Annotated in this window: 52 protein-coding genes and 1 tRNA gene (1 of these 53 cut by a window edge); 27 read left to right on the forward strand and 26 right to left on the reverse strand. The window is 63.7% G+C overall.

The window, feature by feature from the left end; translation table 11 throughout:
• Positions 1-89: 89 nt before the first annotated feature.
• From Mgrana_RS09000 to Mgrana_RS09040, 7 genes are all read right to left on the reverse strand, one after another.
• On the reverse strand, positions 90-1,208 hold the full coding sequence (locus tag Mgrana_RS09000) for a YncE family protein (protein WP_119357280.1): 1,119 nt from the start codon (positions 1,206-1,208) through the stop codon (positions 90-92).
• Between the two features lie 162 nt (positions 1,209-1,370).
• Positions 1,371-1,526 carry a hypothetical protein gene (locus Mgrana_RS09005; RefSeq protein WP_170146436.1) on the reverse strand — a complete coding sequence of 52 codons (156 nt, stop codon included), beginning with the start codon at positions 1,524-1,526 and terminating at the stop codon, positions 1,371-1,373.
• A gap of 38 nt (positions 1,527-1,564) precedes the next feature.
• The gene (locus Mgrana_RS09010) at positions 1,565-2,332 is read right to left on the reverse strand and encodes a DUF6683 family protein (protein ID WP_186813144.1); all 768 of its coding nucleotides are present in this window, start codon (positions 2,330-2,332) and stop codon (positions 1,565-1,567) included.
• A 67-nt stretch (positions 2,333-2,399) separates the two neighbouring features.
• On the reverse strand, positions 2,400-4,229 hold the full coding sequence (locus tag Mgrana_RS16825) for an InlB B-repeat-containing protein (RefSeq protein ID WP_170146437.1): 1,830 nt from the start codon (positions 4,227-4,229) through the stop codon (positions 2,400-2,402).
• A 664-nt stretch (positions 4,230-4,893) separates the two neighbouring features.
• The gene (locus Mgrana_RS09030) at positions 4,894-5,310 is read right to left on the reverse strand and encodes a hypothetical protein (protein ID WP_119357284.1); all 417 of its coding nucleotides are present in this window, start codon (positions 5,308-5,310) and stop codon (positions 4,894-4,896) included.
• 106 nt (positions 5,311-5,416) lie between these two features.
• Positions 5,417-7,549: a S8 family peptidase gene (locus Mgrana_RS09035; protein WP_119357285.1), complete on the reverse strand. Its 2,133-nt coding sequence runs from the start codon at positions 7,547-7,549 to the stop codon at positions 5,417-5,419.
• Between the two features lie 81 nt (positions 7,550-7,630).
• Entirely contained in the window at positions 7,631-11,044 is a 3,414-nt protein-coding gene (locus Mgrana_RS09040; protein WP_119357286.1) for an ATP-binding protein, read from the reverse strand.
• 140 nt (positions 11,045-11,184) lie between these two features.
• On the opposite strand from Mgrana_RS09040, the gene rimP reads away from it, so the two are divergent.
• The 6 genes from rimP to secD all read left to right on the forward strand — a co-directional run bounded on the left by rimP (position 11,185) and on the right by secD (position 17,663).
• Positions 11,185-11,676, forward strand: coding sequence for a ribosome maturation factor RimP (gene rimP, locus Mgrana_RS09045; RefSeq protein WP_170146438.1), 492 nt, complete (start codon positions 11,185-11,187; stop codon positions 11,674-11,676).
• Between the two features lie 60 nt (positions 11,677-11,736).
• Positions 11,737-12,915 (forward strand): transcription termination factor NusA, encoded by a 1,179-nt coding sequence (gene nusA, locus Mgrana_RS09050; protein WP_119357330.1) that lies wholly within the window; start codon positions 11,737-11,739, stop codon positions 12,913-12,915.
• Between the two features lie 59 nt (positions 12,916-12,974).
• The gene (locus Mgrana_RS09055; protein ID WP_119357287.1) at positions 12,975-13,271 is read left to right on the forward strand and encodes a YlxR family protein; all 297 of its coding nucleotides are present in this window, start codon (positions 12,975-12,977) and stop codon (positions 13,269-13,271) included.
• Positions 13,272-13,301: 30 nt separating this feature from the next.
• Positions 13,302-15,020, forward strand: a complete 1,719-nt coding sequence (infB, locus tag Mgrana_RS09060) for a translation initiation factor IF-2 (RefSeq protein WP_119357288.1) — start codon at positions 13,302-13,304, stop codon at positions 15,018-15,020.
• 17 nt (positions 15,021-15,037) lie between these two features.
• Positions 15,038-15,346, forward strand: a complete 309-nt coding sequence (locus tag Mgrana_RS09065; RefSeq protein ID WP_119357289.1) for a hypothetical protein — start codon at positions 15,038-15,040, stop codon at positions 15,344-15,346.
• Positions 15,347-15,407: 61 nt separating this feature from the next.
• Complete coding sequence (gene secD / locus Mgrana_RS09070; RefSeq protein ID WP_119357290.1) at positions 15,408-17,663, forward strand: protein translocase subunit SecD; 2,256 nt, start codon at positions 15,408-15,410, stop codon at positions 17,661-17,663.
• Positions 17,664-17,753: 90 nt separating this feature from the next.
• On the opposite strand, the gene malQ is transcribed toward secD, so the two are convergent.
• From malQ to sdhC, 6 genes are all read right to left on the reverse strand, one after another.
• Positions 17,754-19,256, reverse strand: a complete 1,503-nt coding sequence (gene malQ / locus Mgrana_RS09075; protein ID WP_119357291.1) for a 4-alpha-glucanotransferase — start codon at positions 19,254-19,256, stop codon at positions 17,754-17,756.
• A gap of 110 nt (positions 19,257-19,366) precedes the next feature.
• Positions 19,367-20,461 carry a GGDEF domain-containing protein gene (locus Mgrana_RS17260; RefSeq protein ID WP_147021123.1) on the reverse strand — a complete coding sequence of 365 codons (1,095 nt, stop codon included), beginning with the start codon at positions 20,459-20,461 and terminating at the stop codon, positions 19,367-19,369.
• 112 nt (positions 20,462-20,573) lie between these two features.
• Positions 20,574-21,272: a succinate dehydrogenase iron-sulfur subunit gene (locus Mgrana_RS09085; RefSeq protein WP_119357293.1), complete on the reverse strand. Its 699-nt coding sequence runs from the start codon at positions 21,270-21,272 to the stop codon at positions 20,574-20,576.
• A gap of 43 nt (positions 21,273-21,315) precedes the next feature.
• The gene (gene sdhA / locus Mgrana_RS09090) at positions 21,316-23,049 is read right to left on the reverse strand and encodes a succinate dehydrogenase flavoprotein subunit (protein WP_119357294.1); all 1,734 of its coding nucleotides are present in this window, start codon (positions 23,047-23,049) and stop codon (positions 21,316-21,318) included.
• Positions 23,050-23,105: 56 nt separating this feature from the next.
• Positions 23,106-23,543: a succinate dehydrogenase hydrophobic membrane anchor subunit gene (locus Mgrana_RS09095; protein WP_119357295.1), complete on the reverse strand. Its 438-nt coding sequence runs from the start codon at positions 23,541-23,543 to the stop codon at positions 23,106-23,108.
• Positions 23,543-23,917, reverse strand: a complete 375-nt coding sequence (gene sdhC, locus Mgrana_RS09100) for a succinate dehydrogenase, cytochrome b556 subunit (protein ID WP_119357296.1) — start codon at positions 23,915-23,917, stop codon at positions 23,543-23,545. The genes Mgrana_RS09095 and sdhC overlap by 1 nt, the downstream gene beginning before the upstream one ends.
• Before the next feature lie 149 nt (positions 23,918-24,066).
• On the opposite strand from sdhC, the gene trhA reads away from it, so the two are divergent.
• Entirely contained in the window at positions 24,067-24,741 is a 675-nt protein-coding gene (gene trhA / locus Mgrana_RS09105; RefSeq protein WP_119357297.1) for a PAQR family membrane homeostasis protein TrhA, read from the forward strand.
• Between the two features lie 66 nt (positions 24,742-24,807).
• Here the strand turns inward: trhA and Mgrana_RS09110 are convergent, their stop codons facing one another.
• The 5 genes from Mgrana_RS09110 to Mgrana_RS09130 all read right to left on the reverse strand — a co-directional run bounded on the left by Mgrana_RS09110 (position 24,808) and on the right by Mgrana_RS09130 (position 28,440).
• Positions 24,808-25,071 (reverse strand): hypothetical protein, encoded by a 264-nt coding sequence (locus Mgrana_RS09110; protein WP_119357298.1) that lies wholly within the window; start codon positions 25,069-25,071, stop codon positions 24,808-24,810.
• A gap of 56 nt (positions 25,072-25,127) precedes the next feature.
• Complete coding sequence (locus Mgrana_RS09115; protein WP_119357299.1) at positions 25,128-25,589, reverse strand: hypothetical protein; 462 nt, start codon at positions 25,587-25,589, stop codon at positions 25,128-25,130.
• 11 nt (positions 25,590-25,600) lie between these two features.
• Positions 25,601-26,533, reverse strand: a complete 933-nt coding sequence (locus Mgrana_RS09120; RefSeq protein WP_119357300.1) for an ATP-grasp domain-containing protein — start codon at positions 26,531-26,533, stop codon at positions 25,601-25,603.
• Positions 26,530-27,396 (reverse strand): ATP-grasp domain-containing protein, encoded by an 867-nt coding sequence (locus Mgrana_RS09125; protein ID WP_119357301.1) that lies wholly within the window; start codon positions 27,394-27,396, stop codon positions 26,530-26,532. Before Mgrana_RS09125 ends, Mgrana_RS09120 begins: the two co-directional genes overlap by 4 nt.
• Positions 27,397-27,504: 108 nt before the next feature.
• Entirely contained in the window at positions 27,505-28,440 is a 936-nt protein-coding gene (locus Mgrana_RS09130) for a carbohydrate kinase family protein (RefSeq protein ID WP_119357302.1), read from the reverse strand.
• A 55-nt stretch (positions 28,441-28,495) separates the two neighbouring features.
• Here Mgrana_RS09130 and Mgrana_RS09135 point away from each other — a divergent pair, with 55 nt between their 5' ends.
• Genes Mgrana_RS09135 through rbsK form a run of 3 tightly spaced genes read left to right on the forward strand, consistent with a single transcriptional unit; the run spans position 28,496 to position 31,177 of the window.
• Positions 28,496-29,263, forward strand: a complete 768-nt coding sequence (locus tag Mgrana_RS09135) for a polysaccharide deacetylase family protein (protein ID WP_119357303.1) — start codon at positions 28,496-28,498, stop codon at positions 29,261-29,263.
• Between the two features lie 50 nt (positions 29,264-29,313).
• A complete protein-coding gene (locus tag Mgrana_RS09140) occupies positions 29,314-30,243 on the forward strand; it encodes a nucleoside hydrolase (protein WP_119357304.1) in 930 nt (309 codons plus the stop codon).
• 40 nt (positions 30,244-30,283) lie between these two features.
• Entirely contained in the window at positions 30,284-31,177 is an 894-nt protein-coding gene (rbsK, locus tag Mgrana_RS09145; protein WP_119357305.1) for a ribokinase, read from the forward strand.
• Here rbsK and Mgrana_RS09150 read toward each other — a convergent pair.
• Positions 31,172-31,837 carry a tRNA (adenine(22)-N(1))-methyltransferase gene (locus Mgrana_RS09150; RefSeq protein ID WP_240631300.1) on the reverse strand — a complete coding sequence of 222 codons (666 nt, stop codon included), beginning with the start codon at positions 31,835-31,837 and terminating at the stop codon, positions 31,172-31,174. The two genes, rbsK and Mgrana_RS09150, sit on opposite strands and share 6 nt — an antisense overlap.
• A 150-nt stretch (positions 31,838-31,987) precedes the next feature.
• Between Mgrana_RS09150 and Mgrana_RS09155 the strand changes: the two genes are divergently transcribed.
• Positions 31,988-32,920, forward strand: coding sequence for a phosphodiester glycosidase family protein (locus tag Mgrana_RS09155; protein WP_119357306.1), 933 nt, complete (start codon positions 31,988-31,990; stop codon positions 32,918-32,920).
• A gap of 20 nt (positions 32,921-32,940) precedes the next feature.
• Here Mgrana_RS09155 and Mgrana_RS09160 read toward each other — a convergent pair whose 3' ends face one another.
• Entirely contained in the window at positions 32,941-34,128 is a 1,188-nt protein-coding gene (locus Mgrana_RS09160; RefSeq protein WP_119357332.1) for an anion transporter, read from the reverse strand.
• A gap of 320 nt (positions 34,129-34,448) precedes the next feature.
• Between Mgrana_RS09160 and bshA the strand changes: the two genes are divergently transcribed.
• From bshA to crtI, 3 genes are all read left to right on the forward strand, one after another.
• A complete protein-coding gene (gene bshA, locus Mgrana_RS09165; RefSeq protein ID WP_119357307.1) occupies positions 34,449-35,729 on the forward strand; it encodes an N-acetyl-alpha-D-glucosaminyl L-malate synthase BshA in 1,281 nt (426 codons plus the stop codon).
• Between the two features lie 101 nt (positions 35,730-35,830).
• Positions 35,831-36,937 carry a type IV pilus twitching motility protein PilT gene (locus Mgrana_RS09170; RefSeq protein ID WP_119357308.1) on the forward strand — a complete coding sequence of 369 codons (1,107 nt, stop codon included), beginning with the start codon at positions 35,831-35,833 and terminating at the stop codon, positions 36,935-36,937.
• Positions 36,938-37,102: 165 nt separating this feature from the next.
• Complete coding sequence (gene crtI, locus Mgrana_RS09175) at positions 37,103-38,695, forward strand: phytoene desaturase family protein (protein WP_119357309.1); 1,593 nt, start codon at positions 37,103-37,105, stop codon at positions 38,693-38,695.
• Between the two features lie 8 nt (positions 38,696-38,703).
• Here crtI and Mgrana_RS09180 read toward each other — a convergent pair whose 3' ends face one another.
• Positions 38,704-39,048 (reverse strand): carboxymuconolactone decarboxylase family protein, encoded by a 345-nt coding sequence (locus Mgrana_RS09180; RefSeq protein ID WP_119357310.1) that lies wholly within the window; start codon positions 39,046-39,048, stop codon positions 38,704-38,706.
• 19 nt (positions 39,049-39,067) lie between these two features.
• Entirely contained in the window at positions 39,068-39,754 is a 687-nt protein-coding gene (locus tag Mgrana_RS09185; RefSeq protein ID WP_119357311.1) for an HAD family hydrolase, read from the reverse strand.
• Positions 39,755-39,996: 242 nt separating this feature from the next.
• Between Mgrana_RS09185 and purB the strand changes: the two genes are divergently transcribed.
• The 12 genes from purB (at position 39,997) to infC (ending at position 52,878) form a co-directional block, all read left to right on the forward strand.
• Complete coding sequence (gene purB, locus Mgrana_RS09190) at positions 39,997-41,307, forward strand: adenylosuccinate lyase (protein ID WP_119357312.1); 1,311 nt, start codon at positions 39,997-39,999, stop codon at positions 41,305-41,307.
• A 31-nt stretch (positions 41,308-41,338) separates the two neighbouring features.
• Entirely contained in the window at positions 41,339-42,046 is a 708-nt protein-coding gene (purC, locus tag Mgrana_RS09195; protein WP_119357313.1) for a phosphoribosylaminoimidazolesuccinocarboxamide synthase, read from the forward strand.
• Positions 42,043-42,294 (forward strand): phosphoribosylformylglycinamidine synthase subunit PurS, encoded by a 252-nt coding sequence (gene purS, locus Mgrana_RS09200; protein ID WP_119357314.1) that lies wholly within the window; start codon positions 42,043-42,045, stop codon positions 42,292-42,294. Before purC ends, purS begins: the two co-directional genes overlap by 4 nt.
• Entirely contained in the window at positions 42,291-42,986 is a 696-nt protein-coding gene (purQ, locus tag Mgrana_RS09205) for a phosphoribosylformylglycinamidine synthase subunit PurQ (protein WP_119357315.1), read from the forward strand. The genes purS and purQ overlap by 4 nt, the downstream gene beginning before the upstream one ends.
• The gene (locus tag Mgrana_RS09210; protein ID WP_119357316.1) at positions 42,983-43,723 is read left to right on the forward strand and encodes an HAD family hydrolase; all 741 of its coding nucleotides are present in this window, start codon (positions 42,983-42,985) and stop codon (positions 43,721-43,723) included. Before purQ ends, Mgrana_RS09210 begins: the two co-directional genes overlap by 4 nt.
• A gap of 9 nt (positions 43,724-43,732) precedes the next feature.
• On the forward strand, positions 43,733-45,934 hold the full coding sequence (gene purL, locus Mgrana_RS09215; RefSeq protein WP_119357317.1) for a phosphoribosylformylglycinamidine synthase subunit PurL: 2,202 nt from the start codon (positions 43,733-43,735) through the stop codon (positions 45,932-45,934).
• On the forward strand, positions 45,931-47,337 hold the full coding sequence (gene purF, locus Mgrana_RS09220) for an amidophosphoribosyltransferase (RefSeq protein ID WP_119357318.1): 1,407 nt from the start codon (positions 45,931-45,933) through the stop codon (positions 47,335-47,337). The genes purL and purF overlap by 4 nt, the downstream gene beginning before the upstream one ends.
• 70 nt (positions 47,338-47,407) lie before the next feature.
• Positions 47,408-49,972 carry an ATP-dependent chaperone ClpB gene (clpB, locus tag Mgrana_RS09225; protein ID WP_119357319.1) on the forward strand — a complete coding sequence of 855 codons (2,565 nt, stop codon included), beginning with the start codon at positions 47,408-47,410 and terminating at the stop codon, positions 49,970-49,972.
• Positions 49,973-50,004: 32 nt separating this feature from the next.
• On the forward strand, positions 50,005-50,442 hold the full coding sequence (trxA, locus tag Mgrana_RS09230; RefSeq protein WP_119357320.1) for a thioredoxin: 438 nt from the start codon (positions 50,005-50,007) through the stop codon (positions 50,440-50,442).
• A gap of 31 nt (positions 50,443-50,473) precedes the next feature.
• Complete coding sequence (locus Mgrana_RS09235; RefSeq protein ID WP_119357321.1) at positions 50,474-51,628, forward strand: VLRF1 family aeRF1-type release factor; 1,155 nt, start codon at positions 50,474-50,476, stop codon at positions 51,626-51,628.
• Positions 51,629-51,819: 191 nt separating this feature from the next.
• Positions 51,820-52,200 (forward strand): YidB family protein, encoded by a 381-nt coding sequence (locus Mgrana_RS09240; protein ID WP_119357322.1) that lies wholly within the window; start codon positions 51,820-51,822, stop codon positions 52,198-52,200.
• Between the two features lie 129 nt (positions 52,201-52,329).
• A complete protein-coding gene (gene infC, locus Mgrana_RS09245; RefSeq protein ID WP_119357323.1) occupies positions 52,330-52,878 on the forward strand; it encodes a translation initiation factor IF-3 in 549 nt (182 codons plus the stop codon).
• A 54-nt stretch (positions 52,879-52,932) separates the two neighbouring features.
• Here the strand turns inward: infC and Mgrana_RS09250 are convergent.
• The 4 genes from Mgrana_RS09250 to Mgrana_RS09265 all read right to left on the reverse strand — a co-directional run bounded on the left by Mgrana_RS09250 (position 52,933) and on the right by Mgrana_RS09265 (position 55,780).
• Positions 52,933-53,009, reverse strand: a tRNA-Ile gene (locus Mgrana_RS09250).
• Positions 53,010-53,046: 37 nt separating this feature from the next.
• Positions 53,047-53,553: a LapA family protein gene (locus tag Mgrana_RS09255; RefSeq protein WP_119357324.1), complete on the reverse strand. Its 507-nt coding sequence runs from the start codon at positions 53,551-53,553 to the stop codon at positions 53,047-53,049.
• Between the two features lie 141 nt (positions 53,554-53,694).
• A complete protein-coding gene (locus tag Mgrana_RS09260) occupies positions 53,695-54,435 on the reverse strand; it encodes an ABC transporter ATP-binding protein (RefSeq protein WP_119357325.1) in 741 nt (246 codons plus the stop codon).
• Between the two features lie 22 nt (positions 54,436-54,457).
• A complete protein-coding gene (locus tag Mgrana_RS09265; protein WP_119357326.1) occupies positions 54,458-55,780 on the reverse strand; it encodes a S41 family peptidase in 1,323 nt (440 codons plus the stop codon).
• A 126-nt stretch (positions 55,781-55,906) separates the two neighbouring features.
• Between Mgrana_RS09265 and ftsE the strand changes: the two genes are divergently transcribed.
• On the forward strand, positions 55,907-56,560 hold the 5' portion of the coding sequence (ftsE, locus tag Mgrana_RS09270) for a cell division ATP-binding protein FtsE (RefSeq protein WP_119357327.1). 33 nt of this gene lie beyond the right edge of the window; 654 of the gene's 687 nt are visible here — the first part of the coding sequence; it begins with the start codon at positions 55,907-55,909; its stop codon lies off the right edge, out of view.

Below are 56,560 nucleotides of genomic sequence, written 5' to 3' on the forward strand. Positions count from 1 at the left end.
CCCCCGCCTGGGGTGCCCCCCCCACCGCAAGCCGCTAGAGCCAGTAAAAGAACACTCCATCCAATCCTAAGCGCACCATATTTCATACCCTACCTCCTTACCTGTTGGGGAATCACCACCGCATCAAAGGAAAGCCCGTCTATGGGAATGGCTCGAGCAATCCGCTTTGAATTCAGGTCAAAAACTAAAAGATTGCCTTCGGTACCACTGCTGACGATATAAACTTGTCGCCCATCCGGTGAGAGCGCGGCATGGGTGGGGTTGACGAAAGTCTTGCCCGCAAGCTCGAGCCAGTGGTTTTCACTCAAGCCGGTCTTCAGATCAAGCAGCGAAACCGTGTTGGAGTAATAGTTGAGTGAGAGAACCTGCCCCTCCCCTACCCGCAACATCCCCAGCGGCCCCGGCGTGACGGTAAAGCCTAGTGGGGCGGCGCCCGGCGCGTGTAGACTAAGGGTGTTGGACTCGAAGTTGGAGACCAAAGCTCCCTCTTCTAGCGGCAGTACAGATGCGGGATCGGCGCCGGTGGGGGCTTCAGCCAGGGTCTGCCAGGTCTGCTCGTCGAGCCAGCGCACCGCACCGGCCTCGGTGCTGGGCTGATGGGGACGCAAAGCCACCACCAGCCTGGAACCCACGCGGGCCAGGTCTGCGGCTTCGCTGGCTGCACCGGAGGGGGGTAGGCGCTCGAAACGCACCATCACCCCACTCTGGAGGTCTATCTCGCTCAGGAGCCCCTGGCGGATGTGCGAGATGAACAGCCTGGAGGCATCGCTCGAGAGCGCGATCCCCACAGGCCGCTCACCCACGATGAAGGGTTTGGCCCCGCCGGGGTTGTGGCAGGCAAAGCAGTTGGTCTGGGCAAAAGCGCCTTGGTCGAAGTGAGCCTGGATCAGGGTGCCATCGGCACGTCTTTCGGGCACAGGGGCGGTGAGGAAGGTACGGGTTACCGCCAGCGAACGAACGTCTATCTCGGCCACCGCCTGCGAGCCCACCAGCACCACATACACCTTGCGGCCATCGGGCGAGAGCATCATCCGATGTGGCAATCCGCCTACGGTGATGCGCTGGATGGTTTTACCCTGTGTAGGGTCTATCACCGCCACGGTGCTGGAGCCTGCCTGGCTCACCAGAACGAGGTGCCCACCGCTTGGCCCCACAGCAGAACACGCTGTGACAGCCAGACCCAGGGCAAAGATGGCTGCAATACGCATGGGAATGACCCTCCTAGGGGCTCCGCTGGTAGGTGTGCCAGGGGTTGGTGGAGTTGCTCCCTCCTCTACCTTTGCAAGCGGCCAACAGCAGCAAGAAGCCTAGTGCAAGGGGAATCTTATGCATCCATACCTCCTTTAATTCCATAAGCAAAGCATGACCGGCTACTGTGGGGCTTCTGCCCCGTCCTCCTCCATCTCCTGTTGCAAAAACGCCCTCAGGGCACTGGGCTCGGCGAAGTAATGGCGCTCCTCGCCCTGGCTGACCGAGGCTCGCCAGACCTCCCCTTCGGGGGTGGGCTCGTACCAGATGCGAACCACATAGACTTGTGTGCTATTGGGAGCCACGGTTTCCACCTTTAGCGCAGCTCGAGGCCGGTAGGGGTAAACTTCAGCCGGTCGGGGCGCACCCCCAGGGCACTCTCGAGGGCCACCCCCGCAATTTCGCGGTAGGTCTCGAGCAGCTTCGGGTCGTTTTCCTGCACTGCCACCGTATAGCCCAACAGCGGCAGGGTAGCCATCAGCACAAAGGCCTCGTACATGCGCTGGCGCTCGCTATCGGAAAGCCGCCGGAAAGCCTCGGAGGCTCCAAAGGCCGCGTCGGTGTTGGCCTGGAGGTTCAGGAGGGCCGCCTCGGTGGGTTCCTCACCGTAGTGCACCAGGTAGCAGACCCCCACCAGGTACGCAAAGGCCATAGCCACGTTGTTGGGGCGGCCCAGCCGCCGGGCCTCGGCCTCGAAGCCCTTGAAGCCCTCGATAAAGGCCGCCGTCAGTTCCTGCACCTCGGCGGGCTTGTTGCTCAGGCTGCGGACAAACGGGTTCAGCAGCAGCCGCTGCGCTCCGAGCTTGAAGGTGGTCTGGGGCCGGGTCTGGGCCTGGGTGCGGGCGGCGGCCTGGGCGTTGGGGTTGTTGCGGTTGGTGCGATTGATCTGGTTGAATACAGACTGGGCCCGCTGGACCGCCGCAGCGTTCATCTGAACGGTCACGTAGGCCATGGCCTGGGAGTAGCTCAGGCTGCTGGGTGCGCCAAAGGTGGTGCCTGGGGCGACCCACTGGGCCAGGGTAGGACTTTGGACCAGGGCCGCCAGGGTGGCGAGGAAGGCAAGAGCTTTGTGGGCTAGACTCATGGAATCTCCTTTCAGGAGGGTGGGTGTCGGCCCTGAGGAGGCAACCCGGAGCCGACACCCCGAGGCTTTATTTCTGTACCGTGATGGTGGCACCGGTAATGGGCAGGCCATTCAGGGTGGGGTTACCCTGGGCGCTCACGGCGGTCAGGTTGATCTGATAGGTTTTGTTGACCGAGGTGGTGCTCTGACCACCGCCGCAAGCTGCCAGGGTCAGGGCCAACGCCAGGGCCAGCAGACCCACCCGCAACGAGCGCATCCGCCACGCACCCAGGAGCATCATGGGCAGCAAAGTAATCAGCAGGGGCATGGGCAGGGTCGGAAGGATCTGGGCCTTTAGCACCGCCGGACGAGCCGCTAACGAGCTGGCGATATCGGCGATCACCAGGAACTGGCTGTTGCCCACACTGAGGGCCAGCGGGGTAGACAGGGTAAGGGTACCGTTGTCGGCGCTAAAGGTGCCGCTGGCAATGGGGGTTTCACCGCTGTCAATCTGGCCGTTGGCGTTGGCATCACGGATCAGCTTGACTGCCGTGAGGTCGAGGCTATCGTTGCCACTGCCACTGGCCTGCAGGGTGATGCTTTGCAACTGGGTAGCCTGCGAGGGGTTGAGGGTGAAGGCCAGCATCAAGACGTTGCTCTGGCCTTTGTTGCGGGTGGCATCGGTAGGGGCGTTGGCAGGCTTGGCTGCGGTGATGGTCAAGCCTCCTACGGGTGCGGTGTTGAAGGTAGCGGTGACCGACTTGGCTGCGTCCATCGTGACCGAGCAGGTACCCGTACCGCTACAGGCTCCACCCCAGCCAGCGAAGCTCGAGCCCGCATCGGCAACCGCGCTCAAGATCACGCTGGCCCCAGAGCTAAAGTTGGCGGTACAGGTTGCGCCACAGGTGATGCCTGCCGGGCTGCTGCTTACGGTTCCGCCCCCGGTTCCACCCTTACTCACCGTAAGCGCGAAGGTGGCAGCAGGAGCCTGGGTGTAGTTGACGCTGGCAGTGGCACTGCCGGTGGTCACGGTGACGTTCTGGCTGGCCGGGCTGGGGTTGTAGGTAGTACCGCTCATCACCACACTGGGAGCCGTGACGGTATAAATGCCGGTCACCACATCGGATAGCGACTGGCCGGTGCCGGTCAGGATGGTCCGCTGCTGGTTGAAGCCGCCCGGGCCGGTGATGGTGAGGGTGGCGCTGTTGCCGCTGGGCAGGCCCGACACTTGTAGATTGAGGGTACCGAAGCTTTGAGCGGTGTTGAAGGTGGCGGTAACGCTTTGAGCTGCACTCATCGTTACCGTACAGCCACCTGTACCACTACAGCCGGCCCCACCCCACCCGGCAAATACCGAGCCCGATGCAGGTGTGGCGGTCAGCGTGACCGTAGTGCCCTGGGCAAAGCTGGCCGAACAGGTGGCCCCGCAGTTGATACCTGAGGGACTGCTTGTCACGGTGCCCGAACCCGTACCGTTTTTGTTAACCGTAAGGGCAAAGGTAGAAGCCGCCGACGTGGTGAAGGTCTGGGTGGAACTATTGAAAGTTCCCGCATCGGTGACGAAACGGTAGCGCCAGTAATACGTGGTGTTGGGGCTCAAGCCAGCCAGGTTGGTGCTGACGCTGGGAAAGTTAAGGGCGGTGTTGGGCACAGTGGCGGGAGGGGTGGATGAACCAAAAGCATTGGTGGTTCCATAATCCACATAGAGTTGGCCGCCCTTGAAATAGCTAAAAAGATTCACCCCTAACATAGCTGTGGTTGCGCCGATTCCACTGCTTTGGAGGTTCTGGAAGCCAGCCTGGTAAAACACCGTCACCGGCACAAAGGGTGTGGCAGTACCCCAGACGGTACTGGCTATCGCAGTCAGGCGGTGGCTGGCTGGGCCACCCAACCCCAGCAATTGTTTGTTATAGCGCACCGGTACGCGAATATCCACCTGCCAGCCCGGTGCTATCACTGCATAGCCAAAAAACAGGCCGCCCGCGGTTCCGGTTGACGGTGTTTGTGAACAGCCGCCTTGGAAACCCGGTGGGTTGTTTGTAAATTCGATTATCTGTGTGGGGTTTGTGAACTTAATAGCGTAACAACGTACCGGATTGGTGCTATCAATGGCCAGTGTAGCGCCATCGGGCAGGAAGAAATCGAAACCAATTGTGTCGTTGGTACAAGGACTTACGTTAGCGCCAACCGCCCGCACATAGCCTACGTCGCCAGTCTTGGGATAAGGCACATTGGGATCGGCGTAAAACCCCACGAAGTTTTGTGAGGCAATTGCCCCGAGGTTGGTTATCGGACATATTTGTGAAACCGAAGCTAGGTTGCCATCCACATAGCCAGGGGCTGCCTGGGCATTTGTACCCAACAAATCAAGCATTAGCAAAATACCCAAAGCTAGCATTCGCATCCCTTGCATGACTTCCTCCTTGCTCAATCCCCTCGGGCAGTGCATCTAAGGTAGGACAGTCAGCATGACTGGAGGATGACTGCAAAAAACAGACCCCTACAGGGGTCTGTCCAAAGGATTGAAGGCTTACTTAGCCCCGACCCGCTCGAGGCTTCGCGGCGTGCTGAGGGTAAGCAAGCTATCTCCCCAGAAGCTTGCCTCGGAGGATCGAGGATCCCAGTGCTGCTTGAGTTAGCTGAATGGTAAGCCCGCCGCGCGGCGGCTTGACCAGGGCCGGCTGGCCCTGGTTATCCAGGTAAAACCCGACCAGGTTCTGGCTTTGATTGACCGCAATTATCAGGTGATCGCCCGCACTCAGCCCCTCAATACTGAAACTGCTGCTACGCCCCGCGGTATTGATCGTGACGCTTTTGCTCTTGGCAGGGTCGCAATCATCCGCAGCGGCATCGTAGTAACAGGCCAGCACCTCGGTACCCTGGACACTGGCCCCCGATGGAGCCGTAACCGTGCCGGAAAACCCACTGCCCCCACCGCCTCCACAAGCGCTTAGAACCAGTCCCGCAACTAAAACCAACAGGGCCCACTTCTTGCTCATGTTTACCTCCTTGGTATGACTACATGCAGCGTAGACAAAGCAGCATGACTGGAGGATGACTGCAAAAAACAGACCCCTACAGGGGTCTGTCCAAAGGATTGAAGGCTTACTTAGCCCCGACCCGCTCGAGGCTCCGCAGCACCCCAGGGGAAAGCCGCGAGATGTCGCCGCTCAGCACATCAAGCTGGAAGTCAGCCCGAAGGTTGCCGGGCCGGACTGCCGCCAGGTTCCCGGCATTGTCCACCACCCCACCCAGGTAGTCGCCCTGGTCTACGCTGTCGTTGTTGTTGAGGTCGTTCCAACCCAGCACCGCGTAGTCACCCTGGGCCAGGTCAGGGATGCTGTAGCTGGCTGAGGTACCGCCCTGGTTGATCTGGATGGCCTTGGAGCGGTTCGGGTCACACTCCCCCCCGGCCACAAAGCAAGCCAGCACCAGGGTGCCCTGTACCGTAGCGCTGGTGCCGCTTCCCACCCTCAGGCTGAGGGGCAGGCTGGCAAAGGTGCTGCTCGAGGTGCCCCGCACCGTGAGGGCATAGGTTCCATTGGGGACACTGGGGGCCACGTTCAGGGTGAGGGTGCTGTCATTCAGGGTGGTGCTGGGCGGGTTGAAGCTCCCGCTCACCCCGGCGGGCGCACCTTGCAGGCTCAGGTTCACCGCATCGGCAAACCCACCGCTGCGGCTGATGGTAATGGGTACGTTCACGCTGCCGCCCGGCTGAGCCGACAGGATGGTATTGGCAGTGGACAGGCTGAAGCTCGCCGTAGTGCCACCCTGCACCGCAGCCAGGGCCGCATTGGCATCAATGAGGCCCGCTCCGCATTCACTGCCGCTGGGCCGGTTGCACTGGGTGGCGTTCAGGGGCCTGGCGGTGGATTTCAAAATCTGCAACACCTGCGCGGTCTCGAGGCTGGGACTGAGGGCCTTCATCAGGGCCACCACCCCGGCCACATGGGGCGCGGCCATCGAGGTGCCGTTCTCAAATTTGTAATTGAACTGCTGGGTCTGCTCGTCGAACCCCAGGCTCAGCACCCCATCCACATACCCATCGCTGTTGAGGTCTTTGCGAACGTCACCGCCCGGCGCCATCACATCCACGCGGGCCCCGTAGTTGGAGTACGGCGCGCGGGCCCCGGCATAGTCGGTGGCCCCCACGGTGATCACGTTGGCGCAGCTGGCTGGGCTGTAGAGGGAGGCATCGTCGTTTTCGTTGCCAGCAGCTACCACCACCACCGCTCCCTTACCGGTGACCCGGTTGATGGCGCTCTGCCGGACCGAGGTACAGGGGCTCTTGCCGCCCAAGCTCATGTTGAGGACCTTGGCCGGGTTGGCGTTGGTCGGCACCCCCGGTACTGGCTCACCAGCGGCCCACAGGATGGCGTCTACCTGGTCGGCCACGGTGGCCCCCAGCAGCCCAATCACCCGCACGTGCAGGAGGCGGGCCGTCCAGTCCACCCCAGCCACCCCCTGGCTGTTGTTGGTCGCGGCCCCCACCGTACCCCCCACATGCGTACCGTGGTAGCCGGTGCTTTGCTCGTCGCCGGAGTCAAAGGGGTCAGCGTCACGGCCATCACCGTCACCGGCATTGGCCAGGGGGTTGGGGCCGCTGAGGGGCGAGACCATGTCGTAGCCGGGCAGCAAGCGATTGCCGATATCGGGGTGCGACTGGGCCGGGTTGCCCGAGCGGAAGAGCACCCCAGTATCCAGGATGGCGACCACCACGCTGTTGGAACCGGTGGTGCGGTCCCAGGCCTGGGGTAGGTTGATGGCCGGATAGTGCCACTGGAAAGAATAGCCTGGATCGTTGGGCGTGGCCAGGGGCTGCTCGAGCCAGTTCAGGTCGGCGGAAACCACCTCCGAACGGCTGCGAAGGGCGGAGAGCAGGGCCGGGGTTTCAGCCTCGCTCAACTCGGCCCGGAACAGGGCGGTGTGGGGCAGGCCCAGAGGTCGCACCTGCTGGAGTTCTACAGGCCTGCCCTGCACCTGAAGCCGCAGGCTGCTCACCGACTGCAGGCTCACCCCGCCCCGAAACTCCACCAACACCTCCCCCGGCACAAAGCGCGCTTCGCCCGTGTGCCGGAGTTTGCCCGGCTGGGGGTCAATCTGAAGGCGCTGCCCGGTGATACTGGACCCCAGCGAAACCGTCCCGCCGATATTGCTCGAGCCCCCACCCGACCCCCCGCTTGGACAAGCCGTCAACAATACCAACAACACCCCGCCCAATAGCCCTTTTGTGTACATTAGAATCCCTCCCCTCGGTTTTTATCAGGCAATCACACCCCTACCGTAGAACGGCTGGCATGACTGGAGGATGACCGGGGTTCAGGAGACCCTCAGCCCAGCGGACTGGGCCTCCTGGAGAATCGCCCTGCAGAGGGAATTTTGGTTCAGAAAACTGGATTTGTGCTGAGGGGGTACGTGTTGGTTGGCGATTTGGGTCAGGGAGTCCACCACCTGCTGAAGCAACCCCTTCCCCGTTTGAGGGCCAGCTGCCCGGTAGTACACCCACAGCACCTCGAGCCTTGTACAGCCCATGGGGCTGTACACCTCTAGCTGCTGTAAGGCCGCCTGGGCGTGGCTCAGGGCAGCTCCGGGCTGGGCACCAGCGGGCGATTCCAGCAGGGCCTTGGCCCACAGGGTATGGGCGGCGATGCCCAGGTGGGGCCAGTCGTTCTCTTGGGCCAGGGTCAGGGCTTCCTGAAGGCTTTGCAGGGCCAGCTCTGGGGGGCTCATGCGGGCTTTGGCCAGCAGGTAGCGGCCATAGGCCAGCCCCCGGTCTCCGGCCAACAGGGCCTCGAGCCGCTCCAGCAGGGGCCCCATCGGCTCGCCCCGCCGGTGAGCCAGGAGGGCTTCTAGAATCCGGTAGGCGGCCTCGTCCCGCCGGGGCAGGTCGGGCTCGCTCAGAGCGCGGCCCAGCCAGTCCGAGGCCAGGCCCCACTCCCCCCATACCCCGTACAGCCGGGCCATCTGGTACTGGCTAAACGCCCGCGTCCAGCCCCATTCTTCCGGCACGATTTGCAGGGCGCGTTCCAGGGCTTGCTGGGCTTCAGCGTAGCGCTCGAGGTCGTAGTAGCGCAGGGCCAGGTTGTTGAGGTGGTGTACCTCGCGGCCCACCGCACCCTGCACGCCCTCGAGCAAGCGCTGGGCTTGCAACTGGGCCTCCAGGGCCGCCTCGGCGTAGCCCAGCGCGGCCAGGCAGACCGCCCGGTTGTGGTGAAAGCCCATCAGGGCGAGCCGGTTACCGGACTGCTCCAGGAGGGGCCCAGCCTCCTGGTAGAACCCCAGGGCCTCGCGGTGGCGCTCGAGCTGGTCGTAGGCCACACCCAGCCGGGAAGTACAGATGGCCGCCTGAAGCACATCACCCCGCTCCCGATGAAGCTGCCGAAGCTGCTCCAGGGCCTCAATCAGGGCGGGGGTCTTGCGCTGGACAAACAGGGCCTGGGCCAGGGCATCCAGCAAGCGAACCCGCAGTTCGGGCAGCCCGGCCTCCTCGGCCTGCTGCAAGCCCTGGCGGGCGGCCTGCTCGGCCTCGGGGCCATAGGCGTGCTCACCCAGGCGGATGGCTTCGCACAGCCAGGCTCGGGCCCGCCGGGCGGGGGTATCGGCCAGGGCCAGCATGCGCTCGACCAGGGCCGCGTGCCGCTGGCCAGTATCGAAGCGGCTCATCACCTGACTGAGGGCTTCCAGCAGATCGAAGGTCTGCCCGGCATCGCCCGTCTGCTCAGCTAACTCGAGGGCCCGCCGGTAGAACTGGGCCGCCTCGACAAGCTGGTAAGCTGCCTCGGCCTTCCGGGCCGCCTGGATCAGAAAGGGAATGGCCCTGGGGGGCTCGCCCTCGAGCCAGTGGACGGCAATGCGGGCCGGTTCGGCCTGCTGGCTCTCCAGATACCGCGCGATCTGCTGGTGCAGATAGGTCTTGATGCTGGCCGGAATGCCCTCCAGGGTGGCCTCGTAGAGCAGGTCGTGGACGAAGGTGGAGCCGCGCAAGAGTTGGGCCGCCTCGAGTTCGGCCCAGGGCTCGAGTAGCTCCAGTGGGGTGCTCTGGAGCACGGTAGCGGCCAGCTCGGGGGAAAAGTCCGATCCGGCCACCGCCGCCGTGCGTACCAGCCGTTGGGCGCCCAGGGAAAGGCGCTGAAGGCGGGACTGGATCAGGGTGGTGATCTTGCTGGAAACCGGCAGGCGGCCCGGTTTCCGTTGGCCAAGCCCACCCGATTCCCACAGACTGCGCAAGGTCTCGAGCAGGAAAAAGGGGTTACCACCGGTATGGCGACAGAGCGCCTGGACCCAGTTCGGCCCCGCCTCCTGCAGCCCTGGCAGCTCGAGGCTCTCGAGCAAATCCTGCACCCCAGCGGCATCCAGGGAGCGCAGCTCTATCCGCACGGCTCGTCCGCTCTGAACCGCCTGATCCAGCAAGCCTTCGATTTGGCTGGGCAGTTCCCCTATCCGATAGGCCAGCAGGAGGCGCAAGGGGCTCCCGGGCTTCCAGTACGAGCTGAAGGCAAAATGCAGCACCTCGAGGCTGGCCCGATCGGCATACTGCAGGTCGTCCAGGCCAACCAGCCGCAGGCCTTGGGCCACCGCCAGGTTCACCAACTCGACATTGGCCTGAAGAAACCGCAGCTTCTCGGCCTCCAAGCCGATGGGGGGCGGGGGTGGGGCCAGCGCAGGCACCAAGCGGGCCAGTTCCTGGCGCACCCAGTCCGGCAGGATCAAGCCTGGAAACTGCCCCAGCAGCTGATGGCATATGCGGCTATAGGTGCTGTAGGCAACCTCCGCATCCCCCGGACGGCCCTCGAAAAAAATAGCCTGGCCCTGTCCCCTCAAAAAATCCTGGGCCAGACGGCTTTTACCCACCCCTGGCGGGCCGCTCAAAATGAGGGCCTGACCCTGGGCAAAGGCCGCCTCCATCTGCGCCCACTCGGCCTCCCGTCCCAAGAGCCGGGGAGGGCGCAGCACCGAGAGGGGGATTTCCGGGCGAGGCACGGGGCCGTGGGGGGTGATGGGCTCGCCCAGCTCGATCAAGTGGAGCAGCGCGCGGGTCTCGGATAGGGGCTCTACCCCCATCTCCCGCAAGAGCCTCTCCCGACAACGCTCAAAGGCCGCTATGGCCGCGCTGCGGTCGCCCAGCAAGTACCATAAGCGCATCACCCGGCGGTGGGCGGTTTCGGAGAGCGCATCAGATTCCAGCAGGCGTTCGGCGTAGCTCAGGGCCTCGCGGTACTGCCCGGCCTGCTCGAGCCCATCCGCCAGGGCCGAGAGCGACTCGCGCCGCAGGTCGGCCAGACGTTCGCGCCGGATCAAGAGCCAGTCGTCGAAGTCGGGGCAGTCGTCGTAGTCCAACCCCTCCAGAAGCTGGCCCTCTTGCCCCACCACCTCGGCATGGCGGCCCGCGAAGTGGGCCACCTCGAGGGCGGCCAGATCCACCTCCAGCCCCTGCAGCTCCAGCACATCTCCTCCCCGCACCAGCTCGGCCCCCACAGCCTGCCTGAGCCTGCGCAGGGCCTGGGCCAGGTTGTTGCGGGCGGTGGCCTCGGAGGACTCGGGCCAAAGCAAGCCCGCCAGCCTGGAGCGGGGGGTGGGGCCTTCCAGGGTCAGATAGGCCAGGACCCCGGCGGTTTTACGTTCCAGGGGACGCAGTTGGCGGGCATGAACCCGCAAGGCCGGGACCCCCAACAGCTCGAGACGGCCTCGGAGTATGGGAACCTCGAGGCTTCCGGCCCGATTGGGGTCTGACACACATACATTGTAAAAAATGCACCCGAGCCCAAGTGTTGGTTATGCACAAGAACAAAGGGGCTCGGCAATGCAGCTTACTTTCCCCGCCCTCAAGAAGGTGCTAAGCTTATAGGGCTAAGTTCTCCCTTAAACGGGGGTGGGTGGAAACCCACCCTCTTTTTCTCGGGAAAAGCACAAAGGAGGTGAGGGTGGAACTGGACACGATCGCAGCGGAGGTACTATCCCCGCTCGGCTATGTGGTGCTAGAGGCTTCAATCAGGTCCTCGGGGCGACAGCCGCGGGTGTTGGTGCGCATTGAACGGGCCGATGAGGCACCGGTCACGGTGGCGGACCTCCAGCGGGCCAGCTACGCCCTAGGACACGAGCTCGAGCGCCTCGATCCCATCGCCGGTCGCTACCTGCTCGAGCTCGAATCTCCGGGTGCAGAGCGCCCCTTGCTTACCGCCCGCCATTTTGAGCGCTTCCTTGGGCTCAAGGCGAAGGTGAGAAGCCCGGAGGGTAACTTCACCGGCCGCATCCAAGGGGTTCACGAGGGCCGGGTGACCTTCCGGCTGGATACCGAGGAGGAACGCACGCTGGAGCTGGGCCGCTTCAAAGCCAACCTGGCCGAGTGGCCGCAGACCCCCCGGTAAGCAAACCCTAGGGCGCCACGTCGGCGGCTGCACCCCGGCATTCACAACAAAGGAGGAGTGGTGAACAAAGATTTCGTAGACGCACTGCAACAGGTGGCCATCGAGCGCGGAGTGAGCGCTGAGGAGTTGATCTCCAACTTTGAAGAAGCCTTGAGGCTCTCCTATCTGCGGCAGAAGGGCTTCCGCCAAAAAGAAGTGGAGGAGGAGAACAAAGGCCCCTTGATCGAGGTCCACCTAGACCCGCAAGAGGGCGTGTTGGAGGTGCTCGAGATCAAAAAGGTGGTCGAGGCGGTCCAAGACCCCGACAAAGAGATCGCCCTGGAGATCGCGCAAAAATACGACCCCGATGTGGCCGTCGGGGAGGAGATGGAGTTCCCCGTAGACCCCGAGGAGTTCAGCCGCATCGCGGTGCAAATTGCCAAACAGGTGCTGACCCAGCGGCTCAAGGAGGCCGAGCGTACCCGCGTCCACAACGAGTACAAGGACAAGGAGGGCGAGGTGGTGACCGGCAGCGTGGCCCGGGTGGACAATCGGGGCAACGTCTACGTTGAACTGGGGCGCGGTGAGGCCTTGATGCCTCAAAAGGAGCAGATTCCCACCGAACGCTACCACCCCGGCCAACGGGTCAAGGTGTACCTCAAGCAGGTCCAGCGCAGCTCTAAAGGCCCCAGCCTGGTGGTCAGTCGCGCGGCGGAGGAGCTGCTTCGCTACCTCTTGCGCCAGGAAGTCCCCGAGATTGCCGAGGGAATCGTCGAGGTCAAGGCCGTAGCCCGGGAGCCGGGCAGCCGCAGCAAGGTCGCGGTGATGAGCCACAACCCCAACGTAGATCCCATCGGGGCCTGTATTGGGCACAAGGGGCAGCGCATCCAGGCAGTGAGCGCCGAGCTGGGCCGGGAGCGGGTAGACATCATCCAGTGGAGCCCTAACCCCAAGGAGTTCATCCGAAATGCCCTCTCCCCCGCCACCGTTGGGGAGATCACCCTCGAGACCCCCGAAGGCGGCAAAAATCGGGCTCAGGTGGTGGTCAATAAGGATCAGCACTCCCTGGCCATCGGTAAAGCCGGGCAGAACGTGCGGCTGGCCAGCCGCCTAACCGGCTACGAGATTGACTTCGAGGAGGCCGAGGAGATCACCGACCTGGACGCGGCCATGCTTCGGGCCGCTGAGCGCGAGGAGGGTGCGCGGGCCTCGGAAGAGACCAGGAGCCGCTTCGAGAGCCTATTTAAAGATGGCGAGTAGTCGTGGTGCAGGCAAGCCCGCTCAAAATCCGGGGCCTGCACCCTGCAACCGGAGCCCCTATGCCAACCGCTAAGCACATCCCCATCCGCCAATGTGTGGCTTGCCGGGCACGCAGGCCCAAGGCCGAGCTGTTGCGGATCGTGTTGGGTCAGGACGGGCCTCAAATTGACCCCACAGGCCGTAAACCCGGTCGTGGGGCCTATGTCTGCCCGGATAAACCCGAATGCTGGAACGAGAAAAAATTGCGCCGCTTTGCCGGGGCCAAGGCGCCTGAGCTAGCCCAGGCCCTACAGGTTCTTTTAGCTCATCTCCCTCAGCCGGGCCAGTCGCAATCATCCAAGTCCTCCCATACCTAAGCCCAGCATGGAGCCATTCAGGAGGTAGCCATGGCGAAAATCCGAATCTACCAGCTCGCCAAAGAGCTGGGTATGCACAACGACGAGCTGCTCAAACTCCTCGACGAGATGGGGGTGGCCTACAAGTCGCACGCCTCAACCCTCGAGGACTCCACCGCCGAGACAGTCAAGGAACTCATCGGCGAGCAACGGGTAGCCGAAGCCGCAAGGCGGGCCGAAGAGGCCCGAAAAGCCATCCCCCACCGCCCCCCGGTGGTGGTGATCATGGGCCATGTAGACCACGGCAAGACCAGCCTGCTGGACTACCTGCGCAAAAGCCGCATCGCGGAGAAGGAGGCCGGCGGAATCACCCAGCACGTGGGGGCTTTTGAGGTCAAAACCCCCGGCGGTACGGTGGTGTTCATCGATACCCCAGGGCACGAGGCCTTCACCACCATTCGCGCACGCGGAGCCAAGGTCGCCGACATCGCGGTGATCGTGATCGCGGCCAGCGAAGGGGTGATGCCCCAGACCAAAGAGGCCATCGCTCACGCCCAGGCCGCTGGGGCCAAGATCATCTTTGCGGCCAACAAAATAGACCTGCCCAACGCCGATATCAACAAGGTCTATACCGATCTGATGCAGCTGGGCATCGTTCCGGTGGCCTATGGCGGAGACTACGAGGTCATCCCCATCTCAGCCCGGACGGGGCAAGGGATAGATAGCCTTCTGGAGACCATTCTGCTCACCGCGGAGCTCGAGGACCTCCGGGCCGACCCCAAGGCCGAGGCCCAGGGGGTGATCCTCGAGGCGCGGGTGGATAAACAGGCCGGGGTGCTGGCCAGCCTGCTGGTTCAGCAGGGTACCCTGCACGTGGGCGACTACGTGGTGGCCGGGGAACACTGGGGCAAGCTCAAGGCCATGTCGGACTCCGAGGGCACCCGCCGCAGCGAGGCCGGGCCGGGAAGCGCGGTGCAGGTACTGGGGTTCTCTGAGCTGCCGGTGGCCGGGGACACCTTTAACTGGGTTCCCGACCAGATCGCAGCCAAGGAGATCACCGAGGAGCGCATCGCCGAGCGCAAAAGCCTGGAAACCCGCCCCAACGATGGAGGCCGGGCCCGCAACCTGGCCGATCTGATGCGGGGGATGCAGGAGGCCGAGCGCAAGGAGATCAACCTGGTGCTGCGCACCGATACCCAAGGCTCCTTGGAGGCCATCCAGAACATCCTGGAGCGCGAATCCACCGACGAGGTGAAGATCAACCTGTTGCTGGCCGCCGTAGGGGCTCCCTCGGAGTCCGATGTGTTGCTGGCCTCCACCGCCAATGGGGCCATTCTGGCCTTCAGCGTCAACCCCTCGGGCTCGGTCAAGAAGCTGGCCGAGCAGAAAGGGGTTCCGCTCCAGAGCTTCCGCATCATCTACGAGCTGATCGATGAGATTCGCAAGATGGTCAAAGGGCAGAAGGAGCCGGTGTTCAGGGAGGAAATCCTGGGCAGTGCCGAGGTACGGGCGGTGTTCAAGCTCTCCCGGGGCACCATCGCGGGGTGCATGGTGACCAGCGGAAAGATTGCCCGCAATGCCGAGATCCGGGTGATGCGCAAAGGCAAGGAAATCTGGCGGGGCGGGATCGCCGGGCTCAAGCGGGTCAAAGACGACGTGCGGGAGGTGGCTCAGGGTGTGGAGTGCGGCATCCTGCTGGATGGCTTTGCCGAGTTCCAGGAGGGGGATGTGCTCGAGGCCACCCAACAGGTCGAGGTGGCTACCGATTAGCCTCTGGACGAGGGCCGATGCTTAGCCGCTGGCTTGGACTCCTTGCCCTGGGACTCTGGTCCTTGGGGCCGGGGTTGTTCTGGTCGCCTTCGGCCAAGAGCCTGGGTCACGGCGCTGGGTGGTCGGCGGTGCCCCTGCCTGGACAAATCGTCGAGGCCAAGAGCAAGCTGGTCAGCGGTGGGGAGGGCCTGCCGGCGCTGGCCTTCAACCCACAGGTGCGGGCTCGAGGGCTCCCGCGCTGGGACGCCCCGGCGCCCTACACTGCCCCGTACCCGCGCCAACGGCTGTACCTCGTCTACGCTCGCCTGCAAACCGACGGGGGTTAGGGCTGGGCTCGAGCCCCCAAACCTCCAACCCTAAGCTTCTGACCTTCAACGAGAGGTATCCATGACCCAATCCCGTCTGTGGACCGGAATCCTGCTGCTGGCGCTCCTGCTAGGCTCGCTGGTGGCAATCTGGAAACCCTGGGCTCCGACCGAGCCCAAGATCAAGCTCGGCCTCGACCTACAAGGGGGCCTGCGGGTTGTTCTGAAAGTAGACAACCCCAACCCCGACCGCACCAAAGCCAAAGACGACCTGGATAAAGCCCGCACCGTCATCGAGAACCGTATCAATGCGATCGGGGTGGCGGAGCCGCTGGTGCAGATTCAAGGCAACGACCGCATCGTGGTGGAGTTGCCTGGGCTTAAACAAGATCAGCAAGACCGCGCCCTCAACCTCATCGGGCAGACCGCGGTCTTGGAGTTTCGCATTCTCAACCCCGGAGCCCAGGGCACTACGGTAGCCCAGATCAACAATCAGTTGCGCGACTCCGGACTGACCGGCGAGGCCCTGAACAAGCAACGGGCAGAGCTGGAGAAGGGCCTGATCAAGCCCAGCGATTTAGGCCCTCCACTCCTGACCGGCACTGACCTACAAACCGCCAGTGCGGTCTTTGACCAGTTCGGGCGCCCCCAGGTCTCCATGACCTTCACCAGCGCCGGGGCCAAGAAGTTTGAGGAGGTGACCCGGGCCAATGTGGGCCGCCAGCTCGCCATCGTGCTGGATGGCAAGGTCTATACCGCCCCACAAATCAAGCAGGCCATCGGCGGTGGACAGGCGGTGATCGAAGGCCTTTCGGGCATCCAAGAGGCCTCCGATATTGCCCTAGTGCTGCGCAGTGGTTCGCTCCCGGTCAAGCTCAGCATCGGCGAGCTGCGGGCCATTGGCCCCACTTTGGGGCAGGATGCGATCCGCTCGGGGATCATAGCGGGGATCGTAGGGGCCGTGCTGGTCTTCGCCCTCATTTTCTTCTATTACGGCTTCTGGATGGGGCTGGTAGCGGCCTTAGGGCTAATCTATACCGCCATCTTGCTGATGGCCTCGATCTCGCTGTTGGGCGCTACCCTGACCCTACCGGGCATCGCGGGCCTGATCCTAACCCTGGGGGCAGCTGTAGATGGCAACGTGCTCTCTTTTGAGCGCATCAAGGAGGAGCTCAAGAACGGCAAGCGCTTCCGCCAGGCCATACCCGGAGGGTTCTCCCACTCGGTCATCACCATCCTGGACGTGAATACCTGCCACCTGCTGGCGGCGGCGGCGCTCTATCAGTATTCCACCGGCCCGGTACGCGGTTTCGCAGTGATGCTCGCGCTGGGAGTGGTGGTCTCGGTGTTTTCCAACCTGGTCTTCAGCCGCTGGGCCTTGGAGTTCCTGGCGGACCGGCGTGAGGTGCGGCCCCCCTACTGGCTCTGGGGCACCAAAATTGACTTCTTGCGTCCCGCCCGCTATGTGACCATCATCAGCATCGTGCTGGCCCTGATCGGGGCTACCATTGCCCTCACCAAAGGTTTCAACTTCGGCATTGATTTCACCGGAGGGACCTCGTTCACGGTGCGGGTTCCTGAAAACGTGGGGGCCGAGCAAATTCGCAGTTTCCTAGACAGCTCGAGCCTCGAGGGGGCCCGGGGGGCGGATGCAATCATCACCTCGCTTTCCAGCGCTACCGGCAAGGAGTTCTCGGTACGCACCCGCCAGCTCAGCGACGCCAATCGCATTGCCTTGGAGCAAAAGTTCAACAGCCAGCTCAAAGCCACCGTGCTCCAGTCTGAAACGGTCGGCCCAGCCATCGGCAGTGAGTTGCGCCGAAATACCATCTTCGCGGTGCTGGTTGGGTTAGCCCTGATCCTGATCTACGTGGCCTTCCGCTTTGACTGGACATTTGGTGCAGCCAGCGTGATCGCGGTGGGGCACGATATCGCCATTGTGGCCGGGGTATACAGCCTCCTGGGGCTGGAGTTCACCGTACCCACGGTGGCCGCCCTCCTCACCATCATCGGTTTCTCCCTCAACGACTCGGTGATCATCTCCGACCGAATCCGCGAAAACCTCAAGACCATGCGCGGGCACAGCTACTACGAGATCGTGGACGTCTCCATCAACCAAACCCTGTCCCGCACCATTATGACCGCCCTCACCACCATGCTCCCGATCTTCGCCCTGCTGTTTTTGGGTGGGCCGGTGCTGCGAGACTTCTCCCTGGCGATTCTGGTGGGCTTTATCGTGGGCACCTACTCCTCGATCTATGTGGTCTCGGCCCTGGTGGTCTGGTACAAAACCCGCGAAGCCCAGCGCAAGCGGGTCCCCAAAGCCAAGTCGGCATAGATTAGGCCTTTCCCCCTGAACCCTTCCAGGAGGAGGGGTTCGGGGGTTTCTTGGATCCCCCGGGGTCTGGCCAACCCACCCCAGGATGGCTTATACGCGCTGATGGGCTTTGGCCAAAGCCTTCAAGCTCCCAGCCAGGCCGGGGTTTAGGGCTGTCGCAGGGTAGCGCCAGGTCCAATTCTCCCCCAGCCGGCCAGGGTAGTTCATCCTGGCCTCTGTCCCCAGGCCCAGCAGGTCTTGCAGCGGCGCAACGGCCAGCTTGGCCGGGCTCTGCAAGGCCAGCTCGATCAGGGCCCCCGCGGCTTCATACTCCGAGAGCAGGCGAATGCCCCGCTTGGCCAGATAAGCCCGCATGAACTGGATTTCCTCCTCTGGCGCGGTGCGGTACCAACCCAAGGTGGTGTCGTTGTCATGGGTTCCGCTGTACACGATGACGTTGCCGGATTTGGGGTAGTGGTGGGGTAGGAAGGGGTTGGTCTCGTCGGAGAAGGCGAACTGCAGTATTTTCATGCCGGGGAAGCCGAAACCGTCCCGCAGGGCCTCAACCTCGGGGGTGATCACCCCCAGGTCTTCGGCGATGATTGGCGCATCCCCCAAGGCCGCCCGCACCGCCTCGAAAAGTTTCTGCCCCGGAGCCTTAACCCAGCGCCCCTGTACCGCGTTGGGCCGGCCAAAGGGAACCTCCCAGTAGGCTTCAAAGCCACGGAAATGGTCAATGCGCACCAAGTCGCACTGCTTGAGCGATTGGCGGATACGGGCGATCCACCAGGCAAAACCCTCCTGCTCCATTACATCCCAGCGGTACAGGGGGTTGCCCCAGAGCTGACCGGTCTCGGAAAAATAATCCGGCGGAACCCCGGCTACCACAGTGGGGTTGCCCTCCGGGTCGAGGTAGAAGTACTGCGGGTTGGCCCACACATCGGCGGAATCAAAGGCTACAAAGATCGGCATATCCCCGATGATGTGGATCCCTTTGGAGGCGGCATAGGCTTTGGTCTGGCCCCACTCCTGGTAAAAAAGCCACTGCAGCCACTCATGAAAGCGGACCTCAGCGGCCAGCTCGAGCCGGGCCTGGCGCAAAGCCTCGGGGTCACGGGCTCGTAGCTCTGGGGCCCAGCCGTTCCAGGGCTGCCCCCCGAATTTGTTTTTGAGCGCCATGAACAAGGCAAAATCCTCGAGCCAGAACCGCTCCCCCTGCATAAAGGCTTCCAGCGCGGCCCTCTCCTCGGGTGCGGCCTTGGTCTCGAAGCCTGCAAACGCCCGCCGCAGCAGGGGCCAACGCTCGGCGTAGATCCAGCCGTAGTCCACCTTCTCCTCGGGGAACGCCGGGGGCGCCTCCGGCTCCAGCCAGCCACGCTCGATCAGGAGGTCGGGATCAATCAGGTAGGGGTTTCCCGCAAACGCCGAGAACGACTGGTAGGGGGAGTCTCCGTAGCTGGTAGGGCCCAGGGGCAACACCTGCCACCAGCGCGCTCCGCTCGAGGCCAGCCAGTCTAGAAAGCGCCGGGCCTCCGCCCCCAGGGCCCCAATCCCCCAGCGTCCAGGAAAACTGCTGGGATGCAACAGCACCCCAAACGACCTTGGAATGTGCATGAGGGTAGCTTATCGCACTCGAGTGGACAAATGGAAGCGCTTCTAAAGCGCACTCCACCCTTAATATCGGAGCCGTTTGGGCAGCGCACCCCCACTGGCTGCCGGGAAGGCTACCCGGCGATGGCCACCTCTACCCGGTTTCCCCCGGCCTCCTTGGAGGCATACATGGCGTTGTCGGCCCTGGAGATGAGCGAGTCCGGAGTGTCATGGGCGTGCGCGATGGCCACACCAAAGCTGGCCGAGAGGGGGTAGCGCCCCTCGAGGGGGTTCTGGCTGAGCACTGCTTGGAGCCGCTCCGCCAACCCCTGGGCTTCCGCCAAGGAGCCCCCCGGCAGCAGCAGCACAAACTCCTCCCCACCCCAGCGCCCCACCAGATCCCCTCGGCGCGAATGGGTTTGCAGCAATCCAGCCACATGCACCAGCACCCGATCCCCCACCTCATGGCCATAGCGATCGTTGATCTGCTTGAAGCGATCCAGGTCCAACAGGATCAAAGCAAGCGGGCCCTGGCTCGAGCCTCGAGCCAGCTCCGCAGCCAGCGCCTCCCTCACAGAACGGCGGTTGGCCAGACCGGTGAGCGAATCCGTGTAGGCCAGGTGGTGCAGGGCCTCAGCCTGCAGGCGCAGGCGGTCGGCCTGCTCGCGGTAGGCCACCAAAAGCCGTGTCAGCAGCAGATAGATCAACTGGGAGCCGTAGATTTGCACCACCACGTTGGGATCAGACCAGGCCCCGGTCACAACCTGCGGCCACAAAGCGGCCCCGCCCGCGATCAGCAAGGCCACAAACAGCCCCGCCGATACCCGCAAGGCCACCCCCGGCTCGTACACGTAGTGGGCCAGCAAAAACACCAGCCCCATCCAGACCGCGGTCAGCCAAACGCCCTCCTTCGCCACCACCAGAAAATTGAAGTACAAGTTGAGGAGCATCAACAGCGCGGTGCTCCAGAAAACCCCCACCTCAGCCCGCCGCAGCCCATTTTGCCCACCACACGACAACAGCAGCACATATACCGCCAAGCTAAGGGCAAACACCGGAAGCGAGAGCCGATCGTAGAGTCCGCCGCTTTGCCCAAACCCGTTGGCCACCCAGCCCACCAGCGCAGCGACAATCCCCAGGGGCAGGCTAACCCACAGCACCATGCGCTTGAAGCGGTAGAGCGGGGACTGTTCCTCGGGGGCAGTTGAACGGCACGCCGCAGCAATCATGGCACACCCTGAAGACCAGTGTACCGAAGCCCCTCCGCTTCAGCGGTTCAATTGACTACCCCCTATGGGGTATGCCAGCCCGGTCTTGTCCCATGAGCGTATCGGCAGGGGGTTAGAAGCGATCGTAAAGCAGGGCCCGCTTCACCTCTTCGATGGTCTGGGTCACCGGGATTCCGCGGGGGCAGGCCTCCGTGCAGTTATAGGCCGTGCGGCAGCGCCAAACCCCGGTCGAGGCGTTGAGGGCAGCCATCCGCTCGCGCAGGCCGTGATCCCGGCTGTCGTAGATAAAGCGGTGGGCCTGAACGATGGCCGCGGGCCCAATATAGCTGCCGTTCACCCAAAACACCGGGCAGCTGGTGGTGCAGGCTGCGCAAAGGATGCATTTGGTCGAGCTATCGAAGCGGGCCCGATCCTCCGGGCTTTGCAAACGTTCACGCTCGGGCGGGGATTCCTCGTTGATGAGATACGGGTGTACTGCCCGATAGGCGGAAAAGAAACCGTCCAGGTTGACGACGAGGTCTTTCTCCACCGGGAAGCCCCGCAGCGGTTCAACCTGGATCACCGTGCCCAAGTCTTTGACCAGGGTCTTGCAGGCCAGGCGGTTGATCCCGTTGATGACCATCGCATCTGAACCACACACCCCGTGGCCGCAGCTGCGGCGAAACGCCAGGGAAGAGTCTTGGTACCACTTCACCTTATGCAGCAGGTCGAGCACCCGATCCATCGGCTCGGCCTCAACGCTATAGGTTTGCCAGCCCGGCTTGGCGCTGTTGGCCGGATCGCGGCGCAGGATTTTGAGGGTTACTTGCATGAGAGACTCCGCAAAACGCAAGAGAGAGGCGCTAAACCTCCTGCTAGTAGGTTCTCGCTTTGGGCTCGAATTTGCCCAGCACCACCGGCTTATATGCAAACCTTACGGTTTGGTTGGGCCCCTTATAGATCAGGGTGTGTTTGAGCCAGTTTTTATCGTCGCGCTCGGGGTAGTCTTCCCGAGCATGGGCCCCGCGGCTCTCCCGGCGGTTCAAGCAGGAGTGGACGGTGGCTTGGGAAACCTCGAGCAGATACCCCAGCTCGAGGGCCTCCACCAGTTCGGTGTTGTAGCGGGTTCCCCGGTCTTGCACCACCACCTGCTCGTATTTCTCAAACAGCTCGTTGAGCACCTCAACCTGTTCCTGCAGCAGGCTCTCGGTGCGGAACACCGAGGCCCGGTCCTGCATGCTCTGCTGCAGCTCCGCCCGCAGGTCGGCTACCGATGGCCCGCTCCCGGCCCGCAGAACCTTCTCGATGCGCTCTCGAGTAGGCCCCAAGACCTCCTCGCTGAAGTCGTAAAACTCGGTTTCCTTGGCAAACTTGGCCGCAGCAACCCCAGCCCGTCGCCCAAACACCACCAAATCACCCAGGCTGTTGGTTCCCAGCCGGTTGGCCCCGTGCAGGCTCACACAGGCCACCTCGCCCGCAGCGTACAGGCCCTTCACCACCGTGCCCTGCTCGTCGCGAATCACCTCGCCGTGCACAGTGGTGGGAATCCCCCCCATGGCGTAGTGGGCCGTGGGCATCACCGGCACCGGCTGTTTGGTCGGGTCCACTCCTAGATAGATCTGGGCGAACTCGGAGATGTCGGGGAGCTTGGTGTGGATGGTCTCGGGCGGAAGGTGGGTGAGGTCGAGGAGCACGTGGTCCTTGCGGGGCCCCACCCCCCGGCCCTCCCGCACCTCCATATACATGGCCCGCGAAACCATATCCCGCGGGGCCAGATCCTTGATGGTAGGGGCGTAGCGCTCCATAAACCGCTCCCCCGAGCCATTGCGCAGGATGGCCCCCTCGCCCCGGGCCCCCTCGGTGAGCAAGACCCCTAAGGGGAACAGGCCGGTGGGATGGAACTGGTAAAACTCCATATCCTCCAGCGGGATCCCTTTGCGATAGAGGATCGCCTGCATATCCCCGGTCAGGGTGTAGGCATTAGAGGTGACCTTCCAGATGCGCCCAAAGCCGCCGGAGGCGATCACGATGGCCTTGGCTTTAAAGGTGTGAAGTTCTCCCGAGGCCAGCTCGTAAGCCACCAGCCCCTTTGCCGCCCCATCTTCAAAAATTACGTCGGTGACGTGATACTCATTGAAAAAAGTGATGTTTTCTTTTACGCACTGCTGATACAGCGTTTGCAGGATCATGTGCCCGGTGCGATCGGCGGCGTGAGCCGCCCGGTGAACCGCAGCCTTGCCGAAATCCTTGGTATGCCCCCCAAAGCGGCGCTGGGCGATCTTTCCCGAAGGCAGCCGATCAAACGGCATCCCCATGTGCTCGAGCTCGATCACCGCTTCAATTACCTCTTTACAAAACATCTCAACCGCATCCTGGTCAGAGAGGTAATCCCCACCTTTGATGGTGTCGAACATGTGCCATTCCCAGTGGTCTTCTTCCACGTTTCCAAGGGCGGCCCCAATCCCGCCCTGAGCGGCGCCCGTATGGCTGCGGGTGGGATAGAGCTTGGTGACCACCGCCACGCTCACCCCCTGCTTGGCCGCATAGAGGGCTGTGGTTAGCCCGGAGCCTCCGGCCCCAACAACGATCACATCGTATTCATGTGCCATTTACCGCACCCCACTCATCCACATTTCCAGCGCAACGATTACTGGATTCCCGTCTCTCATGGCTTGGTCATCGTCCCCTGGGTCGGCGTGTTCTGGCTCAGGTCTTTAGAGAAATCATGATTCAGAAGCGAGAAGCTGCCCACCACCGTAACCAGTACCGCCAAGCTATAGACCACCGCCTTGGTCACAAAGCGCCGGGAGGGGTCCCGGATCCAGTCGTCCATCACATAACGCAGGCCATTCATCCCGTGCAGCATGGCCAGCACCAGGATCAACCAATCGTAGATTTTCCAGGTGGTGTTGGAAAGCCGGCCGGCCACGTACTGGTAATTGATGGTGTTGACATCAATCAGGACGAAGTTCATGAGGATGTGGCCCAGCACCAGGAAGACCATCACCACCCCCGAGACCCGCATGAACACCCACCAAAGCAGCTCGGTATTGGTGCTGGCTTGGGCCTTGGCGTCGGCATAACGGCGCGCGCGGATGGCCATTACTGACCTCCTCCGTGGCTAGCCGCGTGCAGAATACGGGGAACGGTCAGAATGAGTCCGGGGATTGCCAGCAACACACACAGGCCCAACACGCCATACCAGAGCTGCCGCTGATACCGCACGCCCCAACCGGTGAAGTCCATAAGGATGATGCGCAGACCGTTGAAGCTGTGGTACATGGCCGCTGCGGTGACCAGCAGCAGGCCTATCTGGAAGATGGGCACGTGAAAAAAGGCCATCAACCGGTTTGACACCGCTGGCCCCCACATTGCCGAGGCAATATTAAGGGTGTGAATGAATAGCCATAGCAACAAGGCGAGCCCCGAGATCCGGTGCAGGAAAAAAGCCCATTGTCCCTCTCGGCCACGGTACATAAGTCCTCCTACCGCAGGCAATGATAGCACCTGAAGACCGGGGAATCTCAACCCAACCCCACACTTGTGTACGCACACCACGAACGCTCCTCATCCAAGTTTGCTAGCATCGAAGCGTACGGGCGTGACCCTAGGCCGCCGGAGACCCCATGAGCTATCCTCCCTCTACTGACCCCAGCCCCCCTGCCGCCCGCGGGTGGGTGCGAGAACCCTTCAATACCTATTCCCATGCCGCCGGGATCGCGTTGGGTTTGGGGGGAACCCTAGTGCTGGCCCTTCTGGCTGAAGGCAACCCCCTCAAGTTGGTCGGGGCGCTGGTGTTTGGCCTAACCATGACCCTGATGTACGCCAGCAGCACCCTCTACCATGCCCTCCATGTCTCGCAAAAAGCCCTGGCGGCATTGCGTCGGCTTGACCATGCTGCGATCTTTCTGTTTATTGCCGGAACCTATACCCCGCTGCTGCTCCAGGCGCTCGAGCCCTCCTGGAGGCCATGGACCCTAGGGGGGGTATGGGGGTTGGCTGGGCTGGGGGTATTGTTTCGCGTCTTCGCCCTCAAAGCCCCGCGCTGGATGTATGTCCTGACCTATCTGGGGCTGGGCTGGCTCTCGGTGTTCTTAATCCCCAAGCTGACCCTCGGGCCCTGGTCCTTGGCGTTTTTAATCCTCGGCGGGGCCGCCTACAGCATCGGTGCGATCATCTATGGCCTCAAACGGCCCAACCCCCTGCCCGCGGTCGTGGGGTTTCACGGAATCTGGCACCTGTTGGTGCTGGTGGGCAGTATCGGGATGTATCTGGCCGTGTTGATGGTCTACGTGGCGTGAGTTTGGCTTGAGGCTGAGCCCTGGCAAGCCCCCTCAAAAGCCAGGGGGTACCCTGAGCAACCCCGGTCAGACCCGGCGAATTTTCATGCTCTGAACCTGGCCGCTTTCCGCATCTACCCGCAGCAGCTTGTACTCCCGAGTGCGCGCAGCCTCCCCCAGGCTCAAATAGGCGGTGGGCTCGCGCACCACAAAGCTGAGGGTTACCTCCCAAAACTTCTCATCCGCCGACCTCTCGACCTCCTCGAGCCGCAACTCCGGCAGGGGCTGTGGTGTGTAAAGGGCCTGGATGTACTCCGTAGCAACCTTAACCGCTTCCCTCACATCGAGCATGCCCCATCATAAAACCGCCTGCCCCCAGGAGGTGGAGGGGCAGGACCAGGAAGGGGCTACTTACCGCGGCCCTTTTCCAAAGCGGCTACGCGCTCACCCAGCTTATCCAGCGAGGCTTTGAGCTCGCTCACGCTCTGGATGACCTGGTTGATGACCTCCTGCCAGCGCTGGGTAGGGTCTGGGCCGGGCTCGAGGCCAGCCTGTTTGCCAATCACCCCATCCACCTCGATCTTCTCAAGCTTGAACTCCTTTTGCTCCGGTTTGTGATCCTTCCACTCCTTGTGCTCCGGTTTCTCAAACTTCTCGTGCTTATGGTCTTTCCATTCCTTGAACTCGGGCTTCTCGAGCTTCTCGTGCTTGTGATCCTTCCACTCCTTGAACCAGGGCTTGAGGGTCAGGGCGTTGCCCAGCAAAGCGCTGAGGTCGCGCACCCGCAGCTCAGTGAGGGGCTGGTCGGGCTTGGGCAGCTCCACATTGGGGCGGTCTTCCGGCGGTACAAAGGGTTCCTTCTCTGCCATGGGTTCTCTCCTTAGGCCTGGATTCCCCTTTTGAGCAGCTCGGCCAGTGCGGCACTGATGGGCTGACCGGTGTGCTGCTCGTAGTAGGCAAATCCGGGGCAGGGGTTGATCTCGAAGCAATACCACACCTCATCCGGGGTCTGCTTGAGGTCTATGCCCGCGAGGACCAAGCCGGTGGCCTGGGCCAGGCGCAGACAAGCTTCGGCCACCGAATCCGGCAGGTGGGTGGGCTCCATCTCAGCGGTGTGGCCTTGCCGCCGAGCATAGCGATAATCCACCGCTTCCGAGCGCACCCGCGTAGCGAACACCTCGTCCCCGACGAGGTGAACCCGTACATTGTCGCCCGGCAGAAACCGCTGGAACTGCACTGCACCGTGCCGCAACAAAGGCAGCCGCTCCAGGTCGGAGGGGGTCAGCTTGCGCACCACCGAGCGCACCCCGCTCAAGCTTTTGAAGATCACCTCGCCCTGGTTGGCCCGGTAGAACTCCAGGGCGGCCTCGGGGTCGCTGGTGACAAGGGTAGGTGGGGTCTGTAGTCCAGCCTGGCGCACCATCAGAGCCTGGTAGGGCTTGGAATGGTTGGAGACGGAGGGAGCCGCCCGATTGACCACCAAGCAGGGCAGGTGCTCCAGCAGAGCCATGACCCCGGCCTGGCTCTCGGCAATGACCGCTTCCGCCAGGGGGCCCGAAAGCCCCGAGACTGGAGCGTGGCCATCTGGGCCCAAGTAGCGCACGAAAACCCCGCTCAGCTCGGCCAGGTTCAGCCGCCAGTCCGAGCCGTACAGCACCCCGCTGGGCTTCCCCTCGGACCAGCGCCAAGCCAGAGAGTAGCCTGCGGGGAAAAGGCCCAGGTCCAGCAGCCGATAGGGATACCGGAGGGCCTCGAGCCGGGCGCATACCAGCTCGGTGACCACATCCGCTAGCCCACCGCAAACCAAGATCATGCCCGCACCCCCTGCATCGCCCGGACGATCCCCTCAGCCAGCGCTTCCTGCTGGGCCTGGGGGTGCCAGCCAAACTCCGGATGGAGCCCAAATCCCACGGCCTGGGTTGAGCCTTCGTCCATGCGCAGCTCGAGCTGCAGCATGGATACCCCCAGCAGCCGGGCCAGCCGCTGAGCGCTGCGCTCAAGCCGCCCTCGAGCCCGCCCCGAAGGCGGGTCCCCACTCCAGACCGCCACATCGGCGGCCAGGCTCAGGTAGAGGCTGGGAGCCTCCGGCTCCATCAGCAGCACCGGGAAATGGGCCATCAAACGCTCGAGCTCAGCCCACTGCGAGGGGCTGTCAATGGGGTAACGGGTGGCCGAGGTGAGCGGCACATAGCTCAGACGCCCCTCCCAGCGCCGGGCAAAGGCCCGAGCCTGGGCCAGTCGGTTGGTAAGGAGCAGCGGCGGCGTGGAGAACCCCGCCCGGTGCAGCCAAACCCGCTGCTCGGGCAGGGTGCGCTCCCGGTAGAAGATCTCGGCCTGGGGGGGGTTGACCACCGGACAGGGCAGGCTCTTCAACCAGGCCAGGAGCGCCGACTGGGACTCGGCCCCCATATAGGCGTAGTCCCGCTGCTCCCACTCGGCGGGCTGGCTCGGCCCACCCATCCCCCGCACCATCACCCCCCGCCATTCGGTCTCGGCGATTCGCTGCCCCCCCAGCTCGAGGCGGCTGGCCGAGCGCTCGCTGCTCAGTTCCCAGCAAACCCGCCCTTCCCCGGCCAGCGGCTCGGGCGTTACCAGTACCGCATCTCCCTGTAACCTCAGCCGGTGGCTGACCTGAGCAATGCAAGCATCTAAGGGGCTACCCACCAGTAGGTACATGCCCACCTCCGCTTGTCCCCATGGTGGAGCAGCCGGGGTGACATTCAGGTAACATCCCGAAGCGGATCAGTGGGAATTGTCCGGCGCGGGGCTCGGCCAGGAGCCCCCCTAGGCAGCCCCGGCCTCCAGCTCGGCCCGGGTAGGCGGGTTGCAGACCGCACGGGTGCAGTTGAGGGCGGCAGCCCGGGCCGCAAACCCCAACACCTCGAGCAGCACCTCGTCCTCTGCCGTTTCCAGGGCGCTGGGGCTGCTCAGACCTCGCTCCAGCAAGGCCACCAAGGTCGCCCCGCTAAAGGTGTCCCCGGCCCCGATGGTGTCCACCACCTCAACCTCTGGGGCCCTGACCCACAACACCTCGCGCCCAGGTCGGTATAGCCGGGCTCCTGCCGCCCCGTCGGTCACCACCACCGCCCGCGGGCCCCGCCCCAACCACTCCCGTGCGGCCTCGGCCTCATCGCGCTGGGGCTGAAGGAACTCGAGGTCCTCCCGGCTCAGCTTCACCCAGTGCGCCAGGGCCAGCCAGGCCGCAAACTGCTCGAGGTAGCGCGCGCGGTCGGGGATCAGCGTGGGGCGCACGTTGGGGTCAAAGTGAACCAGGCAGGAATCGCGGTGGGCCCGAACCACCCCCAGGATGCTGCTGGCCGCAGGCTCAAAGAGCAGGGCAATGCTGCCGAAGTGTAGGGCCTGCACCCCCTGGGGCAGCCGCAGATCCGCAGGGGGTGCGTATCGCGTATCCGCCGCACCCTCGTTTCGAAAGGCGTAGCGGGTCCGGCCGCCCTGGTTCAGGACAAACGCCAGAGTGGTGGGCTCTGGACCCTGCTCGAGCAGGCTCAGGTCCAGGCCATTCCCCCGGAGATACCGAAGGATGGCCTCAGCGAAGAAATCCCCACCCAGACGGGTGGCCAAGGCCGTAGGGAGCCCCAAGCGCTGGGCTGCGGTCGCCACGATCAGGCTCGAGCCGCTGACAAACCCGCGAAACTCGAGGTTGCCGGTGGTGGGAAGGTCAATCAGGGCGTCACCGAAGACCACCAATCGGGCAGACATCAGCGGCGATTATACGCTTCACCCTGGCTTCAGGGCAGAGCGCCAGAGTGGGCCCATGTTGCGCCACATCGTTCTGACCCTGGGGATGCTCGGCAGCGCGCTGGCGGCAGGGGTCATCACCCACGGCCCACGCACCGCAGCGCGTATCGCCCTGACCTTCGACGCCGACATGACCCCAGGGATGCGCGAAAACCTGCGCTCGGGACGGGTCAAGGCCTACAACGATCCCCGAATCTACGCGATATTGGAGCGCGAAGGGGTCAAGGCCACCTTCTTCCTCAGCGGGATGTGGATCGAGGAGTACCCCACCCAAACCAAGGCCCTGGCTCAGAACCCGCTGTTCGAGCTAGCCAATCACTCCTACTCGCACCCCGGCTTTGCCCAGCCCTGCTACGGCCTGCCGTCGGTACCCCTCACCCCGCTGTGGGGGGAGGAAAAAACCCGGCTGGATCTCGAGCAGGCCAAAACCCAGCAGGTGCTGCAGACCCAAGCCCTGCTCGAGCGCGTGGCCGGGGTCAAGAACCGCTACTTCCGCTTTCCCGGCGGCTGCGCCAGCCCCGCCGATATCGCCCTGGTCGAGCGGCTAGGGCTAGAGGTCATCGGTTGGGACGCAGCCGGTGAAGACGGTGGGCAGAAGGATCCAGCGGTGATCGTGGGTCATGTGCTGAGCCGGGTACATAACGGCAGCATCATCGTCCTGCACTGCCACGGAGGTCCCAAGCTGCCGGCCACCTCCGCCGCTTTGGCTCAGCTGATCCCGGCCTTGCGGGCTCGAGGCTTCACCTTTGTCAAGCTCTCCGAGCTGCTTTCGGGGAATCCGTAGCCGATGGGCCCGGCTTCCGGGTTGGAGGGCTGGGCTTTAAGCTGGGAGGCGTGCCGATCAAGATCATTCACGACTGTGACCCCGGCCACGACGACGCCATCGCCACCATGCTGGCCCTGGCCAGCCCCGAGCTCGAGGTGCTTGGCCTTACCGTGGTCTACGGGAATGTAGGCCTGGAGCGCACCACCCAAAACGCCCTGGCGGTACGGGAGCTGCTGGGTTCTAGGGTGCCGATTTACGCGGGGGCGGACCGCCCCTTGGTACGGGAGCGCATCAGCGCCGAATCGGTGCACGGCCGCTCGGGTCTTGAAGGGCCGCACCTGCCCAGGCCCACCCGGGGGCTCGAGCCCCAGCATGCGGTTCATTTCATCATCGAGCAGGTGATGAAATACCCTGGGGAGGTCGTCCTGGTTCCTACCGGAGCCCTTACCAACATTGCCCTGGCCCTGCGGATGGAGCCGCGCATCGCCCCTCTGATCCGCCAAATTGTACTGATGGGGGGCTCGATTGACTTTGGCAACTGGAGCCCCAGCGCAGAGTTCAACATCCTCTGTGACCCCCACGCAGCCAAGATCGTGTTCGGGGCCGGGGTTCCGCTGATGATGTGTGGCCTCAACCTCACCCACCAAACCCCCGCCACCCCCGACCGCGTGGCTCGGTTTCGGGCCCTGGGAACGCCGGTCGGAGAGGTTACCGCACAACTGCTGGAGTTCTTTCGCAAGCACCACCAAGAGCGCTACGGCTGGGAAGGCGCCCCCATCCACGATGCCTGTGCAGTGGCCTTCTTGATCCGGCCTGAGCTGTTCAAAACCGGGATGTACTGGGTGGAGATCGAGGCCAACGAAGGGCTGGCCTATGGCCGCACCATCTGCGACTACTGGAACATCAGCGGCACGCCCCCCAACTGCGAAGTGGGGCTCGAGGTGGATGTGAACGGGTTTTATGACCTACTGCTCGAGCGCATCGGGACCTATCGGTGAGCCTAGGTAGCCCTTAGCCCTTTGGGCTTAGACTATCGCCATGAGCATCGTGGTGGTCGGTAGCCTCAACATGGACTTGATCGTACGCGTCCCGCGCCATCCGGTTCCCGGTGAAACCCTGCTGGGTTCGGACTATGAAACGCACCCCGGTGGGAAGGGGGCCAATCAGGCGGTCGCGGCTGCCCGTATGGGGGGCAAGGTGCGGATGATCGGCCGGGTTGGGCAGGATGCCTTCGGCACCCAACTGCGGCAAGGGCTGAGGCACGCCGGGATTAACGTCCATGCCATCTTGCCGATTCATGGACCTACGGGGGTGGCCTTCATCGCGGTCAGCGATGCGGGGCAGAACACCATCATCGTCTCCCCTGGGGCCAACACCCAGTTGTACCCGGAAAATCTCTCGGTCGCCGAGTTCGAGGGGGCCAAGGTGGTGGTGCTGCAGCTCGAGATCCCCGTCAAAACCGTGGTCCGCGCGGCCCAGCTGGCCCGCGAGGTCGGAGCCACGGTGATCCTCAACGCCGCTCCAGCCAGCCCGCTCTCGCCCCAAAAGCTGGCCCTGATGGATGTGCTGGTGGTGAACGAGACCGAGGCCGAGGCCCTCACGAACCAAAAGCCCGATTCCCCCGAGGCTGCTCTGGAAGTCGCCCACAGCCTGCAGCAGCATGTCCCCAAGGTGATCATCACCCTGGGGGCCCAGGGTGCGGTCTGGGTCGAGGCGGGCAGCAGCGGCTACCAGCCGGCCTTCCCCGTAGAAAGCGTAGACAGCACCGGTGCGGGGGATGCCTTTATCGGGGCCCTGGCCGTGGCCCTGGCGGAAGGACAACCCCTGGCCCAAGCGGTGCGGCTGGGGGCGGCGGCCGGGGCCATGGCCACCACTGTGGTGGGGGCTCAGCCCTCCCTACCCCGGCGAGACAGCCTGAAGCGGTGGTTATAGGCAGGCCAACGCCTGCCGGAGGGTCTCGAGCCGCTCCCCCAACCGGGCCCCCCGCCCCCTGAGGCGCTCCAGGTGCCCCTGCTGAGCCCGAAGCTCCTGGAGCAGCAGCGGGTGAGCCGCCCGCAGCAAGAGCGGGCCGTAACGCAGGGCTGCGGCCTGGGGCAGCCCCTGATAGGCAGGGTCGGGCCCCACCCGGCGCTCGAGGCCCAGTATGGTGTAGGGCCAAAACCCCTCGACCATGGCCTCTTGGATCAGGTGGAATCCCGCTGCCTGGGCCCAGCCGCGCAGCTCCTCCGGGCTGTTGTTGGGCTGAAGCACAACCCGTACCGGTACGCGCTGGGGGTAACGGGTCAGAATCTTCACCATCTGCCGGGCCCCCAGACCGCTCAAGCTCAGCGAATGGACCTCACCCTCCCGCACCGGCTCCAATCCGTCCCCCAGGCGTACCTCCGCGGGCCAGCCCTCCAGCGCTTGCCTCGAGCGCTCATAGGGCCCCCGGTGCTTCTCCACCGCCACCACCCGCCCCACCCGCCCGGTCTGCAACAGGTATTGGGGCAAAAGGGCATGGTCCGAGCCGATGTCCGCGTGAACCTCTGCCTGAATCTGCTCCGCCACCGCCCGAAGGCGGGGCTCGAGGGCGATGGGCTTCGGGCTCTTCACAAAATCCCCTGCTCCAGCTTAATCCAGACCGCCAGAGCCTAGCCGTGGTCAAATTTCATGGCGGATCCAGTGCCGAGATAGTAAGCTGATTGCAAGCAGAAAACACGCCGAAAGGCCCGAGTTCGCCCGAATGGTCCTGGCGAGGTAGAGATGTCCTATACGCTGAGCGCACCCAAGCTCCTCCTTCCCCTTCTCGCCGGGCTGCTGGCGGTCTTTGGGGGCTCCTTGGCCCTGGCCGCCAAGGGCCTCGGAGGGGGGGTGGTAGGGGTTGAGCGCGGAGACTCCCTGGAGCGGATTGGCCGGCGCTATGGGGCGAGCGTAGCCCAACTGATGCGCTGGAACAAGCTCAAAACCACCCGGCTCCAACCGGGGCAGCGGCTGCGGGTGACCCCGCCCCTCAACTTCGCGGTTAAGCTCAGCCGAACCCCCGTGCTGGGCGTGCCGGTGGTGGCCATTCATGTGAATCTGGGCGATCCCCAGGTGAGCATCCGACCCCTGATGCCGGCCGGGTTGGGGCAAGGGGCCCCGCTCGAGCACCTCTCCTGGCGCACCCAGCTCGTGGGCGCCATCAACGGCGGCTACTTCCACCCGCGCACCTTCTGGCCCGCCGGTGATCTGGTGGTGGAGGGTCGAAAGGTCGTTCAGGGCAGCATCCATACCGCCTTAGCCATCACTCCAGACGGGCGGGCTCGGGTGCTGACCATCCCCGGCCCAGTCTCCTGGAAGGGATACCGAACCGTGATTGCCAACGGCCCCTATATTCTGCGCAAAGGCCGCTTGGTGGTCGCCCCTCAGAATGAGGGCTACCGTGATCCGTCCATCTGGGGCCGGGCCCGGCGCAGCGCGGTGGGGATGGTCAATGAGCGCTACCTCATCTTTGTCAGCATTCCGATGCCCGTAACCCTCTCCGAGTTGGGCAAGGTGATGACCAAGCTGGGGGTGCGAGAGGCATTGGTGCTGGACGGCGGCTCCTCTACAGGGATCATCTGGCGCAACCAAACCCTGGTGCGCCCCGGGCGCCCACTGGCCTACGGCATCGGGATTTTTCTGGAGACCCGCCCACCCACCGACCGCAAAAGCTAGCCGCCGCTGACGCGTGGGCCTCAGCGGTAAATCCAGAAATAGGCCAGCAGCAAGGTCACGAGGGTGATCGGCAGGCCAAAGCGCAGGTGCTCGAGGAATCCCAACTTATGCCCCTCGCGCCGAGCGGCCTCCGCCACGATCAGGTTGGCCACCGAGCCCAGCAGGGTGAGGTTACCGGCCAGGGTCGAGGCCGAGGCCAGCAACAACCAGCCCTTAACATCCCCCGCCGCGACCAGCTTATGCAGCAGGAGCACCGCCGGTACGTTAGAGATGAGGTTGGAAAGCCCCGCGGTCACCCACAGCAGGCTCCAGGGGCGGTCCACCAGGGGCTTGACCGGCTCCAGAAGCCCTAAGGCCTCCACCGCATGGGTGACGATGAACAAGCCCGAGAACATCACCAGCAGTTCCCAGTCCACCCGCCCAAAAAACTGCTCTGAAGGCAGGCGGCGGCTAAAGAGCAACAACCCCGCCGCCACCAGCGCGGCCTGGGCGGGGGGGTAGCCCAGCAGGAAGGCCAGCAGGAGCCCCAACGTGACATATCCCCCCTTGATCAGGGAGGCCTGGTTCAGCTCGAGCGGCAGGTTGACCCGCTGGAGGGGGGCTCTCGAGCGCACCTCCGGGTACAAAAGGCATAGAAGCCCGATCTGTAAAAGCAACCCCACCAAGGCTACCGGAACCAGCGCCGCAGCAAACTCAGGGTAGGAGATGTTGGAAAAGCTGCCCACCAAGATGTTCTGGGGGTTTCCGGTCAGGGTGGCCACACTGCCCAGATTGGTGGCCCCGGCCAGGGCCAGCAGATACGGCACCGGGGGAAGCTCGAGCGAGCGCACCAGGGCAAACACCAACGGGGTCAGCAAAATCGCCACCGTGTCATTGAGGAACAGGGCCGAGAGCACCCCGGAGCCCAGGCTCAGCCAGACCAAAAGCCCCAACGGGGTGCGGGCCAACCGAACCAGGCCCATCAGCACCAGGTTAAAAAACCCCGCCTCGCTCAGGTTGGCGCTGAGCACCATCACCCCAAACAAAAACACCAGCGTGCTGGGGTCCAGCGCCGCCCAGGCCGATTTGAGGTCGAGCACCCCCAGCACCACCAGCAAAGCCGCCCCCACCACGGCAATGGCGGCGCGGTTCATGCGGTAACCGGGAATATACCCCAATCCCAGGCCGAAATAGGTCAAGAACAGCACCGCGTAGGCGAGATAGTCCAGGTAGGCCGTCACCAGAGGTGAGTGTAACAGGAACCCCCAGAGCCCCGCGTGGCCCCCCTATCCCTGGGGTTGTTGGGCGCTAACCCTAGATGTCCCCAACCGTTTCATGAGTCTGGGAAGGGTTTCTAAAACCGTTTTCTCACCTTTCCCCAGTAGGCTGCTCGAGCCCACGGCAGTTCGCCTTTTGAACGTCTCTTGACGTTCCGCCTGCATGATGCGCAGGAGTCCCCAGCAGCGAGACCGAGGCCGAACCGCTTCCTCAGCCCATCGTCAGCTCAATTGCCTATCGTGCTCGAGGCTGCACCTCAGAAAGGAGCGACATGAACCTTGCCATTTTGTGTCATGCCAGTGCAGGCGGCTCGGGGGTAGTGGCCACCGAACTAGCCCTGGCCCTAGCCGGCATGGGACACGCTGTCCACATCGTTGCAACCGAGCGACCCTTTCGCCTCACCGAGGAGCGGCTCTCCCAGATGGGGCTACAGAGCAACCTTTTCTCCCTCGGGCAAGACCCCGCGGGCAGCAGCCTGGCCCGCATCGTGGCCAGCAGCAGGGCCAGCGTGGCCCGTTGGCTGGGGCTGATCACCAAACCCGTCAAGACCGGCAGCCTCCATTTCCACCAGATCTTGAGTGCGGATTACCCCTTGTTCCAGGAAGCCCTGACCCCCCTCACCGCCGCCAACTCTATCGCCGAGCTGATTGACCGTTATCAGCTCGACCTGGTGCATGCCCATTACGCCATCCCTCACGCCACCAGCGCAATCCTGGCCCGGGATATGGGCCATCCGGTCAAGGTGGTGACCACCCTGCACGGCACCGACGTCACCCTGATGGGGAAGGATCCGGCCTTTGCCCGTACGACCAAACACGCCGTGTTGGCCAGCGACGCGGTGACTGCGGTTTCGGAGTCCCTGGCCAGGGATACCCGGGCCAACCTGGGGGTGGATCGTGAGATCGAGGTGATCTACAACTGGGTAGACCCCGAGCGCTTCCAGCCCAACCGCGATCCGGGATACCGGGCTCGCTTCGCCCAGCCCGACGAGGGATTGCTGCTGCATGTTTCCAACTTTCGCGCGGTGAAGCGTCCACAGGATGCGATCCGGGTGTTTGCGGGGGTGCTCGAGAAGCGCCCAGCCCGGCTCTTGATGATCGGGGATGGCCCCGAGCGCCAGAGCTGCCTGGACCTGGCCCACGAGCTCGAGGTGGCTGGGCGGGTGCAGTTTTTGGACTCCACCCCGCAAATCGAAAAGTTCATGTCGGTGGCCGATGTGTTCCTGTTGCCTTCAGAGCAGGAATCGTTCGGGCTGGTGGCCCTGGAAGCCATGAGCAGCGGGGTTCCGGTAGTGGCCAGCCGCACCGGCGGGCTGCCGGAGCTGGTGGTGGAGGGGCTCTGCGGGTTCCTGCGGCCCATTGGCGATATCGCCGGGATGACCGAGGCCACCCTCGAGATCCTGAACAACGCCTACCGCCGCCGACAGATGGGCGAGGCCGCGCGCGAGCGGGCCATTCAGTCCTTCCGCCCCGAGGTGATCCTACCCAAGTACCTGAAGGTGTATGAACGAACCCTCGAGGGGAACCCGGTCTCACTGAAGTCTGAGGGCTGACCGCTGCCCAGCCGGGCGGTGGCCCCTGCCCTTTTCAGGTCAACTTCCACAGCCTCGGCTTGGGTCATGCCGTATCCTGATGAGGACTCGAGGAGACCTTCATGACCAAAGCCCCCGATATCGTGGATTTGCTCAACCTGGCCGTAGACCGAGGCTCATCCGACCTGGTGATCACGGTGGGTCTGCCCCCCATGATTAAGATTGACGGCGAGTTTCACCCCACCGAATACGAAGCCCTCACCCCACAGGAGACCCGCCGCCTGACCTATGCTCTGATGGATGAAAAGCAGCAGCGGGTGTTTGAAGAGGAGAAAGAGCTCGATTTCTCCTTCAGCCTGCCGGGAAAAGGCCGCTTCCGGGTGAACATCTTCCTCCAGCGCGGCAGCGTGGGCGGGGTGCTGCGGGTGGTGCCCAGCACGGTCAAGAGCTTCGAGGAGCTGGGGCTCCCTAAAAACATCGCCGAGATCGCCATGAACCCCCGGGGGCTGGTGCTGGTGACCGGGCCTACCGGATCGGGCAAGTCCACCACGCTGGCCTCGATGATTGACTATATCAACGAGCGAAAGCGGGCCCACATCGTCACCATCGAAGACCCCATCGAGTTTTTCCACCGCCATAAGTCCAGCATCATCAACCAGCGCGAGATCGGGCAAGACACCCACGGCTTCCAAAAAGCCCTGCGCAGCGTGCTGCGCCAAGCCCCGGACGTGATCCTGGTGGGCGAGATGCGCGATTACGAGACCATCGCCGCGGCCATCACCGCAGCTGAGACCGGTCACCTGGTCATGGGGACCCTGCACACCAACAGCGCCCCCGAGACCATTGACCGCATCATTGACGTGTTTCCCGAGGCTCAGCAAGAGCAGGTGCGGGTGCAGCTGGCCAACAACCTGGTGGCGGTGCTCACGCAGCAGCTTCTGCCCAAGAGCTTTGGGGGAGGCCGGGTGATGGCGTATGAGTTGATGATGGCGACTCCGGCGGTACGGGCCCTGATCCGCGAGGGCAAGAGCCATCAGCTGGTCTCGGTGATCCAGACCGGTGGTCAGTACGGCATGATCACCATGGACGCCTACCTGGCCGACCTCTACAAGCGCAAGCTGATCAGCTACGAGGTAGGGATGGCCCGGGCGGTGGATCAGAAGGAGTTTGTCCGCCTCTCGGGAAGCGGGGCCGCCCCAGCCAACCCACCGGCGGGGGTGCGCCGCTAAACCTGCGGCGGGCTTAGAGCGCTCTTCAGCTATAAAGCTTAGTCCTGGAGGGTCTTTGAAGGGCGCGATAGGCCCGGTGTGTTGAAGCAGGCCGGGCCGAATCCCCCTCTAAAACTGTACGGTGACGGCAAAAGCTTCCAGGGTCTGCCCCGTATGCTTACGGGTATGAGCATTGGTAAGACCGCTTTAGTGATCGGCTCCGGGATCGGTGGGCTGGCCATGGGGATTCGCCTGCAAAGCCTGGGGTTTGATACCACCATCCTAGAAAAACTCGAGGCCCCGGGGGGAAGGGCTTATGTGCGCCGGGCCCAGGGGTTTACCTTCGATATGGGGCCCACGGTGATCACCGCACCGCAGTTCATCGAGGAGCTGTTCGCCCTGGAGCGGGGCAAGCCCAACCTTGACCTTCCGGATTTTCCAGCTCAGGTACCAGAGGGCAAACCTGGGGCATTCCATGGACCCAGTACCAGCAAGTACGTCCAGATTATTCCGATTCTGCCCTTCTACCGCATCTACTTCGACGACGGCACATTCTTCGACTACGACGGCGATCCCGAGCATACCCGGGCCCAGGTGGCGCGGCTGGGCGAGGTCGGGGACCTCGAGGGCTACGAGCGCTTTCATCGCGATGCCCAGGCCATTTTTCAGCGGGGTTTCCTCGAGCTAGGCTACACCCATTTTGGCGATCTGGCCACCATGCTGCGCATCGTCCCCGATCTATTGCGCCTGGACGCCGTGCGCACCCTGTTCAGCTTCAGCCGCAAGTACTTCAAAAGCCCCAAGCTGCAGCAGGTATTCAGCTTTGAGACCCTGTTGATCGGCGGGAATCCCCTGGCCGTTCCGGCCATCTACGCCATGATCCACTTCGTCGAGAAAACCTGGGGGGTCCATTTCGCGCTGGGGGGTACCGGGGCGCTGATCGCGGGCTTCGTGCGCAAGTTTCAGGAGCTGGGGGGGCAGATCCGCTACGGCGCGGAGGTGACCCAGATCAATGTCGAGCGGGAAGGGGGCAAAAAGGTAGCCCGGGGGGTCACCCTGGAGAGCGGGGAAACCCTAAGGGCTGATCTTGTTGTCTCCAATGGGGATTATGCCCACACCTATCTGAAGCTGATCGAGCCGCGCTACCGCTTCTGGAACTCGGACTGGGTGGTCAAGGCCCGGCGCCAGAGCATGTCCTTGTTCGTGCTCTATTTCGGCTTCAAGGCCGATGGCCGGGAAGGAGAAACCCTACGCCACCACAACATCCTGTTGGGGCCTCGCTATGAGGGACTGCTGGAAGACATCTTCACCCGCAAGGTGCTGGCCCGGGACTTCTCGCAATACCTCCACCTTCCCACCCTGACCGACCCCTCGCTGGCCCCGCCCGGTCACCACGCGGCCTACACCCTGGTTCCGGTACCCCACAACGGCTCTCGGCTCGACTGGGAGCTGCTCGGTGAACCCTTCGCGCAAAAGGTGCTGCGTTTCCTCGAGGAACGCGGTTATCTGCCCAACCTGCGCCAACGGCTGGTGTATCAGAGCTTCATCACCCCAGACTACTTTGAGGGAACCCTCAACTCCTATCTGGGCAACGCCTTTGGCCCCGAGCCAGTACTGGCCCAGTCGGCTTTTTTTCGCCCCCATAACCGTTCAGAGGACATCGCCAACTTGTATCTGGTAGGGGCTGGGGCTCAGCCCGGTGCGGGCACCCCCAGCGTAATGATGTCCGCCAAAATGACCGCTCGGCTCATCGCGGAAGATTTCGCCAAGGGCCAATAGCCAGCGGCTCAGCCCTGTTTGCGCAGGAGGGCCTGAAACCGCTTCATAGCCCCCAGCGCATGGGGAAAGCCCACAAACAGGGCCGACTGGAGGATGGTCTCGCGGATCTCCTGCTCGGTGGCCCCATTGTTCAAGGCTCCCTGGAGGTGCGTCGCTAACTCTTTGGGGGCCCCCAGGCCAATCAGGCTGGTGATGGCCAGCAGTTCCCGGGTCTTGAGGTCCAAGCCGGGGCGGGCCAGCACCTCCTCGTAAGCGAAATCGCGGATATAGGCGTAGAGGTCGGGGTCAACCTCGGTAAGGGCCTGCTCGATGGCCTCCAAGCTGTCACCCCAGATGGCTTTGCGAACGCTCATGTAGGTCAGTCTACGGGTTTTACAGCCAATCCACCCGGCCCGTGGCGTACTCCACCACCCAGGCCAGGTCGCCGATGGCATTGGGGTTTTGCTTGTAGGGGTCAAACAACACCGGTCGAACCCCGGCGGCCAGGGCACCTTTGAGGTCGTCCTCGGAGTCGCCGATATGAATGGCCTGATGGGGTTCAACCTCTAACTTATCCAGCACGATCTGGAAAAAGCGCGGGTCGGGCTTGGCTACCCCTTCCAGGGCCGAAACCCCGATGTAGTCAAAAAAATCTGCCAGCCCTGTGGCCTGTAAGACCCCCGGTAGCGTCCAGTCCCAGTTGGACACCACCCCCAGCTTGAACCCCCCGCTCTGCAACTCCGTCAACACCTCTTTGGCCCCGGGCGTAATCGGCCATACTTGTGGGCTTTGCCAGTGTTCCTTCAGGTAGTCGGCCACCTCATCGGCATAGGCCCCCAATCCGATCCCGTTCATGACCTCCCAGTGAAAGGCCCGCCAAAACGAGAGGGCCGTGGCCTCATCGGTTGCGCTCATGTGATGGGCAGAGTAGTGTGCGTACGCATCCCGCATGGCCTTTGGAAGCTGCTTCAAATCGGCCTGCTGGGCGATGCCTTTGGCTTCCAGAATGGGCCAGAGCCAGTATTTGGGATGCCCCAGAATGAGGGTATCGCCCACATCAAACAAAACCGCACGCACCATACTGCCCATACTAACCCGGCCTTATGAAAACAACGTCACGGCAAACCCTCAGAGGTTGCCCCCACCCCCAGGGCGTGATAGTCTCTTGACGCTGCTCACCCGATGGTCCCGTGAGGCCATGAAGAGCAAGGGATCCCGAGTGAAAAAACCGTACCCCACCTCCCCTATCCCACCACGGAGGGGTGTAGCGTCAGGCTGGGTTCCAGTCGGGCGGCTTGGTGCTTTGTTCCGGATAAAAAACCATGATTGACCGCTACCAAACCCCCGAGATGCAGGCCCTGTGGAGCGAGGCCCGTAAGTACCAGACCTGGGCCGAGGTAGAGATTCTGACCCTGGAAGCCTGGGAAAGCCTGGGGCAGGTTCCGCCCAAAACCGCCCAGCGCTTGCGTGACGCACTACATCAGAAACCGATTGATGCGGCTTTCGCAAAACGGGTGGACGAGATCGAGGCCGAGACCCGCCACGACATCGTGGCCTTTACCCGCGCCCTGACCGAATGGACCGACGACGCTGAAGTGGCCCGCTGGCTCCACCTGGGGCTGACCAGCACCGATGTGGTGGACACCGCCCAAAACGTTTTGCTCTCGGAGGCCCTGGGCCTGCTCGAGCAGGAACTGGCACAGGTGCAGGAGGCCCTGAAGCGTCTGGCCATCCGGTACAAGCACCTGCCTGCGGTGGGGCGCACCCACGGGGTCCATGCCGAGCCCACCAGCTTTGGGCTGCGCTTTCTCAGCTTCTATGCGGCCCTTTTGCGGGACGGTGAGCGCCTGCGGAAAGCCCGCGAAGGCATCCGGGTGGCCATGATTTCCGGCTCGGTGGGGAACTATGCCCATGTGGAGCCCGCCGTGGAGGCCTGGGTAGCCCAGAAGCTGGGGTTTCAGCTCGAGCCGGTCTCCACCCAGGTAGTGCCGCGGGATCGCCACGCCGAGCTGATGAGCGCCCTGGCCATTCTGGGCAGCAACCTCGAGCGCATCGCGGTGGAGCTGCGCCACCTCCAGCGCACCGAGGTGCTGGAGACCCAGGAACCCTTCAGCTACAAGCAGACCGGCTCCTCCTCCATGCCCCACAAGAAAAACCCGGTGGCGCTGGAAAATATCTCGGGGCTGGCCCGGCTCCTGCGCAGCAACCTGCAAGCCGAGCTCGAGAACGTGGCCCTCTGGCACGAGCGCGACATCTCGCACAGCTCGGTGGAGCGGGTGATTCTGCCCGACTCCACCACCCTGGCCCACTACATGCTGCGGCGGCTGAAGCGGGTGCTGGAGGGCTTGGTGGTCCATGAGCCCCAGATCGCCCGCAACCTGGGGCTCACCCGGGGCCTGGTCTACTCCCAACGGGTGCTGGGCCTGCTGATCGCCGCGGGGATGGACCGCAGCACCGCCTATGAGGTGGTGCAGCGCAACGCCCTGAAGAGCTGGGAAGCGGGTTTGGAGTTTCAGGCCTTGCTCGAGGCCGACCCAGCATGCACAGTAAAGGGAGAGGTTCTGGCTCAGGCCTTCAACCCAGCCTACTTTTTGCGCCATACCGACGAGATATATGCCCGCTTTGGCCTCTGAGGATCAGACCCAAACCCCCTAAGGAATGGCTATGGAAAAACTCTACGAGGGCAAAGCCAAAATCATCTATTCCGGGCCCGAGGAGGGCACCTACCGGGTCTACTACAAGGACGACGCCACCGCCTTCAACGGGCAGAAGCGGGCCCAGATTCCGGGGAAGGGAGAGATCAACAATAGGATCTCCTCCGAGTTGTTCCGCTATTTGGCAGAGCATGGCATCCCCACCCATTTCATTCGGGAGCTCTCCGGGCGCGAGATGCTGGTGCGGCAGGTCGAGATCGTGCCGCTCGAGGTGATCGTGCGCAACCGTACCGCCGGCACCTTCTCCAAGCGCTACGGGGTGGAAGAGGGGCTCAGCTTGCCGCGCCCCTTGGTGGAGTTTTCCCTCAAAAACGATGCCCTGGGTGACCCGCTGATCTACGACGAGGCCCTGCTGGGTCTGGGGCTGGTCGGTGAAGCCGAACTGGGGCGAATCAAGGGGCTGGCCCTTCAGATCAACGCGCTGCTAAAGGACTACTTTGCCCAGCGTAACCTCGAGCTGATTGACTTCAAGCTGGAGTTTGGGCGTTTGCCCGACGGGAGCCTGGTCCTGGCCGATGAGATCTCCCCCGACACCATGCGGCTGTGGGAGTTTGGCAGCCAGAAAAAGCTGGACAAAGACCGCTTCCGCCGTGACCTGGGCGGGGTTGAGGAAGCCTACCGGGAAGTGTTGCGCCGGGTGATTGGAGGTGCCGCATGAAGTATCAGGCCACGATCTTGATCGAACTCAAACCGGGCATTCTAGACCCTCAGGGGCGGGCGGTAGAGGGGGTACTCCAGGGGCTGGGATACCGGGCACAGAACGTGCGGGTGGGGCGGGTGCTGGAAATGGAGCTCGAGTCCCCCTCCGAGGCCGAGGCCCACCGCCAGGCCACCGAGATGGCCAAGACCCTGGCCAATCCGGTGATGGAGGTCTATACCGTCGAGGCCCTCAAGGAGCGGGCGTGAAGGTCGCCGTGATCCAGTTCCCCGGCTCCAACTGCGACCAGGACGCGGCCTGGGCGCTAAAGTGGGTGGGGCTCGAGGCCGAGCTGATCTGGCACACCGCGACCCACCTCGAGGGCTTCGCCGCGGTGGTGCTTCCGGGGGGGTTCTCCTACGGCGATTACCTGCGGGCCGGGGCCTTAGCCAAGTTCTCGCCGGTGATGGCGGAAGTCCGGCGGCTGGCCGAGCGCGGAAACCCGGTTATCGGCATCTGTAACGGCTTTCAGGTCCTCACCGAGGCCGGGCTTCTGCCCGGTGCGCTGCTGGCCAACACCAACCTGCACTTCACCTGCAAAGAGGTCGGGCTGCGGGTGGAGCGCAACGATACCCCCTTCACCCAGGCCTACCGCCCAGGGGAGCTTCTGCGCCTGCCCATCGCCCACGGCGAAGGGCGGTATTATGCCGACCCGGAGGTGCTGGAGGGGCTCGAGGAGCGCCGTCAGGTGGTCTTTCGGTACGCGGCCCTCACCCCTGCGGCCTCCGCCGACTACAACCCCAATGGTTCACTGAACGATATTGCTGGGATCGTCAACGCTCGGGGCAATGTGCTGGGGCTGATGCCCCACCCCGAGCGGGCGGTGGAAGCGGCGCTGGGAACAACAGATGGGCTGGGGGTATTCGAGAGCTTGAAGGCGGCACTGGAGGTTGTGGCATGAAACCCAAAGCGATTACCTTTGACTTCTGGGGGACGCTGTTTGTCGAGGGGCCGGAGTATGCCGGAACGGTGCTGAATCTGCGGCGGGAAATCCTGCTGGATGCGGCTTCAGAGGCCGGGGTTCCCGCCGAGGAAAAGGATGTGATCGAGGCCTGGCGGCAGGCCGCCCTCGACTTTGACGCGGCCTGGAACGCCGAGCAGGTCATGACCCCCTTTGAGCGGGTGGGCCTGATCTTCAAGTACCTAAAGCTGCCCTACGATGAGGGCCTGGTGGCCCTGACCGCCCAGCGCATCGTAGAGGCCGGGCTCGAGGGCTCGATCCTCCCGCTGCCGGGGGTGGTGGAGGCCATTCCTCAGCTAGCCAAAACCTACGCCCTGGGCATTGTCTCGGACACCGGGATCTCCACCGGGCGCGTCCTACGCGAGCAGCTCCGGCGCCATAAGCTGCTGGACTACTTCACCGGGCTCTCCTTCTCCGACGAGACCGGGTTCGTCAAACCCCGGCCCGAGGCATTCAAGGCGGCGCTCGAGGAAATGGGTACCTCGCCGGAGCAAACCCTGCACATCGGCGATATCCCCCGCACCGACATCGCCGGGGCCTTTGCTACGGGGTATCCCTGGGCGGTTTTGTACACCGGTCACACCCACCGCAACGGCGGGCCAGAACCCACCGCCAGGGTAGCCAACCACCTGGAGTTGGTTCAGCTCCTCGGCAACACGGTCAGCACCCCCTTGTAAGGCGACGCAATGGAAGAAACCCTCAACCCCCTGCTGCAAGAAACCGGTATTCCACCTCAGGAGTACGCCGAGATCGTGCGGCGCATGGGGCGTGAACCGAACCGCCTCGAGCTCTACCTTTTCAAGGTGATGTGGAGCGAGCACTGCGCCTACAAGAACTCCCGCCCCCTGCTCAAGCTCCTGCCCAAGGAAGGGCCGGCGGTGCTGCAGGGCCCCGGTGAGAACGCCGGGGTGGTGGAGATCGGCGAGGGCTGGGCGGTGGCCTTCAAGATCGAGAGCCACAACCACCCCAGCGCGGTCGAGCCGGTCCAGGGGGCCGCCACCGGGGTGGGCGGGATCATCCGCGACATCATGGCCATGGGGGCCCGTCCGATCGCCCTCCTCAACTCCCTGCGCTTTGGCGACCCGCAAACCCCCCGAACGCAGTACCTCGAGCGGGGCATCGTCAGCGGCATCGCCCATTACGGCAACGCGATCGGCATCCCGACGGTGGGCGGGGAGGTGTACTTTCACCCGGACTACCAGGAAAACCCCCTGGTCAACGCCATGTGTGTGGGGTTGCTGCGCTCCGATGAGCTCAAGCGAAGCCTGGCCTCCCTGGGTCGACCGGTCTATTACGCCGGGGCCAAAACCGGGCGCGACGGCATTGGGGGGGCGGCCTTCGCCTCGGAGGAGTTGACCGAGGACAACGAGGCCAAGCGCCCTAACGTTCAGGTCGGCGACCCTTTTCTGGGCAAGCTGCTGCTGGAGGGAACCTTAGAGGCCATCCGACAGGATCTGGTAGAGGGGGTGCAGGACATGGGCGCGGCAGGCCTGACCTCCTCCCTCTCAGAGATGGCCCACAAGTCCGGTCTGGGCATAGAGTTGGATCTGGATCGGGTGCCCCAGCGCGAAGCGGGGATGACCCCCCTCGAGCTGATGCTCTCCGAAAGTCAGGAGCGGATGGTCCTGGTCCCTCGGCCCGGAAAGGAAGCCGCGCTCGAGGCGCTCTTTGCCCGGTATGGTCTGGACTGTGTGGCGGTGGGCCACACCCTTCCCCAGGCCGTCTTCCGCATCGTGGCCGGAGGTCAGACCGTGGCCGAGGTTCCCACCCAGGCCCTAGCCGAGGCCCCCACCTATGTGCGCGAAGGACAGGAAGACCCCCAGGTGCAGGCCCTGCGCCAACGCGACCTCTCCGGGCTTCCCCTCCCCGGCGACCTGCACCGCGTCCTCCCCAGGCTCCTGGCCTCCCCCAATCTCTGCAGCCGCGCCCCTGTCTTCGAGCGCTACGACCACCAGGTCGGAACCAACACCGTCCTGGTCCCCGGTAAGGGCGATGCCGCGATCGTGCGCATCAAGGGGACCGGGCGGGCCATCGCCCTCAAGGTAGACGCCAACCCCCGCTACTCCAAGCTGGCTCCGCGCCTGGGCGCGATGCACGCCCTGGCCGAGGCCACCCGCAACGTGAGTGTGGTGGGGGCCCGGCCGCTGGCCTATACCGACGGCCTCAACTGCGGTAATCCAGAAACCCCAGAGGGCTACTTCGAGCTGTCCGAGACGGTGCACGGATTGGTAGAGGCCTCGAGGGAGCTGGGGGTTCCCTGCGTCTCCGGGAATGTCTCGCTCTATAACGAAGGCCCCAGCTACCGCATTCCTCCCACCGCCATGGTGGGGGTGGTCGGGCTGCTGGACAACCTCGAGCGGCGCGCCCAGATGGGGTTTTCCAAGGCGGGCGAATTCATCGTCCTGATCGGAGAATCCTGGGGTGAGCTGGGGGCTTCAGAATACCTGTGGGTGATGGAGGGCCAGGAGGCCGGGGCCCCACCCAGCCTTGACCTGAAGCGCGAGGCCACAGCCCAGGCCGCCATTCGGGAGCTCATCGCCCAGGGCTGGACCCAGACCGCTCACGACGTGGCCGAGGGCGGGCTGGCGGTGGCCCTGGCCGAGATGTGTTTCCCCTACGGCCTGGGAGCGACGGTGGAGCTGCGCGACCTGGGCCGGGCCGATGCCCTGCTCTATGGCGAGGCCCCCAGCCGGATCCTCTTCAGCGTAAGCCAGGCCCATCTCCAGGCCGCGGTAGGGCGGCTCGAGGGCTTCGGTCTGCCCTACCGCATCCTGGGCCAAGTCGGCGGTGAGGAGCTGACCCTTTTGCTGCCCAAACTGCGGCTGAGCTGGTCGGTTAGCGAGCTACGCCGGGCTTGGGCCACGCCGCTGCGGGAGGTGCTGCCGTGACCGGGGATAAGCCGCGGGAGGAATGCGGCATCCTCGCGGTTTGGAGCCCCCAGCCCACCGATGTCGCCGGGCTGCTACACCTGGGGCTTTTCGCCCTCCAGCACCGGGGACAAGAAGCCGCGGGCATGTGCGTCAGCGACGGGCATCAGGTGGTGGTGGAAAAGGATCTGGGGCTGGTCAGCCAGGTGTTTGATGAAGCCCGGCTGGACCAGCTGCGGCTGCCGGACGCCCGGCTGGGGATCGGCCACACCCGCTACTCCACCACCGGCTCGAACCTGCGCTTCAACGCCCAGCCCCTCACCGTGCGCAGCTCCAAGGGCATCCTGGCCATCGCCCACAACGGCAACTTTGTCAATGCCAAGGAGATTCGCCAGAGCCTGCTCGAGGGAGGCGCGGTGTTTCAGACCACCAACGACACCGAGGTGATGATCAACCTCATCGCGCGCTACAGCAGGCTTTCGCTGGTGGAGGCCACCGCTCAGGCCATGCGCGAACTCGAGGGCGGGTTCAGCGTGGTGCTGATGGACCGGCACACCGTCCTGGCGCTGCGCGACAGCCACGGGGTGCGGCCGCTGGTGATTGGAAGGCGGCCTGAGGGGGGCTGGGTGTTCGCGTCGGAGCCCCCCGCCCTAACCCTGATGGGGGCGGAGCTGGTCCGCGATGTGCACCCCGGCGAGCTGGTCTGGGTGGAGTCGGGCCAGCTGCACAGCCTACAGGTGCTCGAGCCCCACCCCACCCCCTGCGCCTTCGAGTGGATCTACTTTGCCCGGGCCGACTCGGTGTTGGAGGGCATCGGCACCCACGAGAGCCGGGTGCGGATGGGCGAGGTGTTGGCCCGCGAAGCCCCGATCCAGGCTGATGTGGTGGTGCCGGTGCCGGATTCCGGGATCGGAGCGGCGATCGGGTTCAGCCGGGCCTCGGGGCTCCCTTTCGATTATGGCCTCTACAAAAACCCCTACGCCGGGCGCACCTTCATCCAGCCCACCCAGGCCCTGCGGGACCTCAAGGTCAAGCTCAAGCTGGCCGCCACCCCCGCCGTGAAAGGCAAGCGCGTCGTGCTGGTGGACGACTCCATCGTGCGCGGCACCACCTCGGGGCGCATCGTGCAGCTCCTGCGCGACGCCGGGGCCACCGAAGTCCACGTGCGCATCTCTGCCCCACCCATCAAGTACCCCTGCTATTACGGGATTGACACCGCGGCCCGCAAGGAGCTGATCGCCAGCACCCATTCGCTCGAGGAGATCCGCCGCTTCATCGGGGCCGACACCCTGGCCTTTCTGAGCGAGGCGGGGGTGCGGGCGGCCATCGGTGGGCCGGTATGCCTGGCCTGCTTCAACGGGCAATACCCGGCCGGATACCCCCACGAGGAACCCCAGAAAGAGGCCCTCGAGCAGGCGGGATAAGCCGCCCCACCCACCAATTACCCCACTCACCAGACTTGACATTAGTCCACTCAAGTTTCATACTATTACCATGAACCTTGAGCGTTGGACGGAACAGGCCCGTCAAGCCGTAGCCCAGAGCCAGGTGCTGGCTCGGGAGATGAGTCATTCCCAGATCGACGTGCCACACCTCGCGGCGGTGTTGCTGCGCGACTCGGCGGCCCTGCCGGCGCAGCTGGTGCAGAAGGCCGGGGGGAACCCTGAGGGCGTCTACCAGACCGCCCAAACCGAGCTGGGCAAGCTGCCGCGCATCTCGGGCGCCGAGGCCGGGCAGTACCTCTCCCCGAAGCTCAACGGCATCTTTGACCGCGCGGAGAAGCTGGCTGCTGAGCTCAAGGACAGCTATGTGGCCATAGACACGCTGCTGCTGGCCTTGGCGGAGACCCAGTACGCAGGGCTCCGGCCCGATTCCATCCGCAAGGCCGCGCTCGAGGCCAGGGGAGGGAAGAACGTGAATTCTGAACATGCTGAAGGCACCTACAACGCCTTGGAACAGTACGGCATAGACCTAACCCAGCAGGCCAAAGACGGCAAGCTGGACCCGGTGATCGGGCGCGATGAGGAAATCCGCCGGGTAATTCAGATCCTGTTGCGCCGCACCAAAAACAACCCCGTCCTGATCGGGGCGCCGGGGGTGGGCAAAACCGCCATTGTGGAGGGCCTGGCCCAGCGCATCGTCAAGGGGGACGTACCCGAGGGCCTCAAGGGCAAGCGGGTGATCTCCTTGCAGATGGGCAGCCTGTTGGCCGGGGCCAAGTACCGTGGGGAGTTTGAAGAGCGGCTCAAGGCGGTCATTCAAGAGGCCACCCAGAGCGCGGGCGAGATCATCCTGTTCATTGATGAGCTGCACACCGTGGTCGGGGCGGGCAAGGCCGAGGGCGCGGTAGACGCGGGCAACATGCTCAAGCCGGCCCTGGCCCGGGGTGAGCTGCACATGATAGGGGCCACCACCCTGGATGAGTACCGCGAGATCGAGAAGGACGCCGCCCTCGAGCGCCGCTTCCAGCCGGTCTATGTGGATGAACCCAGCGTGGAGGACACGGTTTCGATCCTGCGCGGGATCAAGGAGAAATACGAGGTTCACCACGGGGTGCGCATCTCTGACCCGGCCCTGATCGCTGCGGCTGGGCTCTCGCATCGCTATATCTCCGATCGGCAGCTCCCCGACAAGGCCATTGACCTGGTGGACGAGGCCGCGGCCCGTCTGCGCATGGCCCTGGAGTCGAGCCCAGAGACCATTGACAGCCTCAACCGCAAGAAGCTGCAACTGGAGATCGAGCGGGAAGCCCTGAAGAAAGAGACCGATGCCGAGTCCAAGTTTCGCCTGGGGGAGCTCGAGGCCGAGATCGCTGGGCTCAACGAGGAGATCTCCCGACAGAAGATCGCCTGGGAGGCCGAGCGCCAGACCATGAACAAGCTGCGGGCCGCCCAGCAGAAGCTCGACGAGGTGCGCACCCAGATCGAGCAGGCCGAGCGGGCCTATGACCTCAACAAAGCCGCTGAGCTGCGCTACGGGCAACTGCCCAAGCTGGAGGCCGAGGTCAACGAGCTTTCGGACCAGATGGCCAGCGCCAAGTTCGCCCGCCCCATGGTGGGGGAAGAGGACATCGCCGAGATCGTCGCACGCTGGACCGGAATCCCCGTCTCCAAGCTGCTCGAGGGGGAACGGGAGAAGCTGCTGCGGCTCGAGGAGGAGCTGCACCGGCGGGTGGTTGGCCAGGACGAGGCCATCGCGGCGGTATCCGACGCCATCCGCCGGGCCCGGGCAGGCCTGGGTGACCCCCACCGCCCGATCGGTTCCTTCTTGTTCCTGGGGCCCACCGGGGTGGGCAAAACCGAGCTGGCCAAAACCCTAGCGGCCACCCTCTTCGACAGCGAAGAGAATATGGTGCGCATTGACATGAGCGAGTACCAGGAGAAGCACACGGTGGCGCGGCTGATCGGGGCCCCTCCCGGCTACGTGGGCTATGAGGAGGGGGGGCAGCTCACCGAGGCGGTGCGCCGTCGTCCCTACAGCGTGATCCTCTTCGATGAGATCGAGAAGGCTCACCCCGACGTGTTCAACGTGCTCTTGCAGGTGCTCGACGATGGCCGCCTGACCGATGGGCAGGGCCGTACGGTGGATTTCCGCAACACCGTGATCATCCTCACCTCCAACCTGGGCTCGCCGCTGATCCTCGAGGGAATCCAGACCGGGCAGTCCTATGAGACCATCCGGGCCCGGGTTCTCGACGTGCTGCAGGCCAACTTCCGCCCCGAGTTCCTGAACCGCCTCGACGAGATCGTGGTGTTCCGCCCGCTGGCCCAGGGGCAGATCGCGCAGATTGTGGAGATTCAGCTCCAGGCGGTACGCAAGCGGCTGGCCGAACGGCGGATTGGCCTCGAGGTCTCCCCTGAAGCCCTGGCCTTTCTGGCCGAGCGGGGCTACGACCCCATCTACGGGGCCCGCCCCCTGAAGCGGGTGATCCAGCGGGAGCTCGAGACCCCACTCTCGCGCAAGATCCTGGCCGGAGAAATCCACGACGGCAGCGTCATCCATGTCGGGACCAGCCCGCTGGGACTGACCTTCGAGGCCCGCAAGACCGTGCAGGCTTGAAGCAGGCCTTCCCGTAAGAATAATTTGTGTTTATGCCTATCGCCGATGCCATTGTGACCTGCCCCCACTGCGGAGCCAAAAACCGCCTGGGTACCCCCCCTGCGGGCCAGGTTCCGGTGTGCGGGGCCTGTAAGCAGCCCCTGCCTTGGCTGGTCGAGGCCAAGGCCGGGCTGAGTTCCGAGCTCTCGGCCAGCGTGCCCGTGCTGGTGGACTTTTGGGCCGAGTGGTGCGGGCCCTGCCGCATGGTAGCCCCGGTGCTCGAGGAGATTGCTCGAGACTACGCCGGAAAAATCAAGATCGTGAAGCTCAACGTGGACCACCATCCTCTGGCGTCCAGCGCCTACAGCGTAAGCAGCATCCCCACCCTGATGCTCTTCAAGAACGGTCAGCCGGTAGACCGCATCGTGGGGGCTCTGCCCAAGGGGGCCCTGCTCCAACGGCTGATGCCCCACCTAAGCCCTAAAAACTAGGCCGTCCAGTGCGCTTCTGGGGGTTTTGGCTATGCTCGATCCAGCTCAACTCACTCAAATTCAACAGACCCTCGCCAACCACAAAGGCCCTACCCTCTCGCTCTACCTCGAGGTAAACCCCGGCAAACCGGAGAACGCCCGGGAAACCCTGACCCTGCGGGCCAAGGACGCGATGAAAGGCCTCGAGGTGCCCCCAGCGGTACGCCAGCGGGTGCTGGCCTACCTGTCCACCTACAATCCCGATGGGCGCACCCTGGCCCTCTTTGCCGGGGAGGATTTCCTCGAGGGCTACACCCTGCCGGTAGAGGTTCCCCTGCAGGGGGTCGAGGCCCAGTGGGGCGCCCCCGACCTCACCCCGCTCCTCATCACCCTCGATGAGCATCCTCGGGCCGGGGTTGTGTGCCTCGATCGGGAGCATCTGCAGTACTTCGAGGTGGTGCTGGGGCAGATCCAAGAGGTCGAGGATGCCTTCCGGGGCCTGCCTACTGAGGAGTGGCGCACCCTGGGCGAGGATGCGGTGGGCGGAAGTGGAGGGCGCAGCGCCGGGCCGGGGGCCACCGGGAATCTCGGGCGGGCCGCGGGCGGCAGCGGCAAAGACCTGTTTAACCACCGGGTCGGGGCCTGGACCCACCGGTTTTTCCTGCGGGTGGGCGAACTCCTCGACAAGCGCGTGGTCGAGCAAGGGATCGAGCGCCTGATCCTCATTGGGGTGCCAGAGGAGGCGGTTCAGGCTTTCCCTGCGCGGGTCCAGCAGGCCATCGCGCAAAAGCTCCCGGCCCTAGGGGTCTCGAGGCCCACTCCGGCGCAGGTCTTACAGGCTGTGCAAGACGCCCTGCAGCAGGCCGAACGCCGGGGCGAGGCAGCGCTGTTGGCCCAGGTGCGGGAGCGCGGCATCACCGGGGTGGATGCGGTGCTGGAAGCCCTTCAGGAAGGGCGCCTGCACTATGTGCTGGTGCCGCTTGACCTCGAGGTTCCAGCCTGGCGCTGCGCCAATGGCCGGGTGGGATTGAGCCCCGAGGCCCTGAAGGGCTTCTGCGATGGACAGGAGGTTCGCCCGGTCTCGCTGAGGGCAGTGTTGCCCGAGCTGGCTGCGGCCAACCGAACCCGGCTCGAGTTCGTGGGCGGGGACAGCGCCACCGCCCTTAATGTCGAGCTGGGGGGGTTGGGGGGGCTGCCCCGCTGGTAGAGGATGTGCACCATAACCCGTTTTGCTCGAGCGGTTGTGGCAAGATAAGGGTGTATTTCACCCTCCTTGGCCTCCCTGCATTCAGGGAGGTTTTTGTTTTCCCTTTTAAGTCACTCGGCAGCGGTTAGAATACCCTTGGCCCGGTCGAGGGCTGATGTGTGAGGTAAACCAGAATTCAGAAGGGGGTACTCATGGGCATGCTCGACGATCTACTCAAGGGCGCAGCAGGCGCAGGCTTGGTGGCCGTAGCCACCAAACTGATCAACGACAACGGCGGCCTTGGCGGGCTGATGGATAAATTCCAAAAGGGCGGCTTGGGGGCGGTGTTTGGCTCCTGGGTGAGCACGGGGCAGAATCAGCCGGTGAGCCCCGATCAGGTGCAGCAAATCGTCGGAAGCGACCAAATCGCCCAGATCGCGGCCAAGCTGGGGTTGCCCGCCGATCAGGTGGTGGCCCACCTCTCCCAGCTTCTGCCCCAGGTGGTGGACAAGCTGACTCCTAACGGTCAGGTTTCCCAAGCCTCACAGGAGGTAGATCCCAACGTGATTCATCAGATGCTCAGCCAGTCTTGAGCCGCTCCATCCAAAACCAAGGGGCCCCTCGATTGCGAGGGGCCCAGTTTCTCTTGTACACTCGAGACCGTAGCTTGCGAACCCTCGTACTCTTTAGGAGGCGTTGGTCCGGGCTGCGGAGGTGAAGTTATAACCAAGGATGTTCCGATCAACGAGCGAATTCGGGTGCGCCAGGTGCGCCTCATAGACGAAGAGGGAACCCAGGTCGGGGTCGTGGATACCCGGCAGGCCCTGCAGATGGCCCGGGAGCGCGAATATGACCTGGTGCTGGTCTCCCCCAACGCGGTTCCACCGGTGGCTCGGCTTTTGGATTACGGCAAGTGGCGTTATGAGCAGCAACAAGCCGAGAAGGAAGCCAGGAAAAAGGCCAAGCGCACCGAGTTGAAGAGCATTAAACTGCGCCCCAAAATCGAGGCCCACGACTACAACGTCAAGCTTGGGCATATCCGGCGTTTCCTCGAGGAGGGCCACAAGGTTAAAGTCACCATCATGTTCCGGGGTCGGGAGATGGCCCACCAGGAGCTCGGCACCCGGCTCCTCGAGCGAATCGGCAAGGACTTGGAGGGGATCGGCTTCGTGGAGATGCGCCCGGAGATGCTAGGCCGCGACATGAACATGGTCATGGCCCCCGGCTCGCGCCCCGCTGCCGCTCAGGCCCAGGCCTCGGCCTCGAGCTAGCCCCGCCCAAAAGAGCCAACCCACCCCGTCCTCCGGGGTGGTTGCTGTCTGGGTTGGTGGGCCGTGCAGGACTTGAACCCGCGACCTGGCGATTATGAGTCGCTTGCTCTGACCGACTGAGCTAACGGCCCCCGAGCCTTCATAGTGTAGCGGTTTGCAGCGATTCCCTCAACGCGGGGGCGGGGAATGGGAGTCCTGGCCGGTGATCTGATCCTCGAGCTCCCCGATATAGGCCGCCAGGGTATTCCCGGCCTTCTCGATATCCTCGCGCAGATCCGCCTCGGCCTGGTCTATTCGGGTCAGTACGTCTTGCAGCTTGGTCTCCAGGCCGGCTGGCTGCACCGCCTTGAGGCCCGAAAGCTCCTCCTCGAGCCACTTCTTGAGCTCGGTGAAGCGGCTGGTCTCGGCGTCTTCAGCCAGCTTACGGGTGCTGAGAAGCTCCCGGGCGTAGCGCTTAACCTCGAGCAGGGCTGCGGTCTCGAGAGCCACCGTGTACAGGAAATACACAATCACCAGCACGGCCAAAACGATCAGCATCACCAGGCCAAACGGGGCCTGTACTTGGGTAAAAAACAGCGAAAGGGGGCGTTCCTCGATGAACACGCTCCAGTTGCGCCAAGCAAAAAGCGCCATCAGTACGAAGATCGCCAGCAGAACAATGTTACGGGTGCGCATAGCTTATACCCACAAACAGGTGGATTGTACCGCAAAACCGGCCGGGCCAGACCGTCCCTGCCGAAGATGGGGAGAGCCAGGTGCCTCCCATACAGGGTTTTTGGGCACCTCAGCTCAAATATCGCCTATGCCCCTAATTCCTCAGGCCGAGACGGCTTCATCTCGAGCCTCCTCGGTCAAGCGCAGGAAGAACTCCTCGAGGTCGCTTCCCCCGTGCTGGCGCAGCAGCTCTTTGGGTGCACCCAGGGCCAACAACCGCCCTCGGTGCACCAGCGCCACCCGGTCAGCCACCTGCTCGGCCAGGTGGAGCTGGTGGGTGGCGTAGAGCACCGCCCGTCCGTTTTTGGAGTAATCCCGCAGCAAATCCTTGACCAAGCGGGTCGCGTGAGGATCGAGCCCTACCATGGGCTCATCGAGGATCAGGGCTTGGGGTTGGTGCAGCAGGCTCATGGCCAGCGAGAGTTTCTGTCGCATTCCGTGCGAATAGGTCTCGATCAAAGAGCTGGCAAAGCGCTCGAGCCGAAACCCCGCCAGCAGCTCCTCAATCCGTTGCTCGGTCTCGCTCCGGGGCAGCCGATACACCCCCGCCGCAAAGCGCAGCAGCTCGAGGCCCGATAGCTTACCGTAGAGGTACGGCCGATCGGGAACGTATCCAAACTGGGCCTTGGCCCGCACCGGTTCCTTCCAAACATCTACCCCATTCACCAAGGCCCGGCCCCCGCTGGGCCGCAACAACCCCACCAGCGCCTTGATGGTGGTACTTTTTCCGGCTCCGTTGGGGCCTAAAAGGGCCAGGGTTTCGCCTGGAAGCACCTCGAGGTCCAGAGCCTCCAGAGCCACGAACTTGCCGTAGCGCTTAGACAGCTTCTCGAGGCGAATCATCGCAGGCCCGGTCCCAAAATCCCTACTTCAGCTCCTCCACCGCCCGCTTGAGGATCGCGTCCTTATCCAAGTCGAGCAGGGCCTGGCCCGGCTGAGGGGCCACCGCAGGGGCGGGGATTGGCTGACTAAAGCTGAACTTGCCATCGGTGCCCACCTTGGCGGTGTAGGTTTGACCGCCGATGGTCAGCGTGGCCGTGTCTCCAGGCTTGGCCCCGGTTCCGGTAAAGGAGAGCGGGGTTTGGAAGCGGGTGTCCTTGACTACGATATCCGGGGTGATGCCCTTTTTCTGGATGCTGCGCTTGAGCGGGGTAAGCCACTCAAAGGTCACCAGGATCAGTTCGCCCCCATTCGAGAGGGGCCGCACATACTGCCCCACCCCCTTGCCAAAGCTCTGCTCCCCAATCACCTTCGCCCGCTTGGTGTCTTGCATGGCCCCCGCGACGATCTCCGAGGCCGAGGCCGAGTTGCGGTTGATCAGCACCACCATCGGCCCAGTCCAAACCGGTTTTCCATCCGCCTCGCAGACCAGTTGGGTGCGGGTACGGGTGCGCTGGTAGACGATAGGCCCCGACTGGATGAAATCGCTGGCCACCAAGCAGGCCTGCTGCAACTGCCCCCCACCGTTATCGCGCAGGTCAAAAATGAGCTTCTGGGCTCCCTGGGCTTTGAGGTCTTTGATCGCGGCGGTGAGCTGATCATTGCCCTTATCGGTCTGGAAGGTCTCGAGCGAGACATACCCGATGTTGCCAGGCAGCATGGCCTTGGTCACGGTGGTGACCTCAATCTTCTGCCGAATCATCTCGAAGCGAAGGATTACATCGCTTCCAGCCCGCCTAACCCCTACCGTCACTTTGGTGCCCAGGGGCCCCACGATTTTGTTGCGAATCTGGCTGCTATTCAGGTTGGTCACGTCCTCGCCATTGACCTCGACGATGCTGTCGCCCACCTGAATCCCCGCGTTGAAGGCCGGTTTGTTGCGGATGAGCTGGAGGATCACCGCCCCCTTCCCACCCTCACCGGGGCCCAGGGTCGCCCCAATGCCGTAGAACTCCCCCCGGCGAAACTCGTCGTCGCTCTTGGCCTCTTCGGGCGAAACATAGCTGCTGAACTCACTGTTCAGCGCACCCACCAGGCCCTGTATCCCCCCCTGGATCACCTTGTCCAGCTGCTTCTGGTCCAGCTTCTCCAGGTAATCATCCTGGATGGCCTGATAGGTCTCGAGGAAAGCCTGACCGTTAGGGTCGCGGGAAAAGCTCTCGAGCGAGGGCCGCGAGAGCTGCGCATACACCAAAGCCGCCAGTACACCGCCTACCACCACCACCGTCATCCACACTTTGCGTTTCATTGACCGGTTCACCAAGGAGCATCTTAGCGGTTGCGGATGAGAGCGCAGTGTTTATAGGCACATACCGCCAGGACACCGCTAAGGTTCTGCTCGAGACCCCGCTTTCCGTTGTACCCTAAACGAGACATGGTTCATTTCCACCGGGTCACCCTGGAGTACCGCCGCACCCAGACCAAGGCGCTGTACGACCTCAACCTGGAAATCCGCAAGGGGGAGTTTGTGTTCTTGGTGGGCCAGTCTGGGGCGGGGAAAAGCAGCCTGCTCAACCTGATCCTGAAGCGGCTCGAGCCCACCAGTGGGGCGGTGTATTTTGCCGGGGAAAACCTCAAGGCCCTGCGCGGAGACCGAATCGCCCTGCACCGTCGGCGCATCGGAGCGGTGTTTCAGGATCACCGGCTGCTGCGGGAAAAAAACGTGGAAGAAAACCTGCTGTTCGCCCTGCGCGTGCTGGGGGTGCCGAAAAACGAGTGGGAGACCCGGGTCACGCGGGCGCTGCGGCAGGTTGGGATCGTCCATAAAAAGCGCTCCTACCCCGAGGAACTCTCAGTCGGGGAAGCCCAGCGGGTGGCCATCGCCCGGGCCCTGGTAGGCGAGCCCCCCGTATTGCTGGCCGATGAGCCCACCGGCAACCTGGACCCCGCCAATGCCCTAGGGGTGCTGGAAATTTTCAAATCGGCCCATGCCCGAGGTGCCACTGTGCTGATGGCCACCCACTCCCGCGACCTGGTGGAAGCCTACCCGCAACGGGTGGTGCTGCTCAAAGCCGGTCAGTTGGTGCGC

Origin of the sequence: Meiothermus granaticius NBRC 107808, from assembly GCF_003574355.1 — a bacterium.
GTDB classification, from domain to species: domain Bacteria; phylum Deinococcota; class Deinococci; order Deinococcales; family Thermaceae; genus Meiothermus; species Meiothermus granaticius.

Excerpts from the sequence above, each read along its gene's own strand:
- Mgrana_RS09000 (WP_119357280.1), bottom strand. The coding sequence starts at position 1,208 with ATGCGTATTGCAGCCATCTTTGCCCTGGGTCTGGCTGTCACAGCGTGT.
- Mgrana_RS09010 (WP_186813144.1), bottom strand. The coding sequence starts at position 2,332 with ATGAGTCTAGCCCACAAAGCTCTTGCCTTCCTCGCCACCCTGGCGGCC.
- Mgrana_RS09030 (WP_119357284.1), bottom strand. The coding sequence starts at position 5,310 with ATGAGCAAGAAGTGGGCCCTGTTGGTTTTAGTTGCGGGACTGGTTCTA.
- Mgrana_RS09035 (WP_119357285.1), bottom strand. The coding sequence starts at position 7,549 with ATGTACACAAAAGGGCTATTGGGCGGGGTGTTGTTGGTATTGTTGACG.
- Mgrana_RS09055 (WP_119357287.1), top strand. The coding sequence starts at position 12,975 with ATGCCAACCGCTAAGCACATCCCCATCCGCCAATGTGTGGCTTGCCGG.
- infB (WP_119357288.1), top strand. The coding sequence starts at position 13,302 with ATGGCGAAAATCCGAATCTACCAGCTCGCCAAAGAGCTGGGTATGCAC.
- Mgrana_RS09065 (WP_119357289.1), top strand. The coding sequence starts at position 15,038 with ATGCTTAGCCGCTGGCTTGGACTCCTTGCCCTGGGACTCTGGTCCTTG.
- secD (WP_119357290.1), top strand. The coding sequence starts at position 15,408 with ATGACCCAATCCCGTCTGTGGACCGGAATCCTGCTGCTGGCGCTCCTG.
- malQ (WP_119357291.1), bottom strand. The coding sequence starts at position 19,256 with ATGCACATTCCAAGGTCGTTTGGGGTGCTGTTGCATCCCAGCAGTTTT.
- Mgrana_RS17260 (WP_147021123.1), bottom strand. The coding sequence starts at position 20,461 with ATGATTGCTGCGGCGTGCCGTTCAACTGCCCCCGAGGAACAGTCCCCG.
- Mgrana_RS09085 (WP_119357293.1), bottom strand. The coding sequence starts at position 21,272 with ATGCAAGTAACCCTCAAAATCCTGCGCCGCGATCCGGCCAACAGCGCC.
- sdhA (WP_119357294.1), bottom strand. The coding sequence starts at position 23,049 with ATGGCACATGAATACGATGTGATCGTTGTTGGGGCCGGAGGCTCCGGG.
- Mgrana_RS09095 (WP_119357295.1), bottom strand. The coding sequence starts at position 23,543 with ATGGCCATCCGCGCGCGCCGTTATGCCGACGCCAAGGCCCAAGCCAGC.
- sdhC (WP_119357296.1), bottom strand. The coding sequence starts at position 23,917 with ATGTACCGTGGCCGAGAGGGACAATGGGCTTTTTTCCTGCACCGGATC.
- trhA (WP_119357297.1), top strand. The coding sequence starts at position 24,067 with ATGAGCTATCCTCCCTCTACTGACCCCAGCCCCCCTGCCGCCCGCGGG.
- Mgrana_RS09110 (WP_119357298.1), bottom strand. The coding sequence starts at position 25,071 with ATGCTCGATGTGAGGGAAGCGGTTAAGGTTGCTACGGAGTACATCCAG.
- Mgrana_RS09115 (WP_119357299.1), bottom strand. The coding sequence starts at position 25,589 with ATGGCAGAGAAGGAACCCTTTGTACCGCCGGAAGACCGCCCCAATGTG.
- Mgrana_RS09120 (WP_119357300.1), bottom strand. The coding sequence starts at position 26,533 with ATGATCTTGGTTTGCGGTGGGCTAGCGGATGTGGTCACCGAGCTGGTA.
- Mgrana_RS09125 (WP_119357301.1), bottom strand. The coding sequence starts at position 27,396 with ATGTACCTACTGGTGGGTAGCCCCTTAGATGCTTGCATTGCTCAGGTC.
- Mgrana_RS09130 (WP_119357302.1), bottom strand. The coding sequence starts at position 28,440 with ATGTCTGCCCGATTGGTGGTCTTCGGTGACGCCCTGATTGACCTTCCC.
- Mgrana_RS09135 (WP_119357303.1), top strand. The coding sequence starts at position 28,496 with ATGTTGCGCCACATCGTTCTGACCCTGGGGATGCTCGGCAGCGCGCTG.
- rbsK (WP_119357305.1), top strand. The coding sequence starts at position 30,284 with ATGAGCATCGTGGTGGTCGGTAGCCTCAACATGGACTTGATCGTACGC.
- Mgrana_RS09155 (WP_119357306.1), top strand. The coding sequence starts at position 31,988 with ATGTCCTATACGCTGAGCGCACCCAAGCTCCTCCTTCCCCTTCTCGCC.
- bshA (WP_119357307.1), top strand. The coding sequence starts at position 34,449 with ATGAACCTTGCCATTTTGTGTCATGCCAGTGCAGGCGGCTCGGGGGTA.
- Mgrana_RS09170 (WP_119357308.1), top strand. The coding sequence starts at position 35,831 with ATGACCAAAGCCCCCGATATCGTGGATTTGCTCAACCTGGCCGTAGAC.
- crtI (WP_119357309.1), top strand. The coding sequence starts at position 37,103 with ATGAGCATTGGTAAGACCGCTTTAGTGATCGGCTCCGGGATCGGTGGG.
- Mgrana_RS09180 (WP_119357310.1), bottom strand. The coding sequence starts at position 39,048 with ATGAGCGTTCGCAAAGCCATCTGGGGTGACAGCTTGGAGGCCATCGAG.
- Mgrana_RS09185 (WP_119357311.1), bottom strand. The coding sequence starts at position 39,754 with ATGGTGCGTGCGGTTTTGTTTGATGTGGGCGATACCCTCATTCTGGGG.
- purB (WP_119357312.1), top strand. The coding sequence starts at position 39,997 with ATGATTGACCGCTACCAAACCCCCGAGATGCAGGCCCTGTGGAGCGAG.
- purC (WP_119357313.1), top strand. The coding sequence starts at position 41,339 with ATGGAAAAACTCTACGAGGGCAAAGCCAAAATCATCTATTCCGGGCCC.
- purS (WP_119357314.1), top strand. The coding sequence starts at position 42,043 with ATGAAGTATCAGGCCACGATCTTGATCGAACTCAAACCGGGCATTCTA.
- Mgrana_RS09210 (WP_119357316.1), top strand. The coding sequence starts at position 42,983 with ATGAAACCCAAAGCGATTACCTTTGACTTCTGGGGGACGCTGTTTGTC.
- purL (WP_119357317.1), top strand. The coding sequence starts at position 43,733 with ATGGAAGAAACCCTCAACCCCCTGCTGCAAGAAACCGGTATTCCACCT.
- clpB (WP_119357319.1), top strand. The coding sequence starts at position 47,408 with ATGAACCTTGAGCGTTGGACGGAACAGGCCCGTCAAGCCGTAGCCCAG.
- trxA (WP_119357320.1), top strand. The coding sequence starts at position 50,005 with ATGCCTATCGCCGATGCCATTGTGACCTGCCCCCACTGCGGAGCCAAA.
- Mgrana_RS09235 (WP_119357321.1), top strand. The coding sequence starts at position 50,474 with ATGCTCGATCCAGCTCAACTCACTCAAATTCAACAGACCCTCGCCAAC.
- Mgrana_RS09240 (WP_119357322.1), top strand. The coding sequence starts at position 51,820 with ATGGGCATGCTCGACGATCTACTCAAGGGCGCAGCAGGCGCAGGCTTG.
- Mgrana_RS09255 (WP_119357324.1), bottom strand. The coding sequence starts at position 53,553 with ATGCGCACCCGTAACATTGTTCTGCTGGCGATCTTCGTACTGATGGCG.
- Mgrana_RS09260 (WP_119357325.1), bottom strand. The coding sequence starts at position 54,435 with ATGATTCGCCTCGAGAAGCTGTCTAAGCGCTACGGCAAGTTCGTGGCT.
- Mgrana_RS09265 (WP_119357326.1), bottom strand. The coding sequence starts at position 55,780 with ATGAAACGCAAAGTGTGGATGACGGTGGTGGTGGTAGGCGGTGTACTG.